This is a genomic window from Kribbella orskensis, assembly GCF_004342085.1.
GTDB lineage: Bacteria > Actinomycetota > Actinomycetes > Propionibacteriales > Kribbellaceae > Kribbella > Kribbella orskensis.
Window position 1 is genome coordinate 1 of record NZ_SLWM01000035.1, and the last position, 50,100, is coordinate 50,100.

General features: G+C 68.3%; 50 protein-coding genes, 1 tRNA gene and 1 pseudogene. 31 read left to right on the forward strand and 21 right to left on the reverse strand.

The genetic code is table 11. From position 1 onward, the window contains the following. Positions 1-182: 182 nt before the first annotated feature. Positions 183-1,127, reverse strand: a complete 945-nt coding sequence (locus EV644_RS41080; protein WP_132196716.1) for an asparaginase — start codon at positions 1,125-1,127, stop codon at positions 183-185. 210 nt (positions 1,128-1,337) lie between these two features. On the opposite strand from EV644_RS41080, the gene pcaD reads away from it, so the two are divergent. The 3 genes from pcaD (at position 1,338) to EV644_RS41095 (ending at position 4,614) form a co-directional block, all read left to right on the forward strand. Beyond that, positions 1,338-2,096 (forward strand): 3-oxoadipate enol-lactonase, encoded by a 759-nt coding sequence (gene pcaD / locus EV644_RS41085; protein ID WP_132196641.1) that lies wholly within the window; start codon positions 1,338-1,340, stop codon positions 2,094-2,096. Between the two features lie 66 nt (positions 2,097-2,162). Further along, positions 2,163-2,615 carry a YcxB family protein gene (locus tag EV644_RS41090; RefSeq protein WP_132196643.1) on the forward strand — a complete coding sequence of 151 codons (453 nt, stop codon included), beginning with the start codon at positions 2,163-2,165 and terminating at the stop codon, positions 2,613-2,615. A 67-nt stretch (positions 2,616-2,682) separates the two neighbouring features. Then, entirely contained in the window at positions 2,683-4,614 is a 1,932-nt protein-coding gene (locus tag EV644_RS41095) for a TIGR03960 family B12-binding radical SAM protein (RefSeq protein ID WP_132196645.1), read from the forward strand. Between the two features lie 16 nt (positions 4,615-4,630). Here the strand turns inward: EV644_RS41095 and EV644_RS46960 are convergent, their stop codons facing one another. The 4 genes from EV644_RS46960 to EV644_RS41115 form a co-directional block, all read right to left on the reverse strand. Next, complete coding sequence (locus EV644_RS46960) at positions 4,631-6,010, reverse strand: HAD-IA family hydrolase (RefSeq protein WP_158293087.1); 1,380 nt, start codon at positions 6,008-6,010, stop codon at positions 4,631-4,633. Between the two features lie 156 nt (positions 6,011-6,166). Continuing rightward, on the reverse strand, positions 6,167-7,504 hold the full coding sequence (locus EV644_RS41105) for a M28 family metallopeptidase (protein ID WP_132196648.1): 1,338 nt from the start codon (positions 7,502-7,504) through the stop codon (positions 6,167-6,169). A gap of 1 nt (position 7,505) precedes the next feature. Continuing rightward, complete coding sequence (locus EV644_RS45790; protein ID WP_199234837.1) at positions 7,506-7,799, reverse strand: hypothetical protein; 294 nt, start codon at positions 7,797-7,799, stop codon at positions 7,506-7,508. A 44-nt stretch (positions 7,800-7,843) separates the two neighbouring features. Further along, positions 7,844-10,114, reverse strand: a complete 2,271-nt coding sequence (locus EV644_RS41115) for a DUF8189 domain-containing protein (RefSeq protein ID WP_241999392.1) — start codon at positions 10,112-10,114, stop codon at positions 7,844-7,846. Positions 10,115-10,415: 301 nt separating this feature from the next. Here EV644_RS41115 and EV644_RS41120 point away from each other — a divergent pair, with 301 nt between their 5' ends. Beyond that, complete coding sequence (locus EV644_RS41120; RefSeq protein ID WP_132196650.1) at positions 10,416-10,961, forward strand: hypothetical protein; 546 nt, start codon at positions 10,416-10,418, stop codon at positions 10,959-10,961. Positions 10,962-10,979: 18 nt separating this feature from the next. On the opposite strand, the gene EV644_RS41125 is transcribed toward EV644_RS41120, so the two are convergent. After that, complete coding sequence (locus EV644_RS41125; protein WP_241999393.1) at positions 10,980-11,966, reverse strand: GNAT family N-acetyltransferase; 987 nt, start codon at positions 11,964-11,966, stop codon at positions 10,980-10,982. Between the two features lie 87 nt (positions 11,967-12,053). Between EV644_RS41125 and EV644_RS45795 the strand changes: the two genes are divergently transcribed. Beyond that, positions 12,054-12,242: a hypothetical protein gene (locus EV644_RS45795; RefSeq protein WP_199240325.1), complete on the forward strand. Its 189-nt coding sequence runs from the start codon at positions 12,054-12,056 to the stop codon at positions 12,240-12,242. 412 nt (positions 12,243-12,654) lie between these two features. On the opposite strand, the pseudogene EV644_RS48025 reads toward EV644_RS45795, so the two are convergent. The 3 genes and pseudogenes from EV644_RS48025 to EV644_RS41140 all read right to left on the reverse strand — a co-directional run. Continuing rightward, positions 12,655-13,008, reverse strand: a pseudogene (locus tag EV644_RS48025) (GNAT family N-acetyltransferase); the annotation flags it as partial. Between the two features lie 47 nt (positions 13,009-13,055). Continuing rightward, positions 13,056-13,934: a prephenate dehydratase gene (locus tag EV644_RS41135; RefSeq protein WP_132196654.1), complete on the reverse strand. Its 879-nt coding sequence runs from the start codon at positions 13,932-13,934 to the stop codon at positions 13,056-13,058. Between the two features lie 38 nt (positions 13,935-13,972). Next, positions 13,973-14,773, reverse strand: a complete 801-nt coding sequence (locus EV644_RS41140; RefSeq protein WP_132196656.1) for a lysophospholipid acyltransferase family protein — start codon at positions 14,771-14,773, stop codon at positions 13,973-13,975. A 183-nt stretch (positions 14,774-14,956) separates the two neighbouring features. Here EV644_RS41140 and EV644_RS41145 point away from each other — a divergent pair, with 183 nt between their 5' ends. Next, positions 14,957-17,197, forward strand: coding sequence for a M64 family metallopeptidase (locus tag EV644_RS41145; RefSeq protein ID WP_241999394.1), 2,241 nt, complete (start codon positions 14,957-14,959; stop codon positions 17,195-17,197). 10 nt (positions 17,198-17,207) lie between these two features. Beyond that, positions 17,208-17,708 carry an anthrone oxygenase family protein gene (locus EV644_RS41150; RefSeq protein WP_132196658.1) on the forward strand — a complete coding sequence of 167 codons (501 nt, stop codon included), beginning with the start codon at positions 17,208-17,210 and terminating at the stop codon, positions 17,706-17,708. Here EV644_RS41150 and EV644_RS41155 read toward each other — a convergent pair. Continuing rightward, entirely contained in the window at positions 17,705-18,727 is a 1,023-nt protein-coding gene (locus tag EV644_RS41155; protein WP_199240321.1) for a quinone oxidoreductase family protein, read from the reverse strand. The genes EV644_RS41150 and EV644_RS41155 overlap by 4 nt on opposite strands. Before the next feature lie 26 nt (positions 18,728-18,753). Between EV644_RS41155 and EV644_RS41160 the strand changes: the two genes are divergently transcribed. The 7 genes from EV644_RS41160 (at position 18,754) to proB (ending at position 27,418) form a co-directional block, all read left to right on the forward strand. Further along, complete coding sequence (locus EV644_RS41160; protein ID WP_132196660.1) at positions 18,754-19,119, forward strand: ArsR/SmtB family transcription factor; 366 nt, start codon at positions 18,754-18,756, stop codon at positions 19,117-19,119. Between the two features lie 179 nt (positions 19,120-19,298). Then, positions 19,299-20,126, forward strand: a complete 828-nt coding sequence (locus EV644_RS41165) for a TIGR03936 family radical SAM-associated protein (RefSeq protein ID WP_132196662.1) — start codon at positions 19,299-19,301, stop codon at positions 20,124-20,126. A gap of 145 nt (positions 20,127-20,271) precedes the next feature. After that, positions 20,272-23,670, forward strand: coding sequence for an Rne/Rng family ribonuclease (locus EV644_RS41170; protein WP_132196664.1), 3,399 nt, complete (start codon positions 20,272-20,274; stop codon positions 23,668-23,670). A gap of 126 nt (positions 23,671-23,796) precedes the next feature. Beyond that, positions 23,797-24,114, forward strand: a complete 318-nt coding sequence (gene rplU, locus EV644_RS41175; RefSeq protein WP_131343919.1) for a 50S ribosomal protein L21 — start codon at positions 23,797-23,799, stop codon at positions 24,112-24,114. Between the two features lie 12 nt (positions 24,115-24,126). Further along, a complete protein-coding gene (gene rpmA, locus EV644_RS41180) occupies positions 24,127-24,387 on the forward strand; it encodes a 50S ribosomal protein L27 (RefSeq protein WP_132196666.1) in 261 nt (86 codons plus the stop codon). 183 nt (positions 24,388-24,570) lie between these two features. Then, on the forward strand, positions 24,571-26,214 hold the full coding sequence (obgE, locus tag EV644_RS41185; RefSeq protein WP_132196668.1) for a GTPase ObgE: 1,644 nt from the start codon (positions 24,571-24,573) through the stop codon (positions 26,212-26,214). 91 nt (positions 26,215-26,305) lie between these two features. Continuing rightward, complete coding sequence (gene proB, locus EV644_RS41190) at positions 26,306-27,418, forward strand: glutamate 5-kinase (RefSeq protein ID WP_132196670.1); 1,113 nt, start codon at positions 26,306-26,308, stop codon at positions 27,416-27,418. A gap of 17 nt (positions 27,419-27,435) precedes the next feature. On the opposite strand, the gene EV644_RS41195 is transcribed toward proB, so the two are convergent. Genes EV644_RS41195 through EV644_RS41210 form a run of 4 tightly spaced genes read right to left on the reverse strand, consistent with a single transcriptional unit; the run spans position 27,436 to position 30,870 of the window. Next, positions 27,436-27,828, reverse strand: coding sequence for a universal stress protein (locus EV644_RS41195; RefSeq protein WP_132196672.1), 393 nt, complete (start codon positions 27,826-27,828; stop codon positions 27,436-27,438). Between the two features lie 2 nt (positions 27,829-27,830). Next, entirely contained in the window at positions 27,831-29,360 is a 1,530-nt protein-coding gene (locus tag EV644_RS41200) for a tripartite tricarboxylate transporter permease (protein ID WP_132196674.1), read from the reverse strand. After that, positions 29,360-29,866 (reverse strand): tripartite tricarboxylate transporter TctB family protein, encoded by a 507-nt coding sequence (locus EV644_RS41205; protein ID WP_241999395.1) that lies wholly within the window; start codon positions 29,864-29,866, stop codon positions 29,360-29,362. The genes EV644_RS41200 and EV644_RS41205 overlap by 1 nt, the downstream gene beginning before the upstream one ends. Further along, positions 29,866-30,870: a Bug family tripartite tricarboxylate transporter substrate binding protein gene (locus EV644_RS41210; protein ID WP_132196676.1), complete on the reverse strand. Its 1,005-nt coding sequence runs from the start codon at positions 30,868-30,870 to the stop codon at positions 29,866-29,868. Before EV644_RS41210 ends, EV644_RS41205 begins: the two co-directional genes overlap by 1 nt. A 148-nt stretch (positions 30,871-31,018) precedes the next feature. Between EV644_RS41210 and EV644_RS41215 the strand changes: the two genes are divergently transcribed. Both EV644_RS41215 and EV644_RS41220 read left to right on the forward strand, forming a co-directional pair. Next, entirely contained in the window at positions 31,019-32,665 is a 1,647-nt protein-coding gene (locus EV644_RS41215) for a sensor histidine kinase (protein ID WP_199240322.1), read from the forward strand. Then, positions 32,662-33,339: a response regulator gene (locus EV644_RS41220; RefSeq protein ID WP_132196678.1), complete on the forward strand. Its 678-nt coding sequence runs from the start codon at positions 32,662-32,664 to the stop codon at positions 33,337-33,339. The genes EV644_RS41215 and EV644_RS41220 overlap by 4 nt, the downstream gene beginning before the upstream one ends. Positions 33,340-33,372: 33 nt before the next feature. Here EV644_RS41220 and EV644_RS41225 read toward each other — a convergent pair whose 3' ends face one another. Beyond that, positions 33,373-34,029 carry a GntR family transcriptional regulator gene (locus tag EV644_RS41225; protein ID WP_132196680.1) on the reverse strand — a complete coding sequence of 219 codons (657 nt, stop codon included), beginning with the start codon at positions 34,027-34,029 and terminating at the stop codon, positions 33,373-33,375. Positions 34,030-34,104: 75 nt separating this feature from the next. Between EV644_RS41225 and EV644_RS41230 the strand changes: the two genes are divergently transcribed. Genes EV644_RS41230 through EV644_RS41250 form a run of 5 tightly spaced genes read left to right on the forward strand, consistent with a single transcriptional unit; the run spans position 34,105 to position 38,571 of the window. Next, positions 34,105-35,175, forward strand: a complete 1,071-nt coding sequence (locus EV644_RS41230; protein WP_132196682.1) for an Ldh family oxidoreductase — start codon at positions 34,105-34,107, stop codon at positions 35,173-35,175. Then, entirely contained in the window at positions 35,172-35,492 is a 321-nt protein-coding gene (locus tag EV644_RS41235) for a putative quinol monooxygenase (protein WP_132196684.1), read from the forward strand. Before EV644_RS41230 ends, EV644_RS41235 begins: the two co-directional genes overlap by 4 nt. Further along, positions 35,489-35,902 (forward strand): cupin domain-containing protein, encoded by a 414-nt coding sequence (locus tag EV644_RS41240; RefSeq protein WP_132196686.1) that lies wholly within the window; start codon positions 35,489-35,491, stop codon positions 35,900-35,902. The genes EV644_RS41235 and EV644_RS41240 overlap by 4 nt, the downstream gene beginning before the upstream one ends. Further along, positions 35,899-37,272, forward strand: a complete 1,374-nt coding sequence (locus EV644_RS41245) for an aldehyde dehydrogenase family protein (RefSeq protein ID WP_132196688.1) — start codon at positions 35,899-35,901, stop codon at positions 37,270-37,272. The genes EV644_RS41240 and EV644_RS41245 overlap by 4 nt, the downstream gene beginning before the upstream one ends. A 54-nt stretch (positions 37,273-37,326) precedes the next feature. Continuing rightward, positions 37,327-38,571 carry a glutamate-5-semialdehyde dehydrogenase gene (locus EV644_RS41250; RefSeq protein ID WP_132196690.1) on the forward strand — a complete coding sequence of 415 codons (1,245 nt, stop codon included), beginning with the start codon at positions 37,327-37,329 and terminating at the stop codon, positions 38,569-38,571. Here the strand turns inward: EV644_RS41250 and EV644_RS41255 are convergent. Beyond that, on the reverse strand, positions 38,543-39,262 hold the full coding sequence (locus EV644_RS41255; RefSeq protein ID WP_132196692.1) for a 4'-phosphopantetheinyl transferase family protein: 720 nt from the start codon (positions 39,260-39,262) through the stop codon (positions 38,543-38,545). The genes EV644_RS41250 and EV644_RS41255 overlap by 29 nt on opposite strands. Next, positions 39,259-39,906 carry a PadR family transcriptional regulator gene (locus tag EV644_RS41260; protein ID WP_132196694.1) on the reverse strand — a complete coding sequence of 216 codons (648 nt, stop codon included), beginning with the start codon at positions 39,904-39,906 and terminating at the stop codon, positions 39,259-39,261. The genes EV644_RS41255 and EV644_RS41260 overlap by 4 nt, the downstream gene beginning before the upstream one ends. Before the next feature lie 65 nt (positions 39,907-39,971). Here EV644_RS41260 and EV644_RS41265 point away from each other — a divergent pair, with 65 nt between their 5' ends. Then, on the forward strand, positions 39,972-40,865 hold the full coding sequence (locus tag EV644_RS41265) for an alpha/beta fold hydrolase (RefSeq protein ID WP_132196696.1): 894 nt from the start codon (positions 39,972-39,974) through the stop codon (positions 40,863-40,865). On the opposite strand, the gene EV644_RS41270 is transcribed toward EV644_RS41265, so the two are convergent. Further along, the gene (locus EV644_RS41270) at positions 40,854-41,303 is read right to left on the reverse strand and encodes an Lrp/AsnC family transcriptional regulator (protein WP_132196698.1); all 450 of its coding nucleotides are present in this window, start codon (positions 41,301-41,303) and stop codon (positions 40,854-40,856) included. The genes EV644_RS41265 and EV644_RS41270 overlap by 12 nt on opposite strands. A gap of 144 nt (positions 41,304-41,447) precedes the next feature. Here EV644_RS41270 and EV644_RS47390 point away from each other — a divergent pair, with 144 nt between their 5' ends. From EV644_RS47390 to EV644_RS41295, 7 genes are all read left to right on the forward strand, one after another. Beyond that, positions 41,448-41,576 (forward strand): hypothetical protein, encoded by a 129-nt coding sequence (locus tag EV644_RS47390; RefSeq protein ID WP_255511470.1) that lies wholly within the window; start codon positions 41,448-41,450, stop codon positions 41,574-41,576. 79 nt (positions 41,577-41,655) lie between these two features. Then, positions 41,656-41,814, forward strand: a complete 159-nt coding sequence (locus tag EV644_RS45805) for a hypothetical protein (RefSeq protein ID WP_199234833.1) — start codon at positions 41,656-41,658, stop codon at positions 41,812-41,814. Positions 41,815-41,832: 18 nt separating this feature from the next. After that, positions 41,833-42,453, forward strand: a complete 621-nt coding sequence (gene nadD / locus EV644_RS41275; protein WP_132196700.1) for a nicotinate-nucleotide adenylyltransferase — start codon at positions 41,833-41,835, stop codon at positions 42,451-42,453. Positions 42,454-42,478: 25 nt separating this feature from the next. Next, positions 42,479-42,886, forward strand: a complete 408-nt coding sequence (rsfS, locus tag EV644_RS41280; RefSeq protein ID WP_132196702.1) for a ribosome silencing factor — start codon at positions 42,479-42,481, stop codon at positions 42,884-42,886. After that, a complete protein-coding gene (locus tag EV644_RS41285) occupies positions 42,883-43,527 on the forward strand; it encodes a histidine phosphatase family protein (RefSeq protein WP_132196704.1) in 645 nt (214 codons plus the stop codon). Before rsfS ends, EV644_RS41285 begins: the two co-directional genes overlap by 4 nt. A gap of 223 nt (positions 43,528-43,750) precedes the next feature. After that, positions 43,751-43,826: transfer RNA gene (locus tag EV644_RS41290), tRNA-Ala, on the forward strand. 704 nt (positions 43,827-44,530) lie between these two features. Beyond that, positions 44,531-44,707, forward strand: a complete 177-nt coding sequence (locus EV644_RS41295) for a hypothetical protein (protein WP_199240323.1) — start codon at positions 44,531-44,533, stop codon at positions 44,705-44,707. On the opposite strand, the gene EV644_RS41300 is transcribed toward EV644_RS41295, so the two are convergent. Both EV644_RS41300 and EV644_RS41305 read right to left on the reverse strand, forming a co-directional pair. Next, positions 44,704-45,621 (reverse strand): hypothetical protein, encoded by a 918-nt coding sequence (locus EV644_RS41300; RefSeq protein WP_132196706.1) that lies wholly within the window; start codon positions 45,619-45,621, stop codon positions 44,704-44,706. The genes EV644_RS41295 and EV644_RS41300 overlap by 4 nt on opposite strands. 277 nt (positions 45,622-45,898) lie before the next feature. Beyond that, positions 45,899-47,542, reverse strand: coding sequence for a DUF6119 family protein (locus EV644_RS41305; protein WP_158293088.1), 1,644 nt, complete (start codon positions 47,540-47,542; stop codon positions 45,899-45,901). A 622-nt stretch (positions 47,543-48,164) separates the two neighbouring features. Between EV644_RS41305 and EV644_RS41310 the strand changes: the two genes are divergently transcribed. After that, positions 48,165-48,752, forward strand: a complete 588-nt coding sequence (locus EV644_RS41310; RefSeq protein WP_132196710.1) for a GNAT family N-acetyltransferase — start codon at positions 48,165-48,167, stop codon at positions 48,750-48,752. A gap of 387 nt (positions 48,753-49,139) precedes the next feature. Here the strand turns inward: EV644_RS41310 and EV644_RS41315 are convergent, their stop codons facing one another. Then, positions 49,140-49,382, reverse strand: coding sequence for a site-specific integrase (locus tag EV644_RS41315; RefSeq protein ID WP_132196712.1), 243 nt, complete (start codon positions 49,380-49,382; stop codon positions 49,140-49,142). A gap of 108 nt (positions 49,383-49,490) precedes the next feature. On the opposite strand from EV644_RS41315, the gene EV644_RS41320 reads away from it, so the two are divergent. Continuing rightward, positions 49,491-49,802, forward strand: a complete 312-nt coding sequence (locus EV644_RS41320; RefSeq protein WP_132196714.1) for a nucleoside triphosphate pyrophosphohydrolase family protein — start codon at positions 49,491-49,493, stop codon at positions 49,800-49,802. Positions 49,803-50,100 lie beyond the last annotated feature (298 nt).

Below are 50,100 nucleotides of genomic sequence, written 5' to 3' on the forward strand. Positions count from 1 at the left end.
ATCAACCGGCCGATACGAATTCGCCATACCCAATACTCGAACGCCCACCCGGTGACCCACACCACCGCCACACCCATTTCTCAACAGGCTCTATAGGACGGCAGTCAGCGAACATCCCGTCAGCCGACGCCGGGATCGGCCGCGGACCTGGGGATCGGCCCGGACCTGGGGGATCGGCCGGGCTAGATCGTCAGGGTGATGTGGCCGACCGGCTTGCCGCCGCCGAGGACTGGCAGGGCTCGGAGTTCGTCGGCGGCGGACACGTCGTACCCGCATTTCTCCAGCAGGGTGAGGCCGAGGGCGGTGGTGGCTCGTGGGTTGCCGTCGATGACCTTTACGGCGACGGCGTGGCCGTCGGGGGTCGCCATCCCGATCACCCCTTCGGCGCCGCCCTTCGCGATCACCCCCGGCAGCAGACGCATCACCTCGCTGTTCTGGTGTCCCTTGCCGCCCACGAGTTCCGGGTACCGGCGCATCGCCTCAGCCACCCGGTTGTCCGCAGTACCGGCGTCGGCTGTGGCCAGGTGGCTGAAGGCGAGCGCCAACCCACGCAACGGCATCCCCAGCAGGGGAGCGCCGCAACCGTCGACCGTCACGATGCCGGTGGACGACTCGGTCAACCGCTCGATCTCGGCCGCGATCACTCGCTGGACAGGAGACTGCGGGTCGAGGTAATCCTTCGGATCGTCGCCGTGGGCAACCATCGCCTTGAGCATCGCGGCATGCTTGCCCGAGCAGTTCATCCGTACCTTCTCCGGCCCGATGCCCTCGGCAATCAACCGGAACAGAGTGGGCTCGTCCTGAGCCCGATCCGGCGGACACCACAACGCCTCCCGATCAAGCCCCGCGGCCTTCAACATCCCATCGACCAGGGCAACGTGCCGATCCTCGCCGGTGTGACTCCCGGCCGCGATCGCCGTGTCCTCATCACTGAGCTCAGCACCCGCGACAATGCACCCGACGGCCTGCAAGGGCTTAGCGGTCGAGCGCGGCAACAACACCGCCTCAACATCCCCGGCCGCGAACACCACCTCACCGCCCGGATCCACAGCCAGCGCCACCCCGAAGTGCCGGCTCTCCATAAACCCACTCCGCACAACCGTCGCCAACTCCACGACCCGGTCCATCCCCGGCACACCCACAACCACAACCACTCCTAACTCAGCCGCCGCCGCAGGCTATCAACCGGATCCCGAAGAAGACCGGTACGGCGAATCGAGCCGAGGCGGCGGATTGGAGTACTTCGGTGGTGGTGTCGTCTGGGGTGATGGCGGCCTGAGTTGCGTTGCTCCCCAGATGGCCGCCCTGAAACCCTCAGATCTCCGTAGGGTGGGCTCATGCGACTCCATCACGAGATCACCGGTCCCGAGGACGCGCCCGTGGTTCTGCTCGGCTCGTCGCTCGGTACGACGCACGCGATGTGGGCTCCGCAGCTGGACGTGCTGGCGGAGCGGTTCAGGGTGGTCGCCTTCGATCACCGCGGCCATGGTGAGTCCGAGGCGCCGCTCGGGCCCTACTCGATCGAGGACCTCGGCGGAGACGTCGTCGACCTGCTGAACGAGCTGCTCGTGGAGAAGGCGTCGTACGTCGGGATCTCGCTGGGCGGGGCGGTCGGGCTGTGGCTCGCGGAGAACGCCCCGGACCGGTTCCACCGGTTCGCCCTGTTCTGCCCGCCGGCGTACCCGGCAGCAGGGCAGCAGATGTGGATCGACCGGGCCGCCCAGGTCCGCGCCGAGGGCACCCAGGCAATCGTCGAGCCCACCCTGGCCCGCTGGTTCCTCCCGGAGTACGTCGAAGCCCACCCCGCCGAGGTGGAGACGATCCGCCAGCAACTGCTGAACACCTCGGACGAGGGGTACGCATCCTGCTGCGAGGCACTCGGTGCGATGGATCTGCGCGACAAGCTGGCCGACATCACCGCGCCCGTTCTGCTCGCCACCGCGGACTCCGACACCTCCATCCCACCGGAAACCGTCATCCCGCTGGCCGCCCAGATCCCCTGCGCCCACCTGGAAGTCCTCGACCACGCCGCCCACCTGGTCACCTACTCCGACCCCGACCGCACCAGCCCCCTCCTCCTCACCCACCTCACCTGAATCAGCCCTCACTCAGCGATAGGCTGCGGCGGCTGACTGGGGTGGTCGGCGGAGGAGAGGACCGGAGTGAACATCACCATCGTGGTCGAGCTGACGCTCGGCCGGCGGACGCGGAACGTGCGTGTACAGCTCCACCATGCCGGTTTGCTGGTCAGACTGCTCGGCCTGGCGTACGTCGTCTGGGGGCTCCTGGCTTACGACCTGACCCTGATGCTCATCGGCGTGCTGTTCCTGCTGGGACCGGAGTTGATCGCGCTCATCAGGTACCGCGTCTGGGGCCGCACCTTCGGTCGGGTGTACACCTACACGCTCAGCGACGACCACCTTCAGGTGGCGACGGCGATCACCACGCTCCAGATCGCCTGGAGCGCGGTGCGGTCGATCAGGGAGGACAAGAACGACTGGAGCCTCAGGGTCGTCGCCGCTGGCGGGATGACGCTGCCGAAGGACCAGTTCTCGCCGGAGCAGGACGCGGAGTGGCGCGCATTCATCGCAGACCGGGCTCTCGTCCGCACCTGATGGCGGAGCTGGCCGGTCGGCGGCGTTAGGCTGGTAGGCGCTCTGACCTCTGACCGGAAGTTCTGTGATGACTGTTGAATCTCTGTTTCCGCGCCTGGAACCGCTGCTGCCGGGTGTGCAGAAGCCGATCCAGTACGTGGGCGGTGAGCTCAACTCGGTCAGCAAGGACTGGGACTCCGTGAGCGTCCGCTGGGCGCTGATGTACCCGGACGCGTACGAGGTCGGCCTGCCGAACCAGGGTGTCCAGATCCTGTACGAGGTGCTGAACGAGCGCGAGCACACCCTCGCGGAGCGGACCTACTCGGTCTGGCCGGACATGGAGCAGGTGATGCGGGACAACAAGATCCCGCAGTTCACCCTCGACAGCCACCGGCCGGTGCGCGCCTTCGACGTCTTCGGGCTGTCGTTCTCCACCGAGCTCGGCTACACGAACATGCTGACCGCGCTCGACCTGGCCGGCATCCCGCTGTACGCCGTGGACCGGGGCGACGAGGACCCGATCGTGCTGGCGGGTGGTCACGCCGCGTTCAACCCCGAGCCGATCGCCGACTTCATCGATGCCGCGGTGCTCGGTGACGGCGAGGAGATCGTGCTCGCCATCTCCGACGTGATCCGGGAGTGGAAGGACGAAGGCAGCCCGGGCGGGCGCGACGAGGTGCTGATGCGGCTGGCCGCGTCCGGTGGCGTCTACATCCCCAAGTTCTTCAGCGTCGACTACCTCGACGACGGCCGGATCAAGCGGGTCGCGCCGAACAAGCCCGGCGTGCCGTGGCGGACCGCCAAGCACACGGTGATGGACCTGGACGCCTGGCCGTACCCGAAGAAGCCGCTGGTCCCGCTGGCCGAGACCGTGCACGAGCGGTACTCCGTGGAGATCTTCCGCGGCTGTACGCGGGGCTGCCGCTTCTGCCAGGCCGGGATGATCACCCGCCCCGTGCGGGAGCGCAGCATCACCACGATCGGCGACATGGTCGAGAACGGCCTGAAGCAGTCCGGTTTCGAGGAGGTCGGCCTGCTCAGCCTGAGTTCCGCCGACCACAGCGAGATCGCCGAGGTCGCCAAGGGCCTCGGCGACCGGTACGAGGGCAGCAACGTCTCGCTCTCGTTGCCGTCGACAAGGGTCGACGCCTTCAACATCACGCTGGCCAACGAGTTCTCCCGCAACGGCCGGCGCAGCGGTCTGACCTTCGCCCCCGAGGGCGGCTCTGACCGGATGCGCAAGGTGATCAACAAGATGGTCAGCGAGGAGGACCTGATCCGCACGGTCGCGGCGGCGTACAGCCACGGCTGGCGGCAGGTGAAGCTGTACTTCATGTGCGGCCTGCCGACCGAGACCGACGAGGACGTGCTCGCGATCGCCGACCTGGCCAAGCGGGTGATCGCCACCGGCCGTGAGGTGTCCGGCCGCAACGACATCCGCTGCACCGTGTCGATCGGCGGATTCGTGCCGAAGCCGCACACGCCGTTCCAGTGGGCGTCGCAGCTCGGCGTCGAGGAGACCGACGCGCGGCTGGCCAAGCTGAACGCCGCGATCCGCTCGGACAAGAAGTACGCCAAGGCGATCGGCTACCGGTACCACGACGGCAAGCCCGGCATCATCGAAGGCCTGCTGTCCCGCGGCGACCGCCGGGTCGGCCGGATCATCGAGCAGGTCTGGCGCGACGGCGGCCGGTTCGACGGCTGGAGCGAGCACTTCTCGTATGAGCGCTGGATCGGCGCGGCCGAGACGGCGCTCGCCGACGAGCCGGTGGACCTCGCCTGGTACACCACCCGCGAGCGTGAGTACGCCGAGGTGCTGCCCTGGGACCACCTGGACTCCGGGCTGGACCGCGACTGGCTCTGGGAGGACTGGCAGGACTCCCTCGAGGAGGACGGCGCGATCGAGGTCGAGGACTGCCGCTGGACCCCGTGCTTCGACTGCGGCGTCTGCCCGCAGATGGGCACCGAGATCCAGATCGGCCCCACCGGCAAGAAGCTCCTCCCACTCTCCGTCGTCTGAGAAACAGACCGGGTAATCAGGCCTTCACAGAAAGCTTGAGCAGGGCCTCGCTGAGCGGTACTTCGTCAGCGAGGCCGAGCACCAGATCGGCCTGCCCGACGGCCTCCGCGAGCACGAACGGGTTCGGAATCGCAACCGTCGCCATCCCGGCCGCGGCCGCCGCTGCCACCCCGTGCGCGGTGTCCTCGATCGCCACCGCCGACGCACCATCCAGTCCGAGCCGCTTCAACGCCAACAGGTAGATCTCCGGATCCGGCTTGTGCATCGACACCTCGTCGCCGGTCACGATCAGGTCGAACAGCCCGACAGCTCCCACCCGCTCGAGATGCCCGACCACCCACGGCCGCGCCGAACTGCTCGCGATGGCGATCCGCAGCCCGAGTTCACGTGCCTCCCGCAACCATTCGTGGATCCCCGGCCGGAAGTCCAGCGTCCGGTGCAGCTCATCGCGGTGAGCGAGCCGCCGCGCCTGGCTCCTCTCCCTGTCGTACCCCGGCCCCACCGCGGCGGCCAGCTTCTCGTCGTGCATCTCCAGGGTGTCCCCGCCGTGCCCCGGGAAGAACCCGTCCTCCACATCGAGCTCCAGCCCGTGCCACTGCCACTCGGCCCGCCAGCTCTCCACCAGCGTGGTCTCGGTATCCATCAGCAGTCCGTCGAAGTCGAACACCACCGCCTCGATCGGCACGTCCACCAACCGCGTCGCCAGCCGGTGGATCTCCCCAGCCGTCAGCCCGCACGCAGCCAGGTAAGCCCGCACTCCGCCGTACTGCGAGTCGACGTGATCCAGCGAGTCCAGGATCGTCTCCGGCAAGGTCCTCGCAAGTACTGCGGCCGCCGCTCGCTCCTCCTCGGTACCAGGGTGATTCTCCAACGCAGCAAGGACTCCGAGCCTCTCCTCGCTCATCGCATAGTCCGCCGCGATCACCGCACGAGGTACTCCGACCAGCTCCAGCAGCAAGGCGATCAACAGCCCGGTCCGGTCCTTGCCCGCGCGGCAGTGCACCACGACAGCGGCATCCTCCGGAGCCTCGGCGACGGCTCGCAACGCCTGGACGATCTGCCCCTGGTTCCGCTCCAGGCTGCCGCGGTAGACGTCAGCCATCAGCGGCTCATCGGCCCGCACCCGCTCGGCCTCGCGGACCGTGTCGATCCACGGGATCCGCCGGTACGTCGGGTGGGCCTCGAGCGGGTGGGGTTCGTCGATCTCCCAGTCCGAGCGCAGATCCAGGACCAACCCGGCCCCGAGTGCATGGAAGGCCACCAGGCCGTCGGGATCGAGTTGGTGCAGGGAGTCCGTCCGGATCACCGCCCCCGCGCGCGTCGTCGCGCCGTACCGGGTCGGCAGTCCACCGAGATCGCGCGTGTTCAGGCAACCACTCCAGTCAAGATGCGTCACCGGCGTTAGCTTAGGGCGTGTTGGTGGACCCTGAGCGTGCTGCGCGGCACTCGGCACGGCACCTCGGCGCACTGGAGCAAAGGCCATGATGGAAAAGCATCGAGGCCTTCACTCCAGCACGCCGAGCTACCGCACCGAGCACCTGCTCGCGACTGCTCAGGGTCCACCAACACGCCCTATGACACCTCCAAGAGACTCGAAGTCGTGCCAGGAGCCGTCATAGGCCTTGTGGTGCAATGCGGCATCCGCGCCGACGACGAACACGTCGAGCTGCCCCGGACCCCACGACACCACTGGTCCCGCGGGTCTGGGCCGAACGGCTTCCACGCCTCCGAGCCAGCCGACGAGCGCGGCCGCGTTCATCCGGAGAATTTCCGCGGCCAGCGACCAGTCGAGGAAGTTCAACGTGTCCGAGGCCGAGTGGATGTGGCCGTTCGCGCTGTCCGCTCCCTCGATCGACAGGACCGCCGGGATGCCCGCGTTGATGAACGGCACGTGGTCGCTCGCGAACGGGTTCAGCGAGGTCTCCACCTTGAGCCCCGTGTAGCTGTCCGCCGCGGCCGCGAGGTTGGCGATCTGGCCGGACGAGACCGCCGCGCCCTCCAGCAGCACCGTCGGCGTCGCGGTGTTCTTGCTCGCGATCATGTCCATGTTCAGCACCGCGCGGATCCGCGCCCGCTCGGCAGGCGGCAGCGCGGCGACGTACTGCTTGCTGCCGTGCAGGCCTTCCTCCTCACCACCGAAGAGGATCAGCCGTACGTCGTGCTGCCAGGTCCGGGTCGCGATCAGCCGCCCGAGTTCCAGTACTCCGGCCGAACCGCTCCCGTTGTCGTCGGCGCCGGGTGCACTGGCGGCCGGACCACCCGCGAGGTTGATCGAGTCGAGGTGCGCGGTGATGACCACGAGTCCGCGCGGACCGGGTGCGGTGCCGGCGCGATCGCCGATCAGGTTCTCCGAGTGGCCCGCGCCGACCGTGATCGGCGTCCGGGTCACGGTGTAGCCGAGGGCAACCATTCGCGCCGCGGCGAAGTCCACGGCGGCGGTGAACGAGGTGCTCAGCGAGTGCCTCGTCGGCAGACTCGCCAGCCAGGTCAGGTCCGCCTGGTAAGAGGTCGGCGACAACGCGCTGAGCAATTGGGCCACCGAAGGATCCACCCGCGCAGGCGGCATGACCGGTACGTCGACCACCAGGCCCGGGCGGAGCGGTTCGACGCGCCAGCAGTTGTTCGACCGGCGCGTGGGTTTGTCGGCGGCCGAGATCACCAGGTGGCGGCCGTGGTCCAGCAGTGGGGTGACGTCAGGGTGTTCGTCCTGGAAGGTGCGGCCGACCTGCGTCACGAGCAGCAGGCCGGGGGCGGTCCGGGAAGCCCGGCCGAGGTGTTCCTCGGCCGGGCACCAGAGGATCGTCTTGTCGCCGACGCTGGCCGACTTCGCGCCGTCGGCGGCTTCGGCGGTCGGCACCACGAGGTACCGAACGGGTTTGCTGGTGCTCATCTCACTCCTGCCAAGCGATTTCGAGCCGATCGGGTGTGGCCGCGACGACCCGGCCGGGCGCACCTGAGACGCGACTGACCGTGCCCGTCGGCTGCCAGCGGCCGGGCTGTGCCGCCTCGGGCGCGTCGCCGCGGCCGAGCAGCCATTCGACGAAGGTGCCGTCCGGGCGGAACTCCACCCCCCGCCGGCCGCGAGCCGGCGGGAAGGCGAAGTCCTCGCGGCGGTAGACGCTCACACCGTCGTGGTCCTCCTCCGAGGAATGCGTCCACCGCCCGTCCAGCAAGGCCGGGTCCACCCGGCCCGCGGTACCTCGGTCCGGGCGTCCCTGTGGCTGGGTGGTCAGCTCATCACCGCCCGGTTGCCGGTCGAGTACTGCGTCGGCGAGTGCAGATCCGCCGGCACCTTGTCGGGGGCCGGCTGGTCGAGCTTGAAATCCGTGATGACGCCGCCCAGCGCTTCGTACTCGGTGGTCGACGGTCCCCAGGCACTCCCGTCCCACCACTTGTGGTACAGCCCGCTGTCGGTTCCGACCACGAACACGTCGAGCCGGTTCGCCGCCCACGACGTCACCCGCGGCTGGTCGACGCAGACCCCGCCCATGTACTCGAACCCGGACCAGGCGCTCCCGTCCCACCACTGGTGGTACAGCGCCGAGTCGGTGCCGAGCACGAACACGTCGAGCCGGTCCGGACCCCAGGAGACGACGGTCGGCGCGCTCGCGCAGACGCCACCCAGGTTCTCCCAGTCCGCCGACCACGACGATCCGTCGGACCACTTGTGGTACAGCGCGGAATCGGTGCCGACGGCGAACAGGTCGAGCCGGTTCGGCCCCCACGAGACCGCGGTCGGGGGACCGACACAGACGCCGCCCAGGTTCTCGAACCCGGACCACGCGGTGCCGTCCCACGACTTGTGGTAGACCGCGCTGTCCATGCCGAGGACGAAGACATCGAGCCGATCCGGGCCCCAGGCAACGACCTCGGGCTCGCCCCGGCAGACGCCGCCGAGACTCTCGAACCCGGACCACGCGGTGCCGTCCCACCAGATGTGGTGCAGCGCCCGGTCCGTTCCGGTGACGAAGACGTCCAGCCGGTCAGGTCCCCAGGTGGCCACCCGCGGCCGGCTCGTGCAGACCCCGCCGAGCGGCTCGTAGTCGGTGACCGACGGCCCCCAGCCGCCGTCGTACCACTTGTGGTAGAGCCCGTGGTCGGTGCCGAGCACGAACGCGTCCAGCCGGCCCGGACCCCACGACGCGACTTCGGGAGCACTCATGCAGACACCACCCATGTATTCGTAGCCGCCGACGGACGGTCCCCAGCCGCCGTCGTACCACTTGTGGTACATCGCCTTGTCGGTGCCGACGACGAACGCGTCCAGCCGGCCCGAGCTCCACGAGACCACCGGACCAGCCGGCTCCGACATCGCGGCGACGGCCCCCGTGCCCTGGTTGAGACTGCTCCGCACGGTGTCCAGGCAGGCCTCCATCCGGGCCACCTGGTCGTTGGTGAACATCACCATGCCGCGGTCGTCGGTGTAGTCCATGTAGTCCACGAACAGGTCGCCGTTCGGCCCGTTGTTGCAGGACAGCTTCGGGAACGTCGGTACGCCGAAGTTCGGTCCGCCCTGGTTCGGGGTGTCGCCGACCTCGTCACTGCCGCTGCAGCCCGAGCCGTCGTCGCCCCAGATATGGAACAGGTTCAGGTAGTGCCCGATCTCGTGGGTCGTCGTCCGGCCCAGGTCGAACGGCGCCGCCGCGGTCCCGTTGGTCCCGAAGCCGCTGTGCAGGATGACCACGCCGTCGGTCTCGGCCGGTCCGCCCGGGAACTGGGCGTAGCCGAGCAGGCCGCCGCCGAGCTGACCCACCCAGATGTTCAGGTACCTGTCGGCCGGCCACGGGTCGATGCCGCCGGTCGCGGAAGACTTGATCGCGTCGTCGGTGCTGAACGACGTCCGGGTCGTCTGCGTCCGGGTGACACCTGTGGTCGGGTTGCCGTTCGGGTCGGTCGTGGCCAGGTGGAACTCGATCCGGGGATCCGCGACCAGGCCGGTGAACGGGGCCGGGACGATGCCGACGTCGGTGTTGGTGGCCCGGAAGTCACGGTTCAGCACTTCGATCTGGCTGTCGATCTGCGCCTGCGAGATGTTCTGCGTGGCGTTGTTCCACACCACGTGCACGACAACGTCGACCTGAGCCACCCCGTCGAACCGCTGGCTGCTGGCCAGGTACAGCGCGGTCGCGTTCTCCAGCGCGGACCGGGCCGCGACGTACTCGGCCGACGTCGACAGCAGTCGCCGGTGCACGTCCATCACGCCACACTCCCGGCGTGTGGGCTGCTCAACGTAGTGGTCGTCACCACCGCCGCTCATACCGGCGCCGCCACCGCCGCCGGTCATCGAGGCGCCGCCGCCTCCTCCGCCGCTCATCGCGGAGCCTCCCGGACCCGGGGAGCCGCTCATCGCCGGGCCGGTCGAGGTCGTCGACGTCGGCTGGTACCCGGCCGGCGTCCCGTTCTCCGACTGACCGCCGCCGGACGGCATCGCGCCACCCGGCATTCCGTTGTCGCCGGCCCGTTCGGTCTTGTCCGCTCTCCCGTTGGCCTTTCTCGGCATCTCTCCCCCTTGCTCAGGCAGGGGCGAACGGAGCAGGACGGAACCCGGCCGCGGCGCTGTCGCCAACGCGTGCCCATGGTCCCGGACCGGGACGCTTCCCAGATCCCCCAGACCCACGTACCAGCCGAAGACGGCGCCGGCCGTCTTCCCCCACCGAACAGGCTGCCCCCAAGACGCTGCTCGTGCTCTACCTTCCTCTCGTCACCGCCGGTGCACAACCCCACGGACCCGGGTAGTCGATTTCCACCGTTTCCTTTGTCCACGTTGGAGAATTGCAGCAGGAGTCCCCTGGGAGGGTGCGATGCGCAGAGAGCTGTCGGTGCCGTTCGAAGTACGCGGTCAACGCGGACTGGTCAATGTCCGGGTGGTGGCCAACGACGACCCCTGGGCGTCGGGCCACCAGCTTCTCGTCCCGGATCTGGTCGCCGAGTCCTTCCGTGGTTTCCCGATCTGTACGGCGACGTTGCGCTACCACGGGCAGGGCATCAACGCGATCATGGGCTGGGTCCAGCTGGCCACCCGGGACTTCGACGGGCAGGTGTCCGTCGACGCGCTGCCGTTCCACGCCGAGGCGAGCCCGCTGTTCAGCTACGGGCACCTGCCGACGTTCTTCGACGCGCCCGCGAATCCCGATCATCCGGACGGGGTCTGGCGGGCCGACACCTTCCTGGTGATCGCGCCGGACGTGGTCCGTACCCGCTCGCTCGTGCCGGTCGCCGCCTTCACCTGGGGCTACCGCCTCTCCGGCGGCTATCCCGACCCGCTCGACCCGGCCCGCCGCGACGCGGACTGGTCCGACCACCGCGGGGTGCTCCAGAAGTCCTATCCGGACTGGACCTTCGCTTAGAGCGGGCCCTCGCCGCGTCTAGAGCTCGCGTTCCCAGTTGGAACGCTGGGCGACCGGACGGAAGCCGAGGTGCTCGTTGACCGCGATCATCGGCGCGTTGCTCGGAGCGTTCCAGGTGTGCAGCACGGCCGGCTGATCGAGCTCGGCCTGCAGCGAGCGGAGGTTCGGGATCTTGACGGCCATGCCGAGCTTCCGGCCGCGGTGCTCCGGCCGGACGAAGGTGTCCCACTGGTAGAGGCGGTCCGGCGTACCGGCCGCGCCGCCCATCTGCGTGTACGCCGCGAGCCGCCCGTCCTCGGCGACCGCCACGGTGGTGTGGCAGGTCCGGCCCTGCTTCACCCGGCGGGCCTCGGCCTCGCGGATCCGCTCGGGCGTCCACTGGGTCGCCTCTAGCTGCAACTCTCCGGTCGGCACGTCAACCGTCATCGCGCTGAGCGCGTCGGCGAACTCCTCCAGCCACTCCTCTGGCATGTGCTCCCGCCACTGCAGGATCTGGTACCCGGGCACCTCTCGCTCCAGCTTGTCGAGCTGTTCCGCTGGCAGCGGCAACTCGATCACCTGGTGCAGATCCACGTGCTTGCGGACGAACCCATGCGCGACGGCGAACGCAGTACCGGCGCTCTCACCGGTCTCGGCATCGCCCAGCGCGATCCCCGACAGCAACCGCCGCCCCTCCTGCCGCGCCCGCTCCGCGACGATCTCGAGGAGTTGGCTCCCGACTCCCTGACGCCGGTACTGCGGGGCCACGGCGAGCTCGACGTCGACGAGATGGGTGTTCTCCTGCAGCCACCAGTCGAGCCAGGCGATCCCGAGCCACGTGTCGCCGTCGACCAGACCGATCCCGTCGACGCGCATGTCCGAGTGCTCACCCGCGAACAACACCTTGGCCTCCTCCAGCCCGAGCCCGGCCGGAAACTCCTGCTCCGTCCGCCGTACGTCGTCCCTCAGCTGGAAGAACCGCTCGAAGGTCGCGGCGTCCCGCCCGTCCACAGTCACGATGTCCACCCGGCGACCCTACGGGCCGGCACCCACTTGCCGCCGGTGATTTTCGGGAGACCTCGGACGTGCGAGTCAGGCGGGGGAGTGCCAGACGTGCTGGTGCTCGATCGGGCGGAAGCCGAGGTGGTCGTTGACGGCGATCATCGGGGCGTTGGACTCGGCGTTCCAGGTGTGGATCGTGGCGGGGTCCTGGAAGGCGGACTGGAGGGCCTGGAGGTTGGTCAGTTTGAGCGCCAGGCCGAGGCGGTGGCCGCGGTGTTCCGGCCGGACGAGGGTGGTTGAGCCGTCCTGGCTGCTGCGGTGACCCCGTCAGTTCGGTGTAGCCGGCGAGTGACCCGTCCGCCGCGACCGCGACCGTAGTACTGCCGAAGTGCCCTTGGGTACGGCGATGCTCCTCGGCCGCTCGAAGTCGCTCGGGGGTCCAGCGCTTGGGTTGCATCTCCAGGTCGTCGAGCGGGACCTCCTCGTCCACGAGGCTGAGCAGCCCGCAGTACTCCGTGAGGTAGTCCTCCGGGCAGGCCCCGGGCCAACTGATCAGCTCGTAGTCGCGGTGATGCTCGGCCACGGCAGCAGCCTGCGAGGCGAGGCCACTCACCGGATAGGCGAGCACTTGGTGCAGGGCAGCGAACTGCGCGACGAAACCTCGCTTCGCCGCGAACGCCGCACCCGAGCCCACCTCAGCGCCGTACGGGCTGAACGTCTCGCCGAGCAGCGCGCTCCGGCCCTCGTCCCGCGCCCGGACCCGGACCGCATGCAGCAGGGCCGACCCGACGCCGCGGCGCCGGTGAGTCGGTACGACGGCGAGATCGACGACGACCAGCTGCTGGTTCTCGGACTGCGGCCAGGTCAGCCAGGCCGCGCCGATCACCTCGCCGTCCTCGACCGATGCCAAGCAGCTGAAGCGGTAGTCCGCGGGCGGCGACTGCAGCAGTACGAGTGCCTCATCGACAGGCATCAGCGTCGGGAACTCCCGTTCCGCGGCGACCGACGCCAGTATGCCGAAAGCCCGCCGGAACTCATCCGCCTCGTCGACTCCCACGACCTCCATGAGGCCCAACGTAGAACCTCAACGGCCGTTGGTCCTTCGCCGGCGCGTCAGTGGTGCGGGCGGAGGGCGCGGTTGGCGACCGGTTCGGCGATCTGCTCGCGGAACGGGTGCGCCGGGTAGACGCCCAGCAGCCGGACCTCGACCGAGAAGAAGGCGAGCTCCTCCAGGGCGAGCGCCACGTTCGGGTCCTCCGGGTGACCTTCCACGTCGACGTAGAACTGGGTCGCGAAGAAGGACCCACCGAGCTGGTAGCTCTCCAGCTTGGTCATGTTGACGCCGTTGGTCGCGAAGCCGCCCATCGCCTTGTACAACGCGGCCGGCACGTTGCGGACGCGGTACACGAAGCTGGTGATGATCGGGCCGGACCCGACCGGCGGCACGTGCGGCTCGCGGGACAGCACCAGGAAGCGGGTGGTGTTGTGGTGCTCGTCCTCGACGTCCTCGGCCAGGATGTCCAGTCCGTAGAGCCCGGCCGCGGCCACCGGCGAGAGCGACGCGACGGTCGGGTCCTTCAGCTCGGAGATCTCGCGGGCGGCGCCGGCCGTGTCGTCGGCGACGACGGTCGACCAGCCGTGCTCGCGGATGATCTTGCGGCACTGGCCGAGCGCGTGCACGTGGCTGCGAACCGTCCTGATCGACTCGATCGAGGTGCCCGGGGTGGCCATCAGCTGGAAGTGGATGGGCAGGAAGAACTCGCCGATGATGTGCAGCCCGGAGTCCGGCAGCAGGTGGTGGATGTCCGCGACGCGGCCCGCGATCGAGTTGTCCACCGGGATCATCGCCAGCCCGGCCCGGCCGGTGCTGACCGCCTCGAGCGCGTCCTCGAACGTCGTGCAGGGCAGCTGCTCGCGGTCCGGGAACATCTCGGTGCAGGCCATCGCCGAGTTGGCGCCTGGCTCACCCTGGTAAGCGATCGGTCCGGTCACGGTTTCCCAGCCTAGCGCCACGTGTCTCACCCTCTGGATCAGGTGTCCGTCTTACGGACTTTCTTGGGGGCGCCGGTGGTCGCCCGGCCTTCCAGCATCTTGGCCTTGGTGGCGTACATGTCGATGTACTCCTGGCCGGACAGCTCCATGATCTTGTACATGATCTCGTCGGTGACGGCCCGCAGGATCAGCCGGTCGCCCTCCATCCCGTCGTACCGGGCGAAGTCCAGCGGCTCGCCGAACTTGATCGTCGGGGACGCCATCGAGGCGACCACCTTGCCGGGTGGCGCGACCACGTCGGTGCCGATCACCCCGCACGGGATCACCGGGACCTTGGCCTCCAGCGCGAGCCGGGCGACACCGGTGCGGCCCTTGTAGAGCTTGCCGTCGTGCGAGCGGGTGCCCTCGGGGTAGATGCCGAACAGCTCGCCGCGCTCCAGCACCTTCATGCCGGCCCGGATGGCGCCCTCGGACGCGGAGCCGCCGGACCGGTCGATCGGCACCTGGCCGGTGCCCTTGAAGAAACCGCGCTGGAACCGGCCCTTGACCCCGGCGCCGGTGAAGTAGTCGGACTTGGCCACAAAGGTGACCCGGCGGCGGACCACCAGCGGCATGAAGATCCAGTCGGCGTAGGACAGGTGGTTGCTGGCGATGATCGCCGGTCCCAGTGCCGGGATGTGCTCGGCGCCCTCCACTTTGGGCCGGAAGATGCGCCTGACCGGCGGGCCGAGCAGCACGTTCTTCAGCACCCAGTAGATGCCCTTGCCATCACCGTCGCCGTCGTCGACCGGGTCCACCCGCTCCGGCTCGGCTCGCGGCGACTGCGCCGGTTCCGTCATCGATGTCCTTTCCTCAAGTTCCCCGAGCCCTCATGATGCCGTACGACGCCCCGCCGCCGCGCCTGCCGGCTGGCGGTTCGCCGCGCGGGAAGCGCTGACAACCCCGGCGGCATCTTCGTAGGCTTCTCACGGCGGGCTCGTCGCGAGCCGCACCGGGGCGCTGGAGCTGGGGAGGGCCGGGTTGTGAGGACTGGTTTCAGGACGAGGCGCCTGACGGCGATGCTGGCGGTCGCCGCCGCGACAGCCGCGGGCCTTCCGCTCGCCGCGGGTGCATCCACCGCCAACTCCGCTGCCTCCGCTTCGGGCATCTCCGCCGACCCGGCCGCCACCTCCACGGTGAACGCCGCCGCGGGCGCCGCGACCGTGGTGCCTTTGCAGGTGACCGGCCCGGCGTCGTCGCGTTTCAACCTCGTGGTGATGGGTGACGGGTACACCGAGGCCGAGCTGCCCAAGTTCCGCGAGCAGGTGGACAAGCACCTGAACGTGCTCTGGAGCATCGAGCCGTTCAAGTCGTACCGCAACTACGTCAACGTCTACGCGGTCGAGATCGCCTCGCCCGAGAGCGGCGTCGACTGCGACCCCGACCTCACCTCGCCCAAGGTGGACACCCCGCTGCAGATGGGCTTCTGGGGCGGCTGCAACCCGGGCAGCGTGCAGCGCCTGCTGACCGTCAGCTCCACCGCCGCCGGCCAGTACGCCGACCTGGTGCCCGGCACCACCGCGTCGAACCGGCAGATCCTTGCTATCGGCAACAGCGACACCTACGGCGGCGCCGGTGGCACCTACGCCACCGCGTCCGGCGGCAACGCGCTGTCCGCGCTGATCACCCCGCACGAGCTCGGCCACTCGCTCGGCGGACTCCAGGACGAGTACGACTACTACGCCCGCGGCGAGCGCGGCGCGCCGTACCAGGGTCCGGAGCCCAGCTCGATCCACCACACGCTGCTGACCGAGCAGCAGCTGCTCGACCAGCAGAAGAAGTGGTTCCGCTGGCTCGGCGAGGACAGCGAGTCGGGCGGCAAGATCGCCCGCTTCGAGGCCGGCATGTACGCCGGTTCGGGTGTCTGGCGCCCCAGCAAACACTCGATGATGAAGGTCCTCGGCTACTACTTCGACCAGGTCTCCCGCGAGCGCATGACCCAGCGCATCTCGTCCCGAGCCGCCCTCTTCCAGTCCAGCACCCCCGCCGGCCAGGTCGCGCCCGACCAGGTCGTCTGGCTCCAAACCCTCCACCCCGCCAGCCACGAACTAACCGTCACCTGGACCCTGGACGGCACCTCCCTCGACACCGCCAACAGCCGCGCGGTGGACCTAGGCTCACTCACCCTGCCCCCCGGCCCCCACACCCTGACAGCCAAAATCGTCGACCCCACAACCTTCGTCCGAGACCCCGCGGTCCGAGCCTCCACCGCCCTGACCGCAACCCGCACCTGGACCATCAACCCCACCCTCGCAGCCCCGTCTTCCGCCGCCGATGAGGCAATCTTCACCACATCGACCTCGACGGATCACCCGGTGAACGCGGACGAGGTGGTCTACGTGGAGACGACGCAGTCCGACTCCGCTCAGCCTGCTGTCGAGTGGCGGGTTGACGGGAGCGTGGTGGCGAACCCGGGGAACGACCGCGACTTCGCCCTCGCCCCGCTGAACCTGACCGGACGCCATACCCTGACCGCCTCGGTCGGCAGCGACACCCTCACCTGGCAGGTCGACGGCGTCGAACCGACCGTGGATTCCACCCTCTCCAAGCCCCTCCTGAAGGTGCAGAAGCCCTCCGGCCCGGAGTACATCTACAACGACGCCTTCACAATGGGCCTGAAGGCCACGGACGACAGCACCGGGTACGTCGTGCCGGAGTTCCGGGTGGACGGGGACGGTTGGTACAACTACTACGGCTGGCCGACCGACGCGAACGCCCCGTTCCGCTTCACCGCCGAGGGCACCGAGATCGACCAGCTCGTCTACGGCAAGCTCGGCGTCCCGCGGGTGGTCCCCTGGGACGACGTCCCGTCCGGCTACGGCCGGCACCAGGTCGAGTACCGCGCCATCGATGCCTCCGGCAACATCGGTACCCCGCGCCGGTTCGCGGTCACCTTGCTACGGCCGGCCCCGACTTGCACGACCACGATCACCGGGGTTCGGAACGGCTCGCTGGTAGTGGCTTCCGGCGTCACTTGCTTGCAGGGGGCCACCATCAACGGCCCGGTCTCACTGGACGGCACGACTCGGAGCGCAGTACTGGTCGGGACTACCGTCAGCGGCTCGGTTTCGGTCACCGGCGCCCGAACCGCCGAGCCCGTAGTCCTGGCCGGCAACAAGATCAACGGCCCGCTCGACTGCACCTCCAACACCACCGCCCCGGTCAACCTGCAAGCCCCGAACCAGGTCTCCGGTCCGCGCGCAGGCCAGTGCGCGGGTCTCTGAGGACGGCGACATGAATGGACTGCGAATGGCCGTCCTGCTGGCGGCCACCCTCACCACCGGGCTCATGGCCGGGGTGTACGTGATCTATTCGAATGCCTTCATGCCTGGGCTGGGGAAGACCGACGACAAGACCTTCGTGGGGGCGTTCCAGGCGGTCGACCGGGCGATCCTCAACCCGCTGTTCCTGGGCCTCGGGTTTCTCGGTTCCCTTGTTCTCACGCTCGTCGCCGGGCTGCTCAGCCTCGGGGAGGACGCGCTGGCGTGGATCGCGATCGCCTTCGTGCTCAACCTGGTCACGGTGATCATCACGATCGCCGTCAACGTCCCCCTGAACGACGCGCTCAAGGCGGCCGGTGACCCCGACACCATCGACGTCACCGCCGCCCGCACCGCGTTCAACGAGGCCCGCTGGCGCTCCTACAACCTGATCCGATCCGTCCTCAGCACAGTCGCCTTCGGCCTCCTCGCCTGGTCCCTCTACCTAACCGGCAAGTCCGCCGCCCAGCCCTAGAGCCGTACGACGTACTTCCCGTTGCCGCGGCCGTCCGCCAACGCCTGCTGGGCCTCGGCGGCGCGGTCGAGGCCGTCGACAACCGTCGGGTCAACGGTCAGCGCGCCCTGTGCGAGCTTGCCGAGCACATCCGTTAGGGCCGCAGCCACCAGGTGCGGTGCCTTGGCGGAGTACCCACGGATGCTGAACCCCCCGACCGACGCGTTGCCGCCGAAGAGCGGTCCGAGCGCCAGGGGAGCAAGCGGGGTGCCGCTGGCATTGCCGAACAACACGATCCGTCCGCCTGGCGCGACCAGCTCCAGATCGGTGTCGATCCACTCCGTGCCCTGCGGATCGAGGATCAGGTCGACGCCCCGACCACCGGTCCGCTCCCGCACAGCCTCGACCAACCCGTCACCACGAATCAGCGCAGCGTCGTACCCGGCCTTCTCGGCGGCCTGGACCCGGCTGGCTCCGCCGACCGTGCCGAGGAGGAGGCCGGCGCCGCGCAGTCGGGCGAGAGACGCCAGCGCTTGACCGACGCCACCCGCGGCCGAGTGGACGAGCACCGACTCGCCGGGCTGCAGGCGGTTGAGGAGCAGCGCGGCCGTGGTGAGCGTGCCCGGCGCGGCAGCCGCCTGCTCGAACGAGAGGCCCTCCGGAATCACCGCCACCAGGTCGGCCCGCACCACGGCGACCTCCGCGAGCCCGCCTGACCCCGTGAACGCGGCGACCGGCGTACCGATCGCAGGACCGTCGACGCCCGCGCCGAGCGCGCGAACCGTGCCCGCGACCTCCAGCCCAGGCACGAACGGCCACTCGGTCGCGTACCCCGGATCACCCCGCCGAGCCATCACGTCGATGAAGTTCACCCCCGCCGCCCGGACGTCGATCGCCACCTCGCCGTGCCCGGGGAGAGGGCTTTCCAGGTCTGCCACCCGGGTGGCGCCGGCATCGGGAGCGGGTCGGTCGAACAGCAGCGCGCGCATCACGAATCCCTTTCGATGATCGTCGTACGTCGAGATCGAGGCTACGCTCATGTACGACGATCGTCGAAAGGAATTTGATGGCGAACTCGCGGCGCCCCGCGCTGGTCCACCCCGACGCCGGGGACCTGACCGTTTACGAGGTCCTGCACGCCCTCGCGGACCCGACCCGGCTGACGATCGTCCGGACCCTGCGCGAGGACGTCGAGCGCGCCTGCGGCACCTTCCCGGTCTCGGTGGCGCCGTCCACGCTCACCCACCACTTCCGCGTCCTCCGCGAAGCCGGTGTCATCCACCAGCGCGAGGAAGGCAACCGCCGCTGGACCACCCTCCGCCACACCGACCTCGAATCCCGCTTCCCCAACCTCATCGACACCGTCCTCGCGGTGGCAACCGAGGCTCGATCGTCTGGGTCCGCGAGTTCGCTCAGCGACGGCGGTGGTTAACCCCTGCGGGAAGCGTTCGCCCACTGGTAGGGCAGTGGGCTAACCCCGCGCCCAGGGGCGGAGCCGCCTCGGTGAGCTGGATCCTGAACCCGCGGGCGCCTCTGGCGTGAGCGGGGGTCCTGGCGGTGGGAGGTCCGCGGATGTGAGCTAGGGGCGGGGGAGCTGCGAGAATGGCGCTCGTGGCACCAGTTCAGGCTCCGCCGTCCCAGCAGCTTCCCGCCGTGCAGAAGTTGCGGATCCGCTTCGCCAAGCGGGGACGGCTGCGCTTCACCTCGCACCGCGACTTCCAGCGCGCCTTCGAGCGCGCGGTCCGGCGCGCCGAGCTGCCGGTCGCCTTCTCGCACGGCTTCAGTCCGCACCCGAAGATCTCGTACGCCGGTGCCGCGCCGACCGGGGCCGCCTCGGAGGCGGAATACCTGGAGATCTCGCTCACACACGAGCGTGACCCCGAGCGGGTCCGCGCGGACCTGGACGAGGCGCTTCCGGCGGGGCTGGACATCCTTGAGGTGGTGACCGCGGGTCCCGGTTCGCTGGCCGAGCAACTGGAGGCCAGTGAGTGGCTGATCGCGTTGCCCGGCGTGGATCCGGCTCAGGCTGAGCAGGCGGTCGGGGCGTTCCTCGCCCGGGAGGAAATTATGGTCGAGCGCATGACCAAGCGGGGTCTTCGCTCGTTCGACTGTCGGGACGCCGTTCTCCGACTCGCGGTCGGCAGTGAACCGGCGCGGGTTGAGACGTGTGCGATACTGCAAGTGGTGTTACGGCACGGAACCCCGGCCGTGAGACCCGACGACGTTCTCGCCGGCGTGCTCGAAGTAGCGACGCTTCCGGTGACGGGCCCGGCTCTTCTGACCAGGCTCGCCCAGGGCCCGCTCATCGCGGCCACCGGCACTGTGGACGATCCGCTCGCTCGTGACCGCGACGCCACCCAGGCGAACGCGACCGGCCAGGCGGTCGACCACCAGACGCATGTAGCGGAGGGCGACGCCGCCGCTCCATCTGCGCCCTGACGAGCGCCGGGGGAGCGGATCCAGATGGCTTCCGCCGGACCGGCAACACTCCGGGATCGGCGAGACCGAGACCGCTTTCTGGCTGCGCCGGACCCGTGACAGGGGTCGCAGGATGCGCCGGAGGGCCTGAGGAGACCCGCACTGCATGCTCGACAACGAGCCGAACATCACCGAGGCAGCCGAATCGGCTGTCGCCGCCCCCACGCAGCCGCCTGCCAAGAAGGCCGCTGCCAAGAAGACGGTCCGCAAGCGCACGACCAAGAAGGCCGCTGCGCAGACCGCCCCCGCTGACGCCGAAACCGCGATCAGCACGCAAGCAGACGCCGAGGCCGCCGATCCGGCGCCTGCCCCGGCCAAGAAGGCGGCCGCCAAGCGGACCGTGAAGAAGGCCGCCGCCAAGCGCCCGGCCAAGAAGGCCGCCGCCCGCAACAGCGGCCAGGACAGCCTGCTCGACGCCTCCGACGACGCCACTGCCGTGGACGCCGCCGCCGGGTCGACCAGCCTCGCCGACGCGGGCCCGGTGCAGTCCAGCGCCGACTCGGCCGCTCAGGGTGGCTCCGACGCCTCCGCCGCGCCGGCCAAGAAGACGACTCGTCGGCGGACCAGCAAGAAGGCCGCGGCCGCGCCGCAGGCCGACCTGCTGACCACTGACAACCCGGTCAGCGATGGCCCGGTGGCTTCCGCGGACGTCCCCGAGAAGGAGCTGACCGAGGAAGAGCTCGCCGCCGCAGAGGCCGCCGCCGCTGAGGCCGCTGCCGCCGAGGCTGCTGCCCAGACCAACGCCCAGGGCGACTCCGCTCAGCCTGAGCCTGCTGAGGGTGGCTCGCGGCGTCGTCGCCGTGCACCTGCCGCCGCGGCGGTTCTGTTCCAGGCGCCGGTTGACGTTCCTGCCCAGGCTGCAGCCACCAGCCCGGTCGAGGCCACTCCTGCCGAGGCACCCTCCGGCCGGCGTACCAGGCGGCGCTCCGGCGCGGCTGAGACCGCGGCGAACGAGCAGACGGCCGTCACCGACGCGCCTGAGGTCATCGCCGAGACGACTGAGGTCGCTGCCGACGAGCAGCCGAGCAGCACCCGTCGTCGCCGTAGCCGTCGCAGCCGGGATGCCGAAGAAGTAGCGGCAGACCGTGCCGAGCCGGTGCTCGAGGAAGCCCGCAATACCGAGGCTGACGAAGACACTGACGAGGACCACGCCGCGGAAGCCGACGAGAACGATGGCGAAGAGGGCGGCGAGGGCACGCGTCGCCGTCGCCGTCGCCGCGGAGGCCGTCGCCGCCGCAAGTCCGGTGACGCCGACGGTTCCGACGACAGCGCCGAAGAGCAGGAAGAGGACTCGGACGAGTCCGACGACCAGCAGGACGACACCGACGAGCACGACCAGTCCGGTGAGTCCGAGGACGAGACGGAGGGCCCCGGCTCCTCGTCGCGGCGCCGCCGTCGCCGTCGCCGTCGTAAGGGCGAGGAGCCGGGCTCGGCGCCGGACGACCCGGACGAGACCGTCGTGCGGGTCCGTGAGCCGCGCAGCAAGACCATCTCGAACGAGATCACCGCGGTCGAGGGATCGACCCGGCTGGAGGCGAAGAAGCAGCGCCGCCGCGAGGGCCGCGCCGCCGGCCGCCGCCGCGCGCCGATCGTCACCGAGGCCGAGTTCCTGGCCCGGCGCGAGTCGGTCGAGCGGACGATGGTGATCCGCGCCCGCGGCGACCTGACCCAGATCGCCGTCTCCGAGGACAACGTCCTGGTCGAGCACTATGTCGCCCAGGAGGAGCAGGTCTCGCTGATCGGCAACGTGTACCTCGGCCGGGTGCAGAACGTGCTGCCCAGCATGGAGGCCGCGTTCATCGACATCGGCAAGGGCCGCAACGCCGTGCTGTACGCCGGTGAGGTCGACTGGAACACGCTCGGCGGCGGCAACGGCCCGCGCAAGATCGAGTCGGTGCTCAAGTCCGGCCAGGCGGTCCTGGTCCAGGTGACCAAGGACCCGATCGGCCACAAGGGCGCCCGGCTGACCAACCAGATCAGCCTGCCCGGCCGGTACGTCGTGTACGTGCCGCGCGGGGGCAACGGCGGCATCAGCCGCAAGCTGCCCGACACCGAGCGGAACCGGCTGAAGGGCATCCTCAAGGACATCGTCCCGGACGAGGCGGGCGTGATCGTGCGCACCGCGGCCGAGGGCGCCACCGAGGACGAGTTGACCCGCGACGTCAGCCGGCTGCAGTCGTACTGGGAGGACATCGAGAAGAAGTCGAAGTCCGGCCAGGCGCCGCAGTTGCTGCACGGCGAGCCGGATCTGCTGATCCGGGTGGTCCGCGACCTGTTCACCGAGGACTTCACCAAGCTGGTCATCTCCGGCGACGACGCCTACGACCAGGTCAAGGAGTACGTCTCGTACGTCGCTCCGCACCTGGCCGACCGGGTGGAGAAGTGGGCCGGCGACGGCGATGTCTTCTCGAACTACCGGATCGACGAGCAGATCAAGAAGGCGCTGGACCGTAAGGTCTGGTTGCCGTCGGGTGGCTCGCTGATCATCGACCGGACCGAAGCGATGACGGTGGTCGACGTCAACACCGGCAAGTTCACCGGCTCCGGCGGCAACCTCGAGGAGACCGTCACCAAGAACAACCTGGAGGCGGCCGAGGAGATCGTCCGGCAGCTCCGGTTGCGCGACATCGGCGGCATCATCGTGATCGACTTCATCGACATGGTGCTGGAGCTGAACCGGGACCTGGTACTGCGCCGGCTGGTGGAGTGCCTGGGCCGCGACCGGACCAAGCACCAGGTCGCCGAGGTGACCTCGCTGGGTCTGGTCCAGATGACCCGCAAGCGGATCGGTACCGGTCTGCTCGAGGCGTTCAGCGAGAACTGCGACCACTGCGGTGGGCGCGGGCTGATCCTGCACGACGAGCCGAAGGAGTCCCGCCGCCGGCAGGACGACGGACGCAACCGCGGGCAGCAGCAGTCGCAGACCGACCAGAAGACCGACGGCGAGGGCGCCAAGAAGAGCTCCCGCAGCCGCAACCGTGGCAAGGGCCGCGGTCGTGGCGACGGGCCGGACGAGCTGCCCGAGACCGAGCAGCAGAGCCACGACGCCGCCCAGCGCCTGGCCCAGATCGCCGCCGCCTCCAGCGTCACCAACGCCGAGGCCCAGAGCGACCGGGCACAGAGCGACCAGGCACAGAGCGACCACTCGCCCGGTGAGCAGGATCAGGCTGATCGCTCGGCGAGCGACCAGTCGCGGGATGAGCGCCCGCAGGACGACCACTCGCAGGCCGGGCAGGCCCACGAGGAGCGCACGCAGGGCGACTCGCAAGGTGACCAGGCTTCCGCAGCGCAGGCTCAGGAGGGCTCTGAGGGTGCTGCTGGGGACGAGGCCGAGGCTGGGGCTGAGAAGGCTCAGCAGAACGGTTCCGGGCGCGGTGGCAGCACTCGCCGCCGGCGTGGTGGCCGTAGTCGGGCCAAGGCGGACGACAGCGGTGACAGTGATGCAGGCAACAACGAATCCGACGCCGGAGTGAGCGCTCCGGAGCTGGAGTCCACCCCGGTTTGACCCACTCGTGACGCGCGCCGTATTCTTGTCCTTCGGCGCGCGTCTCGCGTGCCTCCTTTGTGTGGGCCGCAGTAGGTCTGTGCAGGCCCCGTAAGACTTCCGAACAAACAGAGAGTGAGATCCACGGTGTACGCGATCGTGCGCAGTGGCGGCACCCAGCAGAAGGTCGCCGTCGGCGATGTCATCGAGATCGACAGCCTGACTGATCAGGTCGGCGACACGGTGTCGTTGCCCGCAGTCCTCGTCGTCGATGGCGACACCGTGACGGCCGATGCTGCCGCCTTGGCCAAGGTGGCCGTTTCAGCTGAGGTTCTCGGCCGCACCAAGGGCCCGAAGATCCACATCCTCAAGTACAAGAACAAGACCGGTTACCGCAAGCGCCAGGGGCACCGCCAGCACTACACCCAGGTCAAGGTCACCGCGATCGACGCCAAGAAGAAGTGAGCTGAGACAGACATGGCACACAAAAAGGGAGCAGCGTCGACCCGTAACGGTCGCGACTCCAACGCGCAGCGGCTCGGCGTGAAGCGCTTCGGCGGTCAGCTGGTCAACGCCGGCGAGATCATCGTCCGCCAGCGTGGCACCCACTTCCACCCGGGCAGCCTGGTGGGCCGTGGCGGCGACGACACGCTGTTCGCGCTTGCCGAGGGCAAGGTCGAGTTCGGCGTCCGTCGTGGACGTCGCGTCGTCAACATCGTCCCGGCCCCGGCGGAGTAACACCGCCACCCGGAGTTTCGAAGCCTTTGCAGTAGTTGCCGAAGGGCGGGTCGCGGAATAGCGCGACCCGCCCTTCGGCTGTGTAAGGGGTACCGCGGCAACGGTTTCCCACCGCGGCGCGGTACCGGCGGTCCGCAGTACGGCAGTCAGAGCAGCAACCGATTCAGCAGGAAGTAGATACCGATGGCGATCCCCAGCTTTGTCGACCGGGTCACGGTGCACGTCACCGGTGGCAACGGCGGAAACGGCTGCGCCTCGGTGCACCGGGAGAAGTTCAAGCCGCTCGGCGGTCCCGACGGGGGCAACGGCGGTGACGGCGGCAGCATCATCCTGCGCGTCGAACCGGACCTGACCACGCTGGTCGACTACCACCGCTCCGCCCACCGCTCCGCCACGAACGGTGCCCAGGGCAAGGGTGACCACCAGGCCGGCAGCAAGGGCGGCGACGTCGTACTGCCCGTCCCGGACGGCACCGTCGTCAGTACTCCGGAGGGCGAGGTGCTGGCGGACCTCGTCGGCCCCGGCGCGGAGTTCGTCGCGGCCCAGGGCGGTAAGGGTGGCCTCGGCAACGCGGCACTCGCCAGCTCCAGCCGCAAGGCCCCCGGTTTCGCCCTGCTCGGTGAGGACGGCGAGGAGCGCACTGTCGTCCTCGAGCTCAAGGTCGTCGCGGACATCGGCCTGGTCGGCTTCCCGAGCGCGGGCAAGTCGTCGCTGGTCGCGTCGATCAGCCGGGCCCGGCCGAAGATCGCCGACTACCCCTTCACCACCCTGATCCCGAACCTGGGCGTCGTGGTGGCCGGTGAGACCACCTTCACCGTCGCCGACGTACCGGGCCTGATCGAGGGCGCGAGCGAGGGGCGCGGGCTCGGACACGACTTCCTGCGGCACGTCGAGCGGTGTGCCGCGCTGGTGCACGTGATCGACTGCGCCACCTACGAGCCGGGCCGTGACCCGCTCACCGACCTCGACACGATCGAAGCCGAGCTGAAGGCTCACGGCGGGCTGGACGACCGGCCGCGGCTGGTCGCGCTGAACAAGGTGGACGTGCCGGACGCCAAGGAGATCGCCGAGATGGTGACGGCCGAGCTCGAGCAGCGCGGCCTCAAGGTGTTCTCGATCTCGACCGCCAGCCACGAAGGCCTGGACGGGCTGAAGTTCGCGATGGCCGAGCTGGTCGCCAAGCGGCGCGCGGAGGCCGAGAAGCCGGACACCACCCGGATCATCATCCGGCCGCAGGCCACCGGCGGGTCCGAGTTCAAGATCCGGAAGACCCCGGAGGGCGGCTGGCTGATCCAGGGCGAGAAGCCCGAGCGCTGGGTCCGGCAGACCGACTTCGGCAACGCTGAGGCCACCGGCTACCTGGCCGACCGGCTGAACCGGCTCGGTGTCGAGCGCGAACTGCTCGAGCTGGGCGCGATGGAGGGCGACGACGTGATCATCGGCGACGGCCCGAACGCGGTCGTCTTCGACTTCGCGCCGGAGGTCCAGGCCGGTGCGGAGATCCTCGCCCGGCGTGGTGAGGACCACCGGCTGGAGGAGGACCGCCCGGCCGCCCAGCGCCGCAAGGACAAGGACGAGAAGTACCACGCGCTCAGGTCCGGCGAGATCGAGCGCCCGGTGGACCTGTCGGAGTACGGCAAGGGCTGGATCGCGGACGAGGTCGACCTGTCGCCGGCCGAGGCGAAGGCGGCCCAGAAGGCCGCCGAGAGGCTCGCGCGCAAGGAAGCCCGCGAGCTGGAGGCTGCCCGGGAGCTCGAGGCCGAGCGGCTCTTCAGGGCCGGCCAGGACATCGACATCGAGGCCGAGAGCACTAGCCAGGACGCATGACGCGGCGGCGCGCACCTGAGCCGGTATGTGGACTGCGGGGGATCTGACCGACTCACTACGGGATCGTAGGAAGCATGATGCGGGAGAGCTCATGAAGCGGCGCGCGGAGGTTGTCGACGCAGCGCGGATCGTGGTCAAGGTCGGGTCGTCGTCCCTGACCCAGCGCGGCCGGATCGACCTGGAACGCCTTCGTCTGCTCGTCGACGCCGTCGCGGCCCGGCGGGTCGAGGGCACCGAGGTCGTGCTGGTCTCGTCCGGAGCGATTGCCGCCGGCCTGGCCCCGATGGGACTGCGCTCGCGTCCGCGGGATCTCGCCACCCAGCAGGCCGCGGCGTCGGTCGGCCAGGGTCTGCTGATGGCCCGCTACAGCGACGCCTTCGCCGCGCACGGACTCCGCGTCGGCCAGGTGCTGCTGACCGTCGACGACGTCACCCGGCGCAGCCACTATCGCAACGCCTACAGGACTTTCGCCCGCCTGCTGGAGCTCGGCGTCGTACCGATCGTGAACGAGAACGACACCGTCGCCACCACGGAGATCCGGTTCGGCGACAACGACCGCCTGGCCGCGCTCACCAGCCACCTCGTGCACACGGATCTGCTCGTCCTGCTGTCCGACGTGGACGGCCTGTACGACGGGGATCCGCGCAAGCCCGGCACCACGATGCTGACGGATGTCCGTGGTCCGGCGGACCTGGCCCGGCTGAAGATCGGGCGTACCGGCTCGTCCGGCGTCGGCACGGGCGGTATGCAGACGAAGGTCGAGGCGGCCGCGATCGCCACCGAGGCAGGGATTCCGGTCGTCCTGACCTCTGCCGGACACGTCGGCGAGGCGCTCCGCGGTGACCCGGTCGGTACGCTGTTCCACCCGACCGGGCGCCGCCGCAAGACCCGGCTGCTCTGGCTCGCCCACGCGACCTCGGGGCAGGGCCGCCTCCAGCTGGACGAAGGCGCCGTCCGCGCAGTCACCGAACGCCGTACTTCGTTGCTCCCCGCGGGGATCAGCGGCGTCGAGGGGACCTTCTCCGCAGGCGATCCCGTCGACCTGGTGTCACCGGCCGGCGTGGTGATCGCGCGTGGCCTGGTCAACTACGACGCCGCCGAGCTCCCGGAACTCCTGGGCCGTTCGACCCGGGACCTGGCCCGCGAGCTCGGCGCGGCGTACGAGCGCGAGGTCGTCCACCGCGACGACCTGGTCCTGCTCTAACGGCCCGCACCAGGGCTCTAGCTGCTTTTCACCGCCAGGACAGGGCACTCGGCTTCGAGCAGGATGGTTTGCGCCTGGCTGCCGAGGAGGAGTTTGCCGACGGGCGTGCGGCGGCGCAGGCCGATCACGATCAGCTCCGCGTTCAGCTCGGTCGCCAGCTTGAGGATCTGGTCGGCCGCATCCTTGCTCTCCACCAGTTGCGTCAGCTCGTGGTCGACGCCCGACGCGGTGAGCCGCTCCTCCACCGACTGCCACTCGGTGCCTGAGGCGAACCGCTTGTCGACCAGGGACTCGCCGCGGGAGGAATTCACCACGACCAGGCGCTGATGCCGGCGTTGCGCCTCGTCGATCGCGCTCTCCAACGCGGCCACGCCTTCAGGAGTCGGCACGTACCCGACGATGATCGCCACGATCAGTCTCCCGCTCGCTCAGAGGGTTGGAGTTCCCGGTCCGCCGGCCGACGCCGCTTCCGCACCGAGTTCACCACGGGCGGGACCACCAGCACCAGCAGGATGATGAAGTACACGGTCTTGGAGAACCAGGTGTTGTAGAGGCCGCTCAGCTGGCCGTCGCTGATCTGCAGCGCGCGCCGCAGCTGCTCCTCGGCGACAGGCCCGAGGATGATCCCGATGATCGCCGGTACGACGGGCAGCCCGAACCGGCGCATCGCGAAGCCGAGCGCACCGAGCAGGAGCAGCAGCCACAGGTCGAAGGTGGACAGGTTGGCGGCGTACGCGCCGATGCTGGCGAAGAACAGGATGCCGGCGTACAGGTATGGCCGGGGGATCCGCAGCAGCTTGGCCCAGATCGGGGCGAGCGGGAGGTTGAGCGCCAGCAGGATCGCGTTGCCGATGAACAGGCTGGCCACCAGGCCCCAGACCAGCTCGGGTTGCGTCTCCAGCAGCCGTGGGCCCGGCTGGATGCCGTAACTCTGGAACGCGCCGAGCATCACCGCGGCGGTCGCGGTGGTCGGGATCCCCAGCGTGAGGAGCGGAACCAGGCCACCCGCGGCCGACGCGTTGTTCGTCGCCTCGGGACCGGCGACGCCCTCGATCGCACCGTGGCCGAACTCCTCCGGGTGCCTGCTCAGCTTCTTCTCGGTGACGTACGACAGGAAGGTCGGGATCTCGGCGCCGCCCGCGGGGATCGCGCCGAACGGGAAGCCGATCGCCGTACCGCGAAGCCACGGCTTCCAGGACCGGCGCCAGTCCTCCTGGCTCATCCGGGCGGCACCGACGGTGATGATGTCGGCCGGCGTACGGCGCAGGTGCGCGGCGATCCACAAGGCCTCGCCGACCGCGAACAACCCGACCGCGACCACGACCACATCGATGCCGTCGGCAAGTTCCGGCAGCCCGAGGGTGAGCCGCTGCTGTCCGGAGGTCGGGTCGATCCCGATCAGACCGATCAGCAGGCCGATCGCGAGTGCGGCCACACCACGGACCTTGGACGAGCCGAGCACGGTGGTGACGGCGACGAAGGCGAGCACCATCACGGCGAAGTAGTCCGGTGCACCCATCTTCACGGCCAGCTGGACGATCGCGGGTGCCAGCAGGGCCAGGCAGAGCGTGCCGATGGTGCCGGCGATGAACGACCCGATCGCCGCGGTGGCCAGCGCTGCCGCCGCTCTGCCCTTGCGGGCCATCTTGTTGCCCTCGATCGCGGTGACGACCGACGCGCTCTCACCCGGTGTGTTCAGCAGGATGGAGGTGGTCGAGCCGCCGTACATGCCGCCGTAGTAGATGCCGGCGAACATGATGAAGGCCTGCGTCGGCTCCAGCGAGTACGTCAGCGGCAGCAGCAGCGCGATCGCCATCGCCGGGCCGATCCCGGGCAGCACGCCGATCGCAGTACCGAGCAGGACGCCGACGAAGGCGTAGAGCAGGTTGGTCGGGTGGGCGGCGGTGGCGAACCCGTTGAGCAGTTCGGTGAGCGCGTCCATCAGAGGATTCCCTTGAGGATCCCGGCCGGCAGGTGGATGCCGAGGCCGAGGTAGAAGAGGTACCAGCTGCCGACGGACAGCGCGATCGAGATGATCGCGTTGCGGATCAGGTGCCGGCTGCCCAGCGCGTAGGTGGTGCCGAAGAACAGCACCGCCCCTGAGACCGGCCAGCCGAGCCGCTCGATCAGCACGATGTTCGCGACGAAGGCGGCCACCAGCATGCCCAGGGTCTGCCAGTCGCTGCCGTGTGCGAGGTCGACGTCCTCACCGGCCTCCTGCTCGCCCCGGCCACCCCGCAGGATGTCGATGGCGAGCAGGACCGCGGTCACCACCAGCAGGAGGCCGACCGCGAGCGGGACCGTCCTCGGCCCGATCGGCCCCCGCGTCTCCAGCTCCGGGAGCCGGAGGGCGTCGATCATCGCCCAGCCGCCGAGCAGCAGGAGCAGGAGGGCCACTCCCAACTCGGAGCGGCCCTGCTTCACGGTGCTCATGGTCGGGGTGCTCATCAGGCGACGAGGCCGAGTTCTCGCAGTACGCCGGCGACCCGGTCGTTCTCCGAGGTGAGGAAGGCCTTGAACTCGTCACCCGTCTGGAAGGAATCGGTCCAGCCCTGGTCGGCCAGCGTCTGCTTCCACTGCGAGGACTCGTGCATCTTGGTCAGCAGCTCGTTGTACTGCTGCTGCTTCTCTGCCGGCAGCCCGGGCGGGCCGACGATGCCCCGCCAGTTGGTGAACACCAGGTCGACGTCCAGGCTCTTCAGGGTCGGCGCGTCGATGCCCTCGACCGGCTGCTCGCTGGTCACCGCGAGGATCTTCACGTCGCCGGACTTGGCCTGCTCCGCGACCTCGCCGATCCCGGTGGCCGCGAAGGCGACCTTCTTGCCCAGTACAGCGGTCAGCAGCTCGCCGCCACCGTCGTACGCGACGTAGTTGACCGACTTCGGCTGTACGCCGACCGCCTTCGCGAGCAGCATCGGAGTCAGGTGGTCCGGCCCGCCGGCGTTCGACGCGCCGCCGACCGGAACCTTGCCCGGGTCCGCCTTCCAGGCGGTGACGAGCTGCTCGAGGCTCGTGTACGGCGAACCCTTCGGTACGACGATCGCCTCGGCCTCGGAGACCATCCGGGCGATCGGCACGGTGTCCTGCAGGGTGGCCTTCGACTTGTTCGTGAAGACGGCCCCGACGACGCCGAGTCCCATCTGCATCAGGATGTCGTCCTTGCCCTTCTCGTTCACGAGCCGCTGCAGGCCGACCGTGCCACCGGCGCCGGCGGTGTTGAACACCTCGACGGTGTCGGTGAGCTTCGCGTCCTGCATCGCCTTGGCGGCGGCCCGGGCGGTCGTGTCGTAGCCGCTGCCGGGCGAGTTCGGAACCAGAATGCGCAGGCCCTCGACCGGGCCCGAACTGGTTCCGCCGGAGGCGTTGTCGTCGGCGCTGACGCCGCAGCCGGCCGCCAGGACGGCGAGGGTGACGGCGGCGGTGATACTGGTGAACCACGTCCGTGCTTGCACGGCGGCCTCCTTGGGTCTTCGGTGGAGCGGGTGCCGTCAGCGTGGCCTGGGGCCGATCCGGTGTCACCGTTACGAACGCAAACTCTGTTGTGCTCATTCTGCTCACGGCCTGCTGGCCAGATCGGGCGGTGCCGCGCACAATCAACCCGTGACCGCGAGATGGAGAGCGTTCCTGGGCAGGCGTCGGTGGACGCTGGCCGGGCGGATGCTGGCCATGCAGTTGCTGATCGTGCTGATCGTCCTCGTCGGCGTGGCCGCCGTTTCACTGGCTCAGTCGAACGCCCGGTTCCGCGACACGGAGGGCCGCCGTGCGCTCGCCGTGGCCGAGCGGCTGGCGGTGACCGCCGGAGTCCGAGAGGCCGCCGCAGCCGGAGCACGCGGGGCCGCCGGCTCGGACGGTGCGCCCGACTATGTCAGCCAGGCCCAGTCCGTGGTGGAGTCCGGGCGGACCTTCTCCGGTTCGACGTATGTGAAGGTCGCCCTGCGGGATCGCCGGATCATCGCTTCCACCGATCCCGTGCCGCAGACCTCCGTGGCGCGGCTGCAGGAGACCGACGCCTTCCTCGGCCGCTCGTGGATGGGGCGTGACGAGGAGACCGGTGCGGCGCTGGCGATGGCGCCGATCATCAACGTGGAGACCCGCGAGACCGACGGGGTGGTCGCGGTCGGCCGCCAGTACCCGTCCCTGCTGGCAAACCTCGCGACCGCAACGCCGAACCTGCTCACGTATCTCGGCATCGCCAGCCTGCTGGGCGTGCTCGGCTCGTTGCTGCTGGCAAGGACCGTCAAGCGTCAGACGCTGGGGCTGGAGCCGCGCGAGATCACCGGCCTGGTCGAGCAGCGTGAAGCCCTGCTGCACGGGATCAAGGAGGGCGTGCTCGCCGTCGATCTCGAGCGGCGGATCACCATGGTCAACGACGAGGCCGCGCATCTGCTGGGGATCCCGCTGACTTCGGCGGGCCGGGCGCTGGTCGAGGTCGACGACACCGGCCGGCTGGGGGAGATCTTCGACGGGCCGGAACCCGCGACCGACCGGGTCCTGCCGCTGCACGGGCGAGTGCTCACGCTGAACCGGATGCCGGTCCGCAGCCACGGGCGCCACATCGGCTGGGTCGCCACCTTCCGCGACCGCACCGAACTGCTCGAACTCCAGCGCGAGCTCGACCTGACCCGCAACACCACCGACACCTTGCGCGCGCAGGCTCACGAGTTCAGCAACCGGATGCACATCGTCAGCGGCCTGATCGAACTGGGGGAGTACGACGACGTCCGCCGCTACATCCAGCGCATCGCGGCCGACCAGACCGAGCTGACCGCTGGGGTCACCGCTCGGGTGGCCGATCCCGCGGTCGCCGCCTTGCTGATCGCGAAGTCCAGCCAGGCGGCAGAGCGCGGGGTCAGCTTCGTCGTCGACCAGGCGACCTGGCTGCCGCGCCTGGACGAACGACTCGCCACCGACGTGTCCACGGTGCTCGGGAACCTGGTCGACAACGCGCTCGATGCCGCCGCCGGAGCCCGGGATCCCTTTGTCGCCGTGGAAGTTGTCGAGCATGCGGGCGCAGTACGGATCCAGGTTCGGGACTCGGGGCCTGGGGTGGACAGTGCGATGCAGCATCGGGTCTTCACGCACGGGTTCAGTACGAAGGACAGCGAGTCGGATGACGACCATGGGATCGGGCTGGCGCTCGTCCGGGTGATCTGCCGCAAGCGCGGAGGCGACGTGACGGTGCACAACGACTCGGGCGCCGTCTTCGTCGCCACGCTGCCGATGCTCGCCAAGGCGGCTCAGGCATGATCCAGGTCCTCGTCGTGGACGACGACTTCATGGTCGCCCGGCTCCACTCGAGCGTGGTTGCGCGTCAACCTGGCTTCGAGGTGGTAGGTGCCGCTCGCACCGGCGCCGAGGCACTCGCCGCTGTGCGCACGCTCCGGCCGGACCTGGTGCTGCTCGACATCTACCTGCCGGACATGAGCGGCCTCGAGGTACTGCGCCGCTTCCGCGAGTCCTCGGCCGACTATCCGGTCGACGTGATCGTGATCAGCGCCGCCCGCGACCTCGACACGCTTCGTACTGCGTTGCGTGGCGGGGTCTTCCAGTACCTGGTGAAGCCGTTCGAGATCGAGTCTCTTCGAAGTCGGCTGGAGGACTACGCGGCTCACTGGGCGGAACTCCACCATTTGACGGAGGCGCACCAGGACGAGGTGGACCGGGTCTTCCGCACCCAGAGCGGCCGCGTGCCGCCGCCCAAGGGAATCAGCCCGGAAACCACCGACCTGGTCCTACGAGCCCTCGGCAACGCCTCCGACGACGGCCTGTCCGCCACCGACTGCGCCGAGGCCACCGGCCTCTCCCGCAGCAGCACCCGCCGCTACCTGGAACACCTCGTCACAGTCGGCAGAGCCGAGATGCGCCCCCGCTACGGCACCGCCGGCCGCCCCGAACGCCGCTACCACCCACTGCCTCGCTAACAAGCCAAGAGCAACCACAGAGTGAATTGCCGGCTAGGGAAGGCGTTCGCCTATTGCGGTCAGGGCTGTGTTGCGGGCTTCTAGGACGTGGTGTTCTGCTAGGGCGCGGGCGCGGGGGGCGTCTCGGGCTATCAGGGACTCGAGGATTTGCTGGTGTTCGTGGAGGGCGGCTGTTCGGCGGGATTGGGAGGAGTTGGTGAAGGCTCGGTAGCGGGCCATCTGGCCGTCTACCTGTTCGTGGAGGCGGGCGGCCCAGCCGTGGCGGGCGATCTCCGCGATCTTCAGGTGGAAGTCGTGGCCGGCGTTCATCGCGTCGTCGGCGAACTCCACCAGCCGCTGGTTCCGCGCCACCAGCAGCGTCAGCGCTTCGGCGCCCTCGTCCGTCATCCGCTCGGCCGCCTCCGCCGCCATCAGCCCCTCCAGCGACGCCCGCACCGTGTACAGCTCGTCGATCTCCTCTGCCGACAGTGAGCGGACCACCATCCCGCCCGTCGGCAACTGCTCCAGCAGGTCCTCCGCGAGCAGCAGCCGCAGCGCCTCGCGCAGCGGCGTCCGGCTCACCTGCAACTGCGCCGACAGTTCGGGCTCGAACAACCTCCGCCCCGGCGGCAGATCGAGCGACAGGATGCGCCGTTTCAGCTCGGCGTACACGACCTGACCGCCCGACGCGCGCCGCACTCTGTCCGTCATCCGAAACTCTCCTTTGCGTACTTGTATACAAGTATGCTTCTCTGGCTCCAGTCTCGCACCCGATCGGAGCAAGGCATGGCCCATCTTTCGGTATCGCCGCCCGCCGCCGCACAGCGGACGGATCCGGATGCCCTCCTGGCGTTCACCCAGGCCGTACTGCGCGCCGAAGGCGTCCCGGCCGCGGACTCCCACCTGCTCGCCGACACCCTGGTGACGGCGGAACTCTGGGGTCACGCCTCGCACGGCATGCTCCGCCTGCCCTGGTATGTCGCTCGCCTCCGCAGCGGCGCGATGCGCAACGTCACCCAGGTGAGGACCGTCCGGGACACCGGCGCGCTGGTCGTGCTCGACGGCGGCCACGGCATCGGCCAGGTCATCACCGAGCAGGCGGTCACCCTCGGTGTCGAGCGAGCCAAGCGTTTCGGCGTGAGCTCCATCGGCGTCCGCAACTCGGGCCACTTCGGCACCGCGGCGTACTTCACCCGCCGGGCGGCGGAGGCCGGTTGCGTCGCCCTGCTCTGCACGAACGCCAGCCCGGCGATGGCTCCGTGGGGCGGCAAGCACAAGAGCATCGGCACGAACCCCTGGTCCATCGCGGCCCCAGCCGGGCGGCACGGCACCGTCGTGATGGACCTCGCCAACACGGCGGTTGCCCGCGGCAAGGTCTACCTGGCGGCCGAGCGGGGGACGGACATCCCCGAGGGCTGGGCAGCCGATGCCGAAGGCAACCCGACGACCGACCCGCGGGCAGCGATCGAAGGCCTGATCCTCCCGATGGCGGGGCCCAAGGGATACGTCATCTCGTTCATGTTCGACGTCCTGGCCGGGGTGCTCACCGGCAGCGCGTTCGGCGACGAGGTGGCCGGCCCCTACCAGCCGGACGCGACCAGCGGCGCCGGTCATCTCCTGCTCACCATCGATGTCGCCGCGATGGCCGACCCAGCGGAGTACGGCGAACGGGTGGAGGCCCTCGTCGACGCGACCCGCGCCGCCGAGAAGGCTTCCTGGGCCGACGAGATCCTCGTCCCCGGCGAACTCGAGGACCGCCATCACGCCGAACTCTCCGCCGTCGGCATCACGCTCACCGACACCACCTGGGCGAGCCTGGCGACGCTGAGCGCGGAGACAGGGGTCGAGCTCCCGTGATCACCTTGACCGTCTCCCTGCAGGTCGTCCCGGGCCACCTGGACGCTTTCGTCGACGCCATCCGCACCAACGCCGAGCGGTCCTTCACCGACGAGCCCGGCTGCCTGGCCTTCGACGTCAGCCAGGACCTCGCTGACGACCACCACTTCACGCTGCACGAGACCTACGCCGGCGAGGCGGCCGTCGACGCGCACCGAGCCGCGCCGCACTTCAAGGTCTGGCGCGCGGCCGTCGCCGAACACGTCGTTCCCGGCAGCCAGGTGAACACCCTGGCCCGCCGGCTCTTCCACCACCACAGCCCGGAGGCCAACCGATGAACCTGCTGATCCGTCCCGACCAGGTCGTACCGTTCGACCGCGGCAACGGCGTCGTCACCATCCCGTACGTCGGTCGCTGGAATGCCGAGGACAACCGCATCACCACCGGGCAGACCGTGTTCGCCGTCGGCACCGGCCTGCCCGTGCACAGCCACAACGTCGAGGAGTCCGTGCTGATCCTCGAGGGCCTCGCGATCGCGGAGATCGACGGGGAGCGCTTCGACCTGGTGGCCGGCGAGGCGACCTGGGTCCCCGCGGGCGTGCCGCACCGGTTCCTCAACCGCGGCGACGAGCCGATGCGGATCTACTGGGTGTACGGCGGCCGCGAGGTCACCCGCACGATCACAGCCACCGGTGAGACCTTCGAGCACCTCTCGGAGAGCGACCGGGGCGGGCTGACCACCCGATGATCACCACGATCAACCCGGCTGACGGGACCACGCTCGCCACCTACCAGGCGATGACCCCCGCGCAGATCGAGCAGGCCGTAGTACAGGGCTCTGCTGCTGCGGCTGCTTGGGGACGTACTCCGGTCGAGAACCGTCTCGAGGCGCTGACTCGGCTGGCTGGCCACCTTCGGTCGGAATCCGCACGGCTGGCCGCGCTGATCACGGCCGAGATGGGGAAACCGATCAAGGAGGCCGAGGGCGAGATCGAGAAGTCCGCCGTCACGGCCGAGTACTACGCGGCGAACGGCGGCGCGATCCTGGCCGACGAGGAGGTCCCGGTCGACGGGGTCCGCGCGTGGGTGGCGTACGAGCCGGTCGGGCTGGTGCTCGCGGTGATGCCGTGGAACTTCCCGGCCTGGCAGGTGTTCCGGTTCGCCGTACCGACGCTTGCCGCTGGCAACGGAGTACTGCTGAAGCACTCGCCGAACGTGACCGGGTTCGCGCTGGAACTGGAGAAGGTGTTCGTCGAGGCCGGGTTCGGGGAACACCTCGTCACGACGCTGGTGGTGGACGAGCCGGAGGTGCCGGCCACGATCGAGGGGTTGATCGCGGACGACCGGATCGCCGCGGTCACGCTGACCGGGAGCAACCGGGCGGGCGCCGCCGTCGGGGCTGCCGCAGGTCGTGCGTCGAAGCGCTCGGTGCTCGAGCTCGGGGGATCGGACGCGTTCGTGGTCCTCGCGGATGCCGACCTCGAGGCTGCGGCGGCGGCCGCCGTACGGGCGCGGTTCGCGAACTCCGGGCAGAGTTGCGTGTGCGCGAAGCGGTTCATCGTCGAGGCGGCCGTCGCCGACGAGTTCATCGACCGCTTCGTGCTGGGCGTGAAGGCGCTGGCCGTCGGGGATCCGACCGATCGCGAGGTCGCCGTCGGCCCGCTGGCTCGTGACGACCTGCGGGCGGTCTTGCAGCGGCAGGTGGACGAGTCCGTCGCGGCGGGGGCTGTGCTGGTCGCCGGTGGCGGGAACATCGACGGACCCGGGTACTACTTCGAGCCGACTGTGCTGACCGGGACCGCTCCGGGCATGCCCGCCTTCGACGAGGAGACCTTCGGCCCGCTGGCCGCGGTCGCCGTCGCCGCAGATGTCGAGGAGGCGATCACCCTGGCCAACGCCACGCAGTACGGGCTGGGGCTCAGTATCTGGACCGGTTCACCGTCGCGTGGTGTCGAGGTGGCGCGCCAGATCACCTCCGGGGCCGCGTTCGTCAATGCGGTGGTGGCGTCGGACCCGCGGCTGCCGTTCGGCGGGACCAAGCGCAGCGGCTACGGACGGGAGCTGGCCGCGGTAGGGATCCGCGAGTTCACGAACACGAGGACCTACTGGGTCGCCTAGGCCGCGCTTGAGACGGGTGGGCGGGGGAGTGGGAGGTCGCCCTACGATGATGAGGTGAGCGAGATCATCGAGTTGTGCCGGCGGGCCCGGGAGGCCTCGTACGCGTTGTCGGCGGCTTCCCGCGCGACCAAGGACGCGGCGCTGCACGCCATGGCGGCAGCCCTGCGCGCGAACACCGAGCCGATCGTCGCGGCGAACGCGAAGGATGTCGTCGCCGCGCGCGAAGCCGGTACGCCGGAGTCGACCGTGGACCGGCTGGCTCTCGACCCCAGCCGGGTGGACGCGATGGCCGCCGGGCTCGAGCAGCTCGCCGGCCTGGTGGACCCGGTCGGCGAGGTCGTCCGCGGCTACACGCTGCCCAACGGCCTGGAGCTCCGCCAGGTGCGCGTGCCCTTCGGCGTGGTCGGCATCATCTACGAGGCCCGCCCGAACGTGACCGCCGACGCGGCCGGCATCTGCCTGAAGTCCGGCAACGCGGTCCTGCTGCGCGGCTCGTCCTCCGCGGCCGGGTCGAACGCCGCGATCATCGACGTACTGCGCTCCGCCGCGGCCGAGGCTGGACTGCCGGCCGACGTGGTCCAGGGCGTGCCGGGCGACCGGGCCGCCGTGAAGGAACTCATGCAGGCGCGCGGGCTCGTCGACGTGCTGATCCCGCGGGGTGGCGCCGGGCTCATCCAGACGGTGGTGTCGGAGTCGACCGTGCCGGTGATCGAGACAGGCGTCGGCAACTGCCACGTGTACGTCGACGCCGACGCGGACCTGGACCTCGCGCTCAAGATCCTGCTGAACGCCAAGACCCAGCGGCCGAGCGTGTGCAACGCGGCGGAGTCCCTGCTGGTGCACTCCTCCGTGGCCGACGACTTCCTGGCCAAGGCTCTGCCGGCGCTGGCCGAGGCCGGTGTGACGGTGCACGGCGACGCCCAGGTTGTTGCTGCGGGCAATGACATCCTGGTGGCCACCGACGAGGACTACGGCAAGGAGTACCACTCGCTGGACCTCTCCGCCGCCGTGGTGGATTCGCTGGAGGCGGCGGTCGAGCACATTCGCAAGTACAGCTCGAGTCACACCGACGCGATCATCACCCGGTCGCAGGCGGCCGCGCGGCGGTTCGTCCAGGCGGTGGACTCGGCGGCCGTGGTGGTCAACGCGAGCACCCGGTTCACCGACGGCGGGGAGTTCGGGTTCGGCGCGGAGATCGGGATCTCGACGCAGAAGCTGCACGCCCGCGGGCCGATGGGGCTGCCCGAGATGACCTCGACGAAGTACGTCGTCATCGGCGAGGGACAGATCCGGAGCTGAGCAGCGGGCCCGCGTCGATCGAGCGCACGTCGGGGATTTCGTCCGACAGCACGGCCAGCGCGGCCGCGTAATCTTGTCCCGCCGGAAGATCCACCAGCCGGACGGGTCCGTCGTAACCGGACCACTCGAGCAGCGCGGCCGGGTGATCGGGCGCGCTGACGATCACCTTCCGCAGATCGGCCCGGATCCCGTCACCCGTCGCCTTCACGACCGCCTCCTTGCGAGTCCAGTACTGCGTGAACGCCCGCGCCCGCTCGGCTGGTTCGACTTCGGTTAGCTGATCCGCCTCCACCTCGGAGAGGCTGACCGCGGCCAGGGAGTCCGCCTCGATGGTCGGATCCACCAGTTCGACGTCGACGCCGACCGCAGTACGGGGATGGAAGGCGACGGCGACCAGGTCGCCGGAGTGCGACACCGACAACTGCATTCCGTCGGTCGCGACTTTCCCATGCGGCCGGCCGCAGTCCGGGCACGTTCGATCCAGCCGCACGTCGGCAGGCGGTACTTCCAGATCTCGTCCGAGCACTCTGCGGATCACCGCGGCGCCCAGCAGGAAACGCGCCTTGTCCTCATCCCTGGTGTACGCCGCCAAGCGGCCTCTTTCGGCGGCATCCAGGTCTGCGGCCAACTCCGGCCGAGCATCGCGGACCCGCGCCCACCAGATCTCGACGGCCTGCGGGCCACTCGTCATGCCATCGCCTGATCGGTGCCGGTCTGATCGGTGCCGGCCTGATCGGTGCCGGCTTGGCTGGGGCGAAGGGCGGCCTGCCAGGTGAGTGAGCCGGTCCGCAGGTCGTCGAGCAGGGCTTCGATCCAGCGCACCTCGGCCTCGGTGATCGCCCGCTGGTACTCGGTCTCGATCAGCGCCACCCGGGGGACCGGCGCGCCTTCGTACTCCGACGCGAGGTCGGCCTCGAGTTCGGTGATGCGCTGCGCGAGGTGGTCACGGCGTTCCTCGAGGAGCCCCGTCGCGGCCTGCGGAGTCAGCAGCATCACGAACGACAAGGCGGCCGGGAACTCGGGGAACTCGTTGCGCGGGGTGGCGACGATCTCCGCGAGCCACTGCCGTGAGGCTTCCCGGCCGGGTTCGGTCAGGTGGTACGTGGTGCGCTCGGGGTACCGCTCGTCCCGCTCGGTGTCGCCGGCGGCGATCAGCCCGGCGTCCTCGAGCCGGACGATCATCCGGTAGAGGCTCGTGCGCTGGCCGACGTTGACCACCTGGTCCTTGCCCCACTGCTTGATCAGCCGCTGGATCCCGTACGGGTGCATCGGCCCGTTCTCCAGCAGGCCGAGGATCGCGAGCGCCAAAGGTGAACGGCGGAAGGTCGGCTGCATGGCAGCAGTCTAGAGGTCAGAGAAACTAGTTGCAATGTAACTAGATCACATGTAACTATCGGTCCATGAGAAAACCAGACCTTGAAGAACTGACCCAGGGATCGGTGACGTCCCGCGATGGCACCCGGATCGGCTACTTGAAGACCGGCCGAGGACCGGCGGTCGTAGTACTGCACGGCAGCATGGAATCGGCCCGCAGTCACACCCTGCTCGCCCAGGCGCTGGCGGACGACTTCACCGTCTACCTACCGGATCGGCGTGGGCGGGGAATGTCCGGTCCGCATCGGCCCGACCACAGTGCGCGCACCGAGGTCGAGGATCTCGAGGCTGTCCTGGCCGAGGCCGGGGGCGACCTGGCCTTCGGGGTCAGCGCGAGCGGCGCGATCGTGCTGGAGGCCGCGCGGACGCTGCCGATTGTGCGCAAGGTGGCTGTGTACGAACCCGCCCTGGTCGCGGACGCGGCTCCGCACGCGGCCTGGTTGGCCCGCTTCGACCAGGAGATTGCTCAGGGCAACGTTGCCGCCGCGATGATCACGAGCATGTACGGCTTGGAACTGGCGCCGCCGATCTTCAAGGTGATGCCGCGCCGGCTGCTGGCGTCGATCACCGAGAAGATGATGAAGAAGGAGGATCGGCAGGCGGGACCTGACGACATCACCCTGCGCAAGCTGGCGCCGACCGTGCACTACGAGGGCGCGCTGATCGTCGAGCTTGCCGGTCGGTTCGACGAGTTCCGCGAGGTTGCGGCCGACGTACTGGTTCTCGGTGGCAGCAAGGGGCTGCCCTTTCTGAAGCCTGCTCGCGATGCGCTCGTCGAGGTGCTGCCGCGCGGTCGCCGGATCGAGTTCGACGGCCTCGACCACGGCTCGTCGAGCGACCCCAGCCCGATCAACTCCACCGGTAGCCCGGAGGCGGTGGCCCGGATCGCCGCTGAGGTCCGCTCGTTCTTACTCCGGTAGGGGAGCGGGGCGTGCTTCCCAGCGGGTGGAAAGGACCACGGTCGTCCGGGTCCGGACCACGCCGTTGACGCGGCGGAGGCTGGCAACGACCTCCTCCAGGTGGCCGACGTCGGGGACGCGGACCTTGACCACCAGTTCCTGATCGCCGGCGACGAACCAGCAGTCCTCCACGGCGGGGATCTGGCGGACCCCCTCGACGATGTCGTCGGTCTCCACGTCGTCGCGCTGGAACAACCCGACCAGCGCGCTGGTGCCGAGCCCCACCTGCTCGGGCGCGACCACAGCGCGGTACCCGAGCAGTACGCCGCGTTCCTCCAGCCGCTTGACGCGCTCCTGGACGCTCGGGCCGGACAACCCGACCTCGCGGCCGAGCTCGGCCCAGCTGGAGCGGCCGTTCGCGCGTAGCGCCTCGACCAGTTGCCGATCGATCGCGTCCATGTGTTCCCCTCCGTTTACCGCAGATTCGTAGGAAGATCAGCTGATCTGCCTTTAATTCGTTTGTGTAGTAGCAGGACGCGTCATATAATTTCAAGTGTCGGAGCCGCCCGCTCCGACGCTCCGGTACAACCTTGTGAAGGAATCATGATCACCCCCGAAGTCGCCCGTGCCCACATCGACGAGAGGCGCCGTGTCGCCGCGATCCATCAGCGCGACCACATCGGCCCCTCCGCCTGGCGCCGGCTGCTGACCCGCTACATCCGGCACAGCTGACACCACTCCCGCGCGACCGGCAGGCCACCCGGCCCACCGGTCGCGCTTGCGTAGGCCGGCAAGAGATAGGCTCTGCCTCATGCTTTCCCTCCTCCTGCCGCAGTTGGCGGCCACCGAAGACGCTGCCGAGAAGGCCGCGCACATCTCACCGTGGTGGTACGGCGGGTTCGCCCTGGCTGTCCTGGTCGTGATGCTGCTCATCACCTTGATCATGGGCAAGGGCCGGCCGCACAGCTGAGCGGCGGAACGAGCTGACGTGGATTCCCCGGAACGGGTGCGACCCGGTCGCCGCCTGGGTGTGATGGGTGGCACCTTCGACCCGATCCACCACGGTCACCTGGTGGCGGCCAGCGAAGTACAGGCGTACTTCGACCTCGACGAGGTGATCTTCGTCCCGACCGGGCAGCCCTGGCAGAAGTCGGAGCGGCAGGTCTCGCCGCCTGAGGACCGGTACCTGATGACGGTGATCGCCACCGCCTCGAACCCCCGGTTCTCCGTCAGCCGGGTCGACATCGACCGGCCCGGGCCGACGTACACGATCGACACGCTGCGCGACCTGGCCGAGCTCTACCCGGACGCGGAGCTGTTCTTCATCACCGGCGCGGACGCGCTGGCCCAGATCCTCACCTGGCGCGACGTCGACGAGATGTTCAAGCTGGCCCAGTTCGTCGGCTGTACCCGGCCGGGGACCGAGTCGCTCGAGCTGCCGCTGGACAAGCTCCCGATGGACCGCGTCACCCTGCTCGAAGTACCGGCCCTGGCCATCTCGTCCACCGAGTGCCGGAAACGGGTCGCCAAGGGCAACCCGACCTGGTATCTGGTTCCGGACGGGATCGTCCAGTACATCGCCAAGCGCCAGCTCTACACCAACCACTAGAAGGCCGACTATCAAAGGACTAGGCATGCCTGCCACCGAACGCGCCATCGAGCTGCTCACCGCGGCAGCCGAGGCGGCCCACGACAAGAAGGCCGAGAACGTTCTCGCGTTCGACGTCTCCGAGCAGCTCGCCATCACCGACGCGTTCCTGGTCGCCTCCGCCTCCAACGACCGCCAGGTCCGCGCGATCGTGGACGCGATCGAGGAGAAGCTGCGGGTCGACTTCGACGCCAAGCCGGTCCGCCGGGAGGGCGCGCGCGAGGGTCGCTGGGTGCTGCTGGACTACCTCGAGGTCGTCATCCACGTGCAGCACGACGAGGAGCGCAGCTTCTACTCGCTGGAGCGCCTGTGGCGCGACTGCCCGATCATCCCGCTGCCGTCTCCCGGTCCCGGCGCTGCCGACGCTGCCGGCACCTCTTCCGCGGTCGAATGACCGCGGGGCGGCTGATCGTCTGGCGGCACGGCCGGACCGAGTGGAACCTGCAGGACAAGATCCAGGGCCAGGCCGACATCCCGCTCGACGACGTCGGCGTCGCCCAGGCCCGCGCCGCCGCCTTGCGGCTGGCGTCCTTGGCGCCGACGCGGCTCTTCTCCAGCGACCTTCAGCGCGCCGTCGCGACCGCCGGTGAGCTCGCCGCCCTGACCGGCCTCAAGATCGAGTACGACGAGGCGTTGCGCGAGATCAACGTCGACGACTGGGCCGGCATGACGATGGAAGAGCTGGCCGCGATCCACCCGGAAGCAGCCGCCCGCATCCGTTCCGGCGAACCCCAGCGGCGCGGTACAGCCGGCGAAACCGTCGAAGAGGTAGCCGAACGCTTCGCCCCAGCCCTGGCCCGGGCCGTCGAGCACGGTGAACCCTCCGACACCGTGGTCGTAACCACCCACGGTCTAGCAGCGCGGGTCGGCATCTGCCTCTTCCTGGGTATCCCCAAGGCCCACTGGCCCGCGTTCGGAGGCCTCTCCAACTGCAACTGGATCTCCCTCCTCCCCGGCCGCCACGGCTGGCGAATCGAAGAATGGAACGCCGGCTCCCTCCCCGAACCGGTCATGTCCGACGACCCCCAACGCTGACCTGCAGAGGGAAGGTGCTGGGCGGGTTGGGTGTGCCGTGGACGTCTGTCTCAAGATCACAACAGCAACCCCAAACTGCTCGCCCATCTACCACTCCAACACCCCGATCAGCGCCTCCAACCCAGCCATCCCAGACGTGCTCCTGCTCACCCCCAGCCCCACCCCACCCGATTTTTCTTTGCGGCCCCCCATCCGCTAAACTTCCGGAGTCGCAAGACACCGCGGGGCTTTGGCGCAGTTGGTAGCGCGCTTCCATGGCATGGAAGAGGTCAGGGGTTCGAATCCCCTAAGCTCCACCAGAAGTATCAGCAGGTCAGGAGGCACTTTCGCCCCCTGACCTGTTCTCGTTAGAGCGGTCAGTGGGAGAGATTTGGGAGAATCGCTCTCCTCCCACCAACTTGGCGGCCTGCATCGCCGCTTCTTGCTGAGCATTCTCGATGGTGTCCTTGATCACGGGCACCCAGGAGAGGAGCTTCTGCCGCTCGTCCTCCTCAAGACAAACCCCTCCAGGGCCCGAAAGGCGCGCCGCCACCACAGGACCGGGGGAGCGGGGCAGCCTCCGGCTCCTCGCCTAAGGGCTCGTCGGCCCCGTCCCCCGTTGGCTTGGCACGCACGTGCCAAGGGTGCCGGTCGAAGACAGCAGAACTCGCCATCAACGATCCGACACCCTGTCGGTGGTCCCACTCGCAAAGGCCGGCCACCCGCGGCCGTGGACCAGGCAGCCTGCCGTCTCACCTTTGCTACCGCATCGTCCCGCTAGCAATCATGGAAGGGACGGTCCGGCCCGGCGCGCGTGAACGGCGCCTCCGGCGTCGCTTCGCGATCGAGCAAGCTCGCCCCTGGACCCGCACCGATCCGAACCTAAGGTCGGCAGCTATCGGGACGATCCGGCAGGACTGCCCGCGCGCTTGACACGTAACCGTCAAGAGCATCCTTAGTGCCTGTTCCTGAACCTCATGGCCGGGCTGCGGCGTGGCCCAGAGACGGGCCGTACCATGGCCCGATGATCTTCGCTCCTGGTCGATCGATCGCCCGCCGCGACGTCCACCGCAACGGGATGATCGCCGCGGTGGAGACCGCGCGGGTCGTGCGCGACGACGCGGAGGCGCTGCTCACCTGGACTGCGTCCGGATCGGACTGCATGCTGCGCGGCACTCGGGACGGCGCGTCGATGCTTTAAGTTGTCTCTTCGGCCGCATTGACAGAACCCGCGGGGGTTGGGGGCGCAGGACGGGATGGTTCCAGCTGCGCCCGTCCTGTTCTGGCGTTGCCAACAGAGATCTTGAGCTGGGGCACGGCGTGGACCAAGGCCAATACAGCGGGTAGTGCACCGAGCATGGTGAACGCTGCGATTGCCCAGATGAGACCTGTCGGCGCTGACAGCCATTGGACTGCCGTCGGCGTCATGATCGCGGTCGTCCCCACCGAACCGACTACCGCGTAAGACACCGTCCAGAAGATGGCGAATGTAAGGAAACGCTCGCTGGGCTCTGGTGAGCGCCGCTTGCGATATCTGGATGCGCCTAACATCGCGGCAAAAATGACCATGTAGACAACGGCGTACCAGTTTAAGCCCGATGGAGCCCGGTCTCCGAGGCCGTACACAAGAAAGTCAACTGCCGTGATGGCAACGAACGCCCCGATGGAAAACGCCGTGCCGTAAAGAACAAACTGTGTGAAGAGTTCGAGAGTGCGTAACTCGTTCTGGAGCCTCTTCGCCTTCTTCCCAGTTGAGACCACGGCAGTCGCCAAAAGCCACGAGATGCCGGCCAGGATGGCGACGCCGCCGAGCCCGAGTAGGCCACTCGCGATGAGCCCTACTGACCTGGACCGTACGCACAACGCGGGCGCCGGAGAGTCGCCGGTCATGGCGGCAAAGAGGTAGCTGTCCAGGGCGAGCGTAATGAAGCCTGCCAGGAAGAGACTGAGTGTCTGAACCTGGTTGTTCGCGACTATGGGGCGACTGAGCAGCATGACAATGCCAGCAAAGACAAAGCCAGCCAAGACGCCAGCCAATTGGCTAAGAGCGGGTGCAGTCTCAAGGAAGCTCCAGTCAGCATCTGCGCAACTCGCAACAAATTTCTGCGGCACCATCGCCCCCACTAATTGGACTTATCAGCGACCTGGATGTCGCCCCCGTGGCCAAGGTATGGCTGCGGAGTTTGCGTATGAGTCATTGCTTTGTCACTAGCAGCAACGTTGCATGGACGACTTGAACGCGACGGGCTGGCAGTAGCCCGGCGCTTTCATGGCGTGTGGTTGTGCGGACGTGACTGAACAGTGGGCACCATCGGCGCGATCACGCATCTCAAGTAGCCGCAGGGTTCGCCGCGACTTCCGCATCTTGGCATAGAAACAGATGCATCAAGGTTCACTCTGGCTTCTTCCGCGCCTTCCGGGGTCTCCGCACCTTCTCTTTTCCGCTTCTATCCACTCCATCTTTGACGAAGCCACAGAATACCGGAACCTCCATATTGTCCAGGGTTCTGAGGCTTCGGCGTAGGGATATCTTCGAGAACAGCGGCAAGTTCTTTGACTTCTCGCTTGCCTCTTTGTTAGTGATGATGGCATACATCACAGAGTAGCGTCGTTGAGCGACCGCTTCCTGGCATTCAATTACGGGGTCATTGGGTTTGCTCTGCGATTTGATCAGTTGTTGCAGCTTTGTGCGTGAACGGGCTTCGCTCTTGAGCAGTTCCGCCGAGTTTGCCCCCTGGTTGAACAGATGGCTAAGCTCGCGCGCGCTTGTCCCAATCTTCACATGTATTAACAATGCTCGCTCATCCCGCAATGTGAGCAGATCGCAGGGCTCGACGTTTGTCGCGCCGCTCGGACTGATGTCTTTCGTATCGAGGCAGATGATGCCAGGAGTCTTTGCGGTCTCTTTGTTGTAGTCACCTTCTAGATGCTCCGCGCAGTCGCGTAGGTCAAGCGTCGTGATCTTGGCATCCAGATACGACGTCAGTTCCTCCAAAAACTGTCTGTCGACGCGGTACCAACTGCCGTCCACGCAATGGTAGACGGCGGTATCGCCTTTAAGCGTCGCCTCGTAGACGAAGCATCGATGTGCAGAGAATCCCTGGCGCGGCTCATTCTCCCCATTGATTAACCTTGCTCGATGTCTTTGCAAGGTCTCGTATGTGAGAGTTGAGAAGTCAAAGGAATTGTCATCGAGATAGTCGTAATACGCATCAATGGAGATGCTGTCATACCTTTGACTCGTGCCCTCGCCAGTGAAGTCCGCGAAAAGTTCATCTCGATAGTCGACAATATCCGGCACAGCCATCGATACGTTGGCCGATCTGGACCTAATCGCCTCTACTAATGCAAGGTTCAACTCGCCAACTAGTGGCGGGTCCTTAATGGGCTGAATATTGCGAATACTTGGGAATCTGGTCCTGTATGCATCGCTTTCGTATAGGCCTACGAGTTCTCCAAGCAAGTCCTTCAATGAATCCGGATCCACAGGGGAGGTTATCCTCAGACTATTCGAACCGGTAGCGCTGCCGATTTTCCCCTTATGTTCCGCGCGTACTTTGCCCGCGAGTGCCTTGAGGATCGTTGAGTCGCTGTCAACGTCGAAGAATGTCAGATCGGAGTCACTGGGCATTTGAGTGCGCTGACGCCTCGCCGAGTCGGCCGAAACGGCGTCGGTATTCTTAATCTTGTCTGGATCGATGCAGTTCAGAGTGACTCTCAAGCCAAAGTCGTATTCGTAGCTTTCTTCTCGCAAGTAGTTATAACTGCTTCCAAATGACACTGCAAAATTCCGCCCCGCAACTTCGATGAATACGAGGGATCCTTGGAATTCCTGAAGAAGTTTATCGTTTAGTTTGAAGTATTCCTTCCACCACGGTGGTTTTGCTGTGCCCTTCAGGATAAAGACCTTTTGAACGCCTGCGGTGGGCTTTCCTGGATGACTCTCTTCTAGCTTGTGGCCAGCGGTCAATGCGTTCGATGCGTCGTACGTTTTCTTTAGTAGATAGATTGAAAACGAATGTGTTTTGCGAGCCATGGTCCCCCCTAGGACTGATTGACATGCATCCCCAGGGCCTGAGTGTGCCAGTGCACGTACGCACAGTGAAGGTCTGAGGCGCTTACAGGGTGTCATCGCTGCATGCGTGGGCGGTGTTAGTGACGATTGGATCAGTGGGTGAACCGACCTTGGCCAGGACGGCGGCAGAGCGCCGAGTCCGGGGCGCAGCAGAAGGCAGCGAACCTCCTGACACGCTCAGAGACTCGTTGCGCGGCCCAAGAGGCGCTCGACCACCCCGGGACGAGTTTGGGAGTGGCCGGGACGGCGGATCCGCACTCGCACCGAAGAGGTCATCTGGACTAGAGGCGACGCCGGAGCGAGTGTCTAACTTGAGTGACAACCGTCGTGTGTCGGCTCGGACGGCCACGGACTGCGCCGGACTCGCAGTCATAGGCCACATGGGGTGGCGGGAGCGCCTGGTGTGAATGGCATGGAAGAGGTCAGGGGTTCGAATCCCCTAAGCTCCACCGCAGGTCAGAGGCCGGATTCCCCTTCGGGAGGCCGGCCTCTTGCATGACCTGAGTGACCACCGGTTTCGGGGCAGGATCTCGTCCATCGCTACCGGACGCAGAACGTCCGCAATCGGGGGTACGTTGTCGGCATGTCCGACTTCACAATGAAGGCGCTCACGCCGGAGACGTTCGACGACTTCGCCGCTCTCGTCGAGCGGAACAAGGGCATGTTCGCCAGTTGCTGGTGTACGCATTTCCATCCCGACTGCGCGGAGAAGGGCCAGACCGCCGAGGGGAACCGGGCGCTCAAGCAACGTCTGGTGGCCGACGGGATCGCACACGCGGCGCTGGTCTACGACGGCGACCGGGCCGTCGCCTGGGCGGAGTACGGATCACCCGAGGAGCTGCCCAACATCCAACACCGCAAGGAGTACGTCGCCACTGCCGAGCGACTGCCCGACTACCGGGTCACCTGCATCCTGGTCGAGCGCGGCTTTCGCGGTCACGGCCTGGCGGCGATCGCCCTGCGCGGAGCGGTCGAGCTGATCGCGCAGGCCGGCGGCGGCCTGGTCGAGGGCTACCCGCACGACACCGGCGGGGTCCGGAAGAAGAACTCCTCGTTCCTCTACAACGGCACCCGCACGATGTACGAGCGCGAGGGCTTCACCTACGACCGGCACAAGGGCCTGGGCAACTGCGTGATGGTGCGCGAGGTCGCCCCGAGCAGGCGCGACTGAACCGGTCCCTCGCTCCACGCGGAGACGACGGCTACCTGGCACCGCGCCGTCTCTACGAGTCGCTCGGCTTCTCCACGATTGCGCGTACGTGCACACTCTCGTGGGGACCTTTGGCGAGCTCTCGCGACTGATCCGCAAGCCGCACGCCCACCGGTCCCTTAGACCCAGCGTGGACGGCAGCCGGCCGATGACCGATTGGGAATCCCCTTCTGGGGCAAGGTGGCTAGCCCAGCCGTCGAGCGTGAGCATGCTGCGGTTCGACCGTCGTTCGGTGGTCAGGTGTGAATGGCATGGAAGAGGTCAGGGGTTCGAATCCCCTAAGCTCCACCGCAGCTCAGAGGCCTTTCCCGACTGGGAAAGGCCTCTTCTTCTGTTTGACCCGGGAGGCTAAGACTCCAGTTCCTGCCTGTGGTCGTCCATCTGCTTGAAGATCTGATCCATCGTCGCGGCCCCTCTCGTCATCACCGGTCGCAGCTCGTGCCGGTAGACTTTCTCGGTGACGTTGGTGCTCACGTGGCCGACCAGGCGCGATATGTCCTCGATCGGTACTCCGCTGCTAGACAGCAGCGAGACGAAGCTGTGCCGCAGCTCACGAGTACCCCCGAGTGACCCCTGTTGACCGTTTCTCATCGCACGCTGATCGCACGACCGCTGTCAGGTGAGCTACTCAGTACGAGTGGGGTTTCGTGCGCACCTCGGGGGCATGGCCCGGGCGCGATGAGGCTAGGGTCTACCGGCATGGATCTTGCAACCTTGCAGGCGCGTGCTGTTGCAATCAACGAGCTGTATGACCGCTACAACGTAGCTGCTGGTCGTAGCGCGTGGACTACCGGCGATCTTGCGCTTGGCTTCGTAGGAGATGTGGGAGATCTCGCCAAGCTCGTCATGGCTGTCGACGGCCGTCGTGAGATTGAGGACGCCCGCACGCGGCTGGGCCACGAGCTTGCAGACTGCCTTTGGTCGGTGCTCGTTCTCGCCGACCGGTACGGAGTCGACTTGGGTGCAGAGTTCACGCACATGACCGGCGACCTGGAGGCCAAGCTGAGCTGAGGATCGCGATCGCTTTCGAGCCGGCGCCGATGCTGTCTATCGCGGCGTGTTCACCATCGTGTTCGACGATGCGAACTCCGAGACCGCCACACCCAGCCAGCGCGGCGCACATCAAGAGTCGGCTTGCCGATCCCGTAGGGACGCCTCTGGCGCTCTTGATGTGGGTCGTGGTGGCTGCGTACGATCGAGCGGCCGGGGGACGGCCCTGCGTGTCAGGGTCAGTTGAGGCCAGCGGCTCGTAGCAAGTCCGCTTCTGCAGGGCGAGATTTTGGATGTTGAAGAGATGGCTGGTTCTGTT

Bases quoted from the DNA above. Each gene is read 5' to 3' on its own strand.
- EV644_RS41080 (WP_132196716.1), bottom strand. From the start codon at position 1,127: ATGGACCGGGTCGTGGAGTTGGCGACGGTTGTGCGGAGTGGGTTTATG.
- pcaD (WP_132196641.1), top strand. From the start codon at position 1,338: ATGCGACTCCATCACGAGATCACCGGTCCCGAGGACGCGCCCGTGGTT.
- EV644_RS41095 (WP_132196645.1), top strand. From the start codon at position 2,683: ATGACTGTTGAATCTCTGTTTCCGCGCCTGGAACCGCTGCTGCCGGGT.
- EV644_RS41105 (WP_132196648.1), bottom strand. From the start codon at position 7,504: ATGAGCACCAGCAAACCCGTTCGGTACCTCGTGGTGCCGACCGCCGAA.
- EV644_RS41115 (WP_241999392.1), bottom strand. From the start codon at position 10,114: ATGCCGAGAAAGGCCAACGGGAGAGCGGACAAGACCGAACGGGCCGGC.
- EV644_RS41120 (WP_132196650.1), top strand. From the start codon at position 10,416: ATGCGCAGAGAGCTGTCGGTGCCGTTCGAAGTACGCGGTCAACGCGGA.
- EV644_RS41140 (WP_132196656.1), bottom strand. From the start codon at position 14,773: ATGACGGAACCGGCGCAGTCGCCGCGAGCCGAGCCGGAGCGGGTGGAC.
- EV644_RS41150 (WP_132196658.1), top strand. From the start codon at position 17,208: ATGAATGGACTGCGAATGGCCGTCCTGCTGGCGGCCACCCTCACCACC.
- EV644_RS41155 (WP_199240321.1), bottom strand. From the start codon at position 18,727: ATGAGCGTAGCCTCGATCTCGACGTACGACGATCATCGAAAGGGATTC.
- EV644_RS41160 (WP_132196660.1), top strand. From the start codon at position 18,754: ATGGCGAACTCGCGGCGCCCCGCGCTGGTCCACCCCGACGCCGGGGAC.
- EV644_RS41170 (WP_132196664.1), top strand. From the start codon at position 20,272: ATGCTCGACAACGAGCCGAACATCACCGAGGCAGCCGAATCGGCTGTC.
- rpmA (WP_132196666.1), top strand. From the start codon at position 24,127: ATGGCACACAAAAAGGGAGCAGCGTCGACCCGTAACGGTCGCGACTCC.
- obgE (WP_132196668.1), top strand. From the start codon at position 24,571: ATGGCGATCCCCAGCTTTGTCGACCGGGTCACGGTGCACGTCACCGGT.
- proB (WP_132196670.1), top strand. From the start codon at position 26,306: ATGAAGCGGCGCGCGGAGGTTGTCGACGCAGCGCGGATCGTGGTCAAG.
- EV644_RS41200 (WP_132196674.1), bottom strand. From the start codon at position 29,360: ATGGACGCGCTCACCGAACTGCTCAACGGGTTCGCCACCGCCGCCCAC.
- EV644_RS41205 (WP_241999395.1), bottom strand. From the start codon at position 29,866: ATGAGCACCCCGACCATGAGCACCGTGAAGCAGGGCCGCTCCGAGTTG.
- EV644_RS41220 (WP_132196678.1), top strand. From the start codon at position 32,662: ATGATCCAGGTCCTCGTCGTGGACGACGACTTCATGGTCGCCCGGCTC.
- EV644_RS41225 (WP_132196680.1), bottom strand. From the start codon at position 34,029: ATGACGGACAGAGTGCGGCGCGCGTCGGGCGGTCAGGTCGTGTACGCC.
- EV644_RS41230 (WP_132196682.1), top strand. From the start codon at position 34,105: ATGGCCCATCTTTCGGTATCGCCGCCCGCCGCCGCACAGCGGACGGAT.
- EV644_RS41240 (WP_132196686.1), top strand. From the start codon at position 35,489: ATGAACCTGCTGATCCGTCCCGACCAGGTCGTACCGTTCGACCGCGGC.
- EV644_RS41245 (WP_132196688.1), top strand. From the start codon at position 35,899: ATGATCACCACGATCAACCCGGCTGACGGGACCACGCTCGCCACCTAC.
- EV644_RS41255 (WP_132196692.1), bottom strand. From the start codon at position 39,262: ATGACGAGTGGCCCGCAGGCCGTCGAGATCTGGTGGGCGCGGGTCCGC.
- EV644_RS41260 (WP_132196694.1), bottom strand. From the start codon at position 39,906: ATGCAGCCGACCTTCCGCCGTTCACCTTTGGCGCTCGCGATCCTCGGC.
- EV644_RS41265 (WP_132196696.1), top strand. From the start codon at position 39,972: ATGAGAAAACCAGACCTTGAAGAACTGACCCAGGGATCGGTGACGTCC.
- EV644_RS41270 (WP_132196698.1), bottom strand. From the start codon at position 41,303: ATGGACGCGATCGATCGGCAACTGGTCGAGGCGCTACGCGCGAACGGC.
- EV644_RS47390 (WP_255511470.1), top strand. From the start codon at position 41,448: ATGATCACCCCCGAAGTCGCCCGTGCCCACATCGACGAGAGGCGCCGT.
- EV644_RS45805 (WP_199234833.1), top strand. From the start codon at position 41,656: ATGCTTTCCCTCCTCCTGCCGCAGTTGGCGGCCACCGAAGACGCTGCC.
- rsfS (WP_132196702.1), top strand. From the start codon at position 42,479: ATGCCTGCCACCGAACGCGCCATCGAGCTGCTCACCGCGGCAGCCGAG.
- EV644_RS41285 (WP_132196704.1), top strand. From the start codon at position 42,883: ATGACCGCGGGGCGGCTGATCGTCTGGCGGCACGGCCGGACCGAGTGG.
- EV644_RS41295 (WP_199240323.1), top strand. From the start codon at position 44,531: ATGATCTTCGCTCCTGGTCGATCGATCGCCCGCCGCGACGTCCACCGC.
- EV644_RS41300 (WP_132196706.1), bottom strand. From the start codon at position 45,621: ATGGTGCCGCAGAAATTTGTTGCGAGTTGCGCAGATGCTGACTGGAGC.
- EV644_RS41305 (WP_158293088.1), bottom strand. From the start codon at position 47,542: ATGGCTCGCAAAACACATTCGTTTTCAATCTATCTACTAAAGAAAACG.
- EV644_RS41310 (WP_132196710.1), top strand. From the start codon at position 48,165: ATGTCCGACTTCACAATGAAGGCGCTCACGCCGGAGACGTTCGACGAC.
- EV644_RS41315 (WP_132196712.1), bottom strand. From the start codon at position 49,382: ATGAGAAACGGTCAACAGGGGTCACTCGGGGGTACTCGTGAGCTGCGG.
- EV644_RS41320 (WP_132196714.1), top strand. From the start codon at position 49,491: ATGGATCTTGCAACCTTGCAGGCGCGTGCTGTTGCAATCAACGAGCTG.